The sequence below is a fragment of the Phytomonospora endophytica genome (assembly GCF_014202425.1).
Lineage (GTDB): Bacteria > Actinomycetota > Actinomycetes > Mycobacteriales > Micromonosporaceae > Phytomonospora > Phytomonospora endophytica.
On the sequence record NZ_JACHGT010000001.1, the window covers coordinates 270983 to 328653 of the forward strand.

Genomic DNA, 57671 nt, shown 5'->3' on the forward strand with positions numbered 1-57671 from the left:
CGTGACGCTCAAGGTCGCGTCGACCTTGGCGCGCATGTCGGCGGCGGCCTCGGTCTTCGCCGCCTGCTTCGACCCGGCGGTGCCCGTACCGGTCAGCTCGCCGCCCCCTGGCGACAGCACCGCCGACACCGTGCACGTGAACACCGGCTCGTGTGGGGAACCGTCCCGCTCGTACGTGAACCTCAGCCCGGTCAGCACGCCCAGCTGCGCGTACTCGTTGACCGCCATGACCGGATGCCGGTCGGCCGGCACCAGGCGGGTCCGCCCCGGCTGCGCCTGCGGCTCCTCGGCGGCGGCGTCGGCCGAGCGGTCGCCGATGCCCGCCAGCCGCGAGACCAGCGCCAGTGCCGCCTGGGACCGCGCGTCCTTCTTGGACGTCGCGGTCCGCGCGGGTGAGTCGTGGCGCTCCTCGCCGAGCCGCAGCGAGACCCGCGCGGTGAACCTCGGCGCCTGGGCCGTGCCCGTCGGCGACACGTCCCAGCGCACGTGTGACTCCGAGATCGGCCCGCCGATGCGGTCCTGAGCGAAGACGCTCAGACCCGTCACCGCCCGCGAGGGCTCCTCGGCCAGCCAGTCGCCCAGCCGCTCCCGCACCGGCCGCCAGGCCTCGCCGCCGGCGTCGAACAGCACATGGCACACCTCACGCAACGGCAGGTGCCCCACATCGAGCCGCCGGACGATCTCCTCGGCCACGCCCTCCCTCGGCGCCGCCTCGGTCACCGCCAGCTTCAAGATCTTGCGGAAGGTCTCGGCGTCCATCGCCGCGTAGGCCGCGGTGTCGAGCTGGCGCCGGGTCTCCTTGCGCGCCTCGGCCCGGTACCGCTCGGCCGTGCGCAGCCGCCGCTCGCGGATGGCGGCGTTGACCTCCTCACCCAGCGCCGCCAGCTCCTCGAAGCCGTACGGCGGCGCGACACCGTCGGCGGCCGCGAACAGCATCCGCTGCGTCACCAGGTCGGGATAGCGGCGCAACGGCGAGGTCGCGTGGGTGTACGCGGGCAGATTGAGGGCGTAGTGGCCGGTCACCGTCGGCGCGTAGGTCGCCGGCCGCATCAGCATCGCCAGCCGCTTCTCGACCAGATCCCGGTTCCCCGAACTCGCCGCCATCGCGGTGAGATCCTCCAGCAACTCGTCACGGGGAGGCGCCACCGCCGCCGCGCGGTGATTGCGGAACAGGATCGGCACGTCGTGCTCGGCCGCCCAGCCCGCCACCGCCTCGTTCGCCGCGATCATCAGCTCCTGCACGATCACGTACCCGGCGTTGCGCTGCACCCCGCCGAGCCGCACCAGGTTGCCCTCCTCGGTCGTGGCGAAACCCTGCCGAAGGTCGTAGAAGGCCAGCGCGCCGGCCGCGCGTCTGCGCGCCAGCAGCGTGCGCGCCAGGTCATGCGCGTGGGACAGCGTCTCGTGCAGCGGATCCCGCCGCTCCCGCACCGCCGCGGCCGCCTGCGGATAGGTCAGCGCCTTCCCCTCCGCCAGGGTCCCGCGAGCCACCGCCGAGGCGAAGGCCACACCGTGGGCGTCGAAACGCACCGTCACCCGGCAGCTCGGCACCTCCGCGCCCTCCCGCAGCGTCGCGCGCGCCTCGCCGCCGTCGGCGATCATCGGGATGTGCCCGTCGGGCAGATAACGCGTCGTGACCTTCCGGCGGGCCGCCTCGTCGAGCCCGCTTCCCAAGGGCGCCACCGCGTCCACGTCGGCGATGTGCACGGTCAACCGCCAGCCCCCGCCGTCCCGGTCGACCCATATCGCGTCGTCCCGGTCCACCGTGTCGGGGCCGTCGATCATCACACCGCGCTTCTCATCTGCCACGTGCGCTCGCTCCCGGGGTCGTCTGCCTCGCTTCAATCGCACCATACTGTCTTAGAAGCCGAGGCCATCCGGTCCGCGGTCGGTGATCGCGCGTCGTACGATCGTGCGATGGTCCCTGCCGGTGAAGACATGCCCGACGACGAGACGGCGTCCCCCCTCTACGTCGTCAGCGACCTCCATGGTCACCGCGACGCGTTCGTCGCCGCCCTGAAAGAGGCCGGACTCGTCGACGACGAGGAGCGCTGGAGCGGCGGCACCGCCAGCCTGTGGTGCCTCGGCGACTTCACCGACCGCGGCCCCGACGGCATCGGCGTCATCGAACTCGTCATGGCCCTGTCCGAGCAGGCCGCCGAGGCCGGCGGCACGGTCGACGCCCTCCTCGGCAACCACGAGATCCTCCTCCTCGGCGCCCACCTCTTCGGCGAGGAGGCCGTCCCCGGGGAGGACCCGCCCAAGCAGTTCGCCGCCTGGTGGATCCTCAACGGCGGCCGCGACAGCGACGCCGAACGCCTCACCGACGAGATCTTCGAATGGCTGCGCACCCGGCACGCGCTGCGCCTCGAAGGCGATCACCTGCTCATGCACACCGACGCCCCCACCTACCTCAACTACGGCACCACCATCGACGAGATCAACGAGGCCGTCTCCGGCGTCCTCGCCGGCGACGACCTCGCCAAGTGGTGGGAGCTCTTCCGGCTCATGACCTCCCGGCGCGCCTTCTACGGCGAGGGCGAGCAGCCGGTGTGGACCGCGCGGACGATGCTCGGCATGCTCGGCGGCGAACGGATCGTGCACGGGCACAGCACCATCGCCGACCAGTTCGGCGTCGCCCCGTCCGCGGTGGACGGACCGCGCCTGTACTGCCAGGGACTCGCGCTCGCCGTCGACGGCGGCGTCTACCAGGGCGGGCCGTGCCTGCTCGTGCGGCTCGGCGACGAGGGGCCCCTGCCCGGTCCGGCGGAGTCCGGCTCGGACGGGTCCGGATCAGAAGCGGGCGAATAAGCCGCTGAGGAGCTGGGAGAGACGGCTGCCCGAGGCGGCGGTCTCGTCGGGCCGGGAGGCCGGCAGCGTCTCGGCCTCGGCGCGGGCGCGCGCGGCGGGCCGGCCTTCAAGCCAGGCGGAGACGGCGATCGCGGCGACGATCAGGACGAAGATCCAGCGGGCGGTTCCGCTCACGGCGAGGGCGTAGCCGCCCGCGCCCACGGCCGTGAGCGTGCCGGCGACCATGAAGGCCACCGCCCAGCCGGGCGTGTGGTGTCGGTGATGTGTACGCATACTCTGTCAACGAGCCGACACGCGCTTCGTCACCTTGCAGCTGCAAGAATCACCCGAACCGGGTAGTCGCGGTGTAATGCCAGGTCAGGCGTGCTATCGGAAACACCCAATTACGGATGAATGGGTATTCAACTCCCCGAATCGCATGCAGACGCAATTCGCCTGATGCAGAGATTGAACGTCACCGAATCGCGTGCTGATCGTTGCGTCTGGTGAAGGACCGGTGTAGACAAAACTTAGAAAGGTGGAAAAAGCAATACGTTCGTCATCTTCGCCCGATCCGGTGGGAACGGAGTCGAGGAAGACGAAGCGGTTGACGTCTACGCCCCGAGAGTACGGCCGCTGCCCGCGACGGCAGACTTCCCGCGCCGTGCGAACCCGGGGCGCGCCGCAGCACACCGGATCCGTCTTCTGGTCAAGACTGCTTCGTCCTGGTGGGGGTCGACGTGACAGAGGAACTTCCCATTGGCCGGCGGGTCGCCTATTGGCGACAACGCCGCACCATGTCGCAACAGGTATTCGCCGACCGTATCGGCAAGTCGAAGAGCTGGGTGGACAAGATCGAGCGCGGGGTCCGCCGACTCGACAAGTTCTCCGTACTGCACGACATCGCCGATGTCCTCCAAGTGGACGTGCAACTGCTCCTCGGGCGCGACCCCGAGCGCAGCCCGGACACCGCCAACTGCGTCGACCAGGTGGAGGTCGAGGACATCAGGCAGGCCCTCGAACGCTACGAGCGGCTCGGCACGCTCTTCGAGGCCGCGCCGATCGAGCCCATTCCCCTCACCGACCTGGAGAAGTCGGTCAGCCACGCCTGGATGACCTTCGAGTCGGCGAACTACGCCGCCCTGGCCCGCTCCCTGATCAACCTGCTCAAACTCGGTCCCGCGGTCGAGGAGGAGTCCGAGGAGCGCGACCGGCCGAAGGCGGCGAACCTGCTCAGCCAGATCTACCAGATCGCCTCCTCGGTGCTGCGCAAACTCGGTGAGCCCCAGCTCGCGTGGCTGGCCGCCGACCGCGCCATCAGTGCCGCCCAACGCGGCGACGACCCGCTGCTCATCGGCACCGCGACCACCCGGGTCGCCAACGCCCTGCGCTCCCTCGGGCGCTCGCGGGCCGCGCTGGACCTCAACATCCAGGTCGCGCAGAAGATCCTGTCGCAGGGCGGGCCCGCGCCGACCGACGCCGTGTACAGCGTCCACGGCGCCCTTCTGCTCCAGGGTTCGATGGCGGCGGCGCACTGTGGCGACCTGCCGACGGCCCGCGAGCTGCTGCGCTCGGCCGACCAGATCGCCGACGTCGTCGGCGACGGGAAGAACCACTACTGGACCTCCTTCGGGCCGACGAACGTCGCGCTGCACCGTGCCGCGGCGGCCGTCGAACTGGGGGAGGGGCGCATGGCCATCAACACGCACGTGAGCATCGACCCCGAGTCCTTCCAGCGGCTGGTCCCCGAGCGGCGCGCGCACCACTATCTCGACGTCGCCCGCGGCTACAACCAGGTGGGCAACCTGCCCGAGGCGGGCCGCCTCCTGGTGGAGGCGAGCCGGATCGCGCCCCTGGAGATCCGCTGCCGGCCGATCGCCCACCAGGTGATCAGCGACGTGCTCCGGCGCAGCCGGGGTGCGGCACCGGCCCTGCTGGTGTCGATGGCCGAAGAGCTGAGGCTCGCCGCATGAGGGAGGGCACGGCGGACGGCGGCGAACCCGGCCGGGCCGGGCCGTCGCGCACGGCGAACCCGAGCCCCTATCGGAGCGCGATGGCCGTCGGAAGACACCACCGCGCGGGTTCGGCGTCCGCGCCGAGCGGGTACGTCAACGTCATGAACGTCGGTGAACCGCGTGCGAAGAGCCCGGGGACGCCCGAAGGACGTCCCGAGTGACCGCCGGTGAGTCCGGGCGCGAAACCTCCGGGCGCCCGGTCCTCCACCTCCTCGTCTGCGGTTCCCCCCTGGCCCGCGACGTGCACAAGCTGATCCGCCCGGCACTCGCCGAGGGCTGGGACGTGTGGGTCGTCTCCAGCCCCGACGGCGCGAAGTTCCTCGACATCACCGCCGCCGAGTCGCTCACCGGCCACGCCGTGCGCACCCGCTATCGGCACCCGTCGGAGTCGGGCGACCTGCCCGTCGCCGACGTCGTCGCCGTCGTGCCGGCCAGCTGCAACACGGTCAACAAGTGGGCCGCCGGGATCTGCGACACCCTCGTCCTCGGGTTGCTCGCCGAGGCGCTCGGCCGCGGCCTGCCGATCGTCGCCGCGCCCTATACGAACTGGGCGCACGCCGCCCACCCCGCCTTCCCCGAAAGCGTCGCGAAACTGCGCGGCTGGGGTGTCTGCGTCCTCTACGGCGAGGACTTCTACCGCTTCCACGACCCGGGCCGCGGTTACCTGACCCAGCATCTCTTCCCGTGGCAGCGCGTGTGGGAGGAGGTGTCCTCGCGACGCGCGGTAACGTGCCCGCCGTGACCACTCCCGTGAACGGCATCGTCGTCGCTGAGATCACCGCCGCCCTCGACGCCCTCTACCCGCAGGAGACGGCCGAGTCCTGGGACCGCGTCGGTCTCGTCCTCGGCCGTCCCGAACGTCCCGTCCGGCGTGCCCTGCTGGTCGTGGACTGTGTTCCCGCGACGATCGCCGAGGCCGTCGCCGCCGACGCCCAGATGATCATCGCCCACCATCCGCTGCTCCTGCGGGGTGTGTCCTCGGTCGCCCCGACCGACTACAAGGGCCGCGCCGTGCACGACCTCATCGAGGCCGGCATCGCCCTCTACGTCGCGCACACCAACGCCGACGTCGCCGATCCCGGCGTGTCCGACGCCCTCGCCAGGCGTCTGGAACTGGAGAACCTCCGCCCGCTGCACCCGACCGCGCCGGGCGCGTCGACCGGCATCGGCCGCGTCGGGAACCTCCGGGGTGTGATGACCCTCGCCGAGTTCACCGCCTACGCCGCCGACCGCCTCCCCGAGACGGTGTGGGGGGTGCGAGCCGCCGGAGACCCGAACCGTACGGTGATAACCGTGGCGGTGTCGGGCGGTGCGGGAGACTCGTACCTGGCCGACGCCACCGCGGCCGGCGCCGACGTCTACCTCACCGCCGACCTGCGTCACCACCCGGCGAGCGAACACCTCGCCGGTGATGGACCGGCGCTCGTCGACGCGGCACACTGGGCTACTGAACGACCGTGGCTCGACCTGGTGGCCGCCGCGCTCGGCGCCGACCTCGGTCTCGACACGATCGTGTCGGACGTGGTCACCGACCCGTGGACCCTGCACGCCGCCCGCACCGGCCTGGAGCGGTGAGCACGGCCGCCCGCACGACCGTCGCCGCACCGGCGGCGCCAGCACCGTCAGCCCGACACGCCACCCGCGAACGAGGAGCCAAGGACAATTGAAGGCCGACCCGAAGGACCAGCGACGGCTGCTTGACCTGCAGCTCAGCGACACCACCCTCAACCAGCTCGACCACCGCCGCCGCAACCTTCCCGAGCACGCCGAGATCGAGCGCTTCGACACCACCGCCCGCACGGCGCAGGACGAGCACGCGCAGGCCGAGGCGGCGGTCGGCGACATCGATCGCGACATCGCCCGGCAGGAACGCGAGATCGAGCAGGTCCGCCAGCGCGCCGCCCGCGACCAGGCCCGCCTCGACGCCGGCACCGGCTCGGCGAAGGACCTGTCGAACCTCCAGCACGAACTGGGCAGCCTGTCCCGGCGCCAGTCGGAGCTGGAGGACGTCGAACTGGAGCTGATGGAGCGCCGGGAGACCGCGCAGGCCGCCGTCGACGCCCTCACCGCCCGCCTCGACGAGGTCAACACCGGCCGCGAGGCCGCCACCGCCCGCCGCGACAAGTCCCTCGGGGAGATCGCCGGCGAGGAGGCCCTGGCGAAGTCGGCCCGGCAGCAGCAGGCCGGGGAACTTCCCGACGCCCTGCTCGCCCTGTACGAGAAGATCCGCACGCAGTCCCCGATCGCCGCCGCGCCCATCCGCGGGCGACGCTGCGGGGCCTGCCGCATCGAGCTGTCGGCCGGCGAGGTCGACCGCGTCAAGACCGCTCCCCGCGACGAGGTCCTGCGCTGCGAGGAGTGCCGCTCGATCATGGTGCGCACCGAGGAGTCCGGACTGTGAGGGTGACCATCGAGGCCGACGGCGGCTCACGCGGCAACCCCGGCCCGGCCGGGTACGGCGCCGTCGTCCTCGACGCCGACGGTGAGGTCCTCATCGACCGGCAGGGCGCCCTCGGCGTGACCACGAACAACGTCGCCGAGTACGAGGGACTCATCGCGGGGCTGCTGGCGGCGGCCGAGCTCGGTGCGACCGAGGTCGACGTGCGCATGGACTCCAAGCTCGTCGTGGAGCAGATGAGCGGGAACTGGCGGATCAAGCACCCCAACCTCAAGCCGCTCGCGGTCCGCGCGGCCGAGGCGGCCGAGGCCTTCGACACGGTGACCTACGCGTGGATCCCGCGCGGGGAGAACGTCCGGGCCGACGCCCTGGCCAACGAGGCCATGGACGCCGCCCGGCAGGCGCGAGCCGAGCGGGGCAGCGCGCACCGATGAGCGACGGTACGCCGAGTCTCGGCGGCGTCGGCCTGTCCGCCGCCGCCGAACGGCTGTACCGGGCGATGCTCGCCGACCCGCTCGCGCCGCCCGCCGGGCTCGTCGCCGGCGCGGGCGTCGCGGGGCCGGAATATCCGGCGCTGCTCGCCGAACTGAACGCGCACGGTCTCGTCGGGAGCACCGAGGGACGCATGAGCGCGGTGGACCCGCGCATCGGGCTCGGCGCGCTGGTCCGGGAACGCCAGTCGGGCCTGGATCTGGCGACGCAGGCGATCACGGGGCTCGTCGCGGCCTTCACCGAGGGGCAGCTGCGGGCCGATCCGGCGCGGCTGGCGGAGGTCGTCGACGGCCCGGAACGGGTCGCGGCGGCGATGGCCTCGATCGTCGGGGAGGCCACGACCGAGGTCGCCGTCTTCGACGCACCGCCCTATGTGGACAAGAAGACCTCCGAGCACGCCGAGACGTCCCTGCTCGACCGGGGCGTGCGCAGCCGGGCGATCTACGCGGTGGCCGCGCTGGAGGTACCGGGCTATTACGACGCCGTCCGGGCGATGATCGCGGCGGGGGAGACGGCGCGGGTCGTGCCGACGGTGCCGTTGAAGCTGGTCGTCGTCGACGGCCGCCGGGCACTGCTGCCGCTGGCGATCAACGACGGGGTCGTGCGCAGCGCGATCCTGGTGCACCCGTCGGCGCTGGCGGAGGCGCTGGCCGCGCTGTTCGAGTCGGTGTGGGACACCGGCCTGCCGATCCCGGGGGAGCTGGAAGAGGTCGCCGAGCCCCTCGACGCCGACGAGCGGGAGCTACTGCGGCTGCTCAACGCGGGCGTCAAGGACGAGGCGATCGCCCGCCGCCTGGGGGTGAGCTCGCGAACGCTGAGCCGCCGGGTGACGCGCCTGCTGGAGCGACTGGGCGCGGCGACGCGGTTCCAGGCGGGGTTGCAGGCCTCGCGGCGGGGATGGCTGTGAGGGCCCGGGAGCGGCGCCGTCGGCACCACCCCCGGCCCCAGGGTTAAGCCGGCGTACAGCCGACCGCGCCCGGACTCTGCGTGTTCCCGTTCGGCGTCCCCACCTGGAACCCGAAACTCGTGCTCGCCCCGGCCGCGAGGTTCCCGTTGTACGGCATGTTCCGCGCGGTGATGGTTCCGGTCGTCCCGGTGAGCGTGGCGTTCCAGGATCCCGTGATCGCCTGTCCCGCCGGGAGCGTGAACGTCACGGTCCAGCCGGTGATGGCGGTCGTCCGCGTGTTGGTCACGGTCGCGGGCTGTACGACGTAGCCGTTGCCCCAGCGGTTCTGCACCGTCGTGACGGCGGTGCACCCGCTCGGGCCTCCGGTGCCCGTGGTCGTCGCGCCGACCGTGCCGGAGGGCGCGGACGTGCCGTTGGCGTTCGAGGCGGTGACGCGGTAGCAGTACGTCGTGTTCGCCGCGAGTCCCGAGTTGGTGAAGGTCCCGGCCGTGCTCGTCCCGACCTGCGTGAAGGCGCCACCGGCCGTGCACGCGCCCGCGGCCCGCTGCACCTGGTACTGCGTCGCCGACGGCGAACCCGTCCACGACAGCGACACCGAACTCGACGTCGTCGCGCTCACGGCCAGCGCGGTCGGCGCCGCCGGCGCCGAACCGCCCGGCCCGCAACCGGTGTAGACCGTGGCGCAACGCGACGTCGCCTGGACCCCGTTGGCGCCCTGGAACACCCGCTGCCCCCACGTCGTCAGCCGAGTCGGGTCGAACGCGACCGTCTGATCCAGATAGGGCTCGCTGTTGCCGCTGTACGACCAGGCCATCCAGCCGATCCCGCGCGCCTGCGTCTCGGCCATGATCGTGTCCTCGTCGACGTTCTGGCCCTGATGCTCATGCCCGAACTCGCCGACGATCAGCGGCAGCCCCATCCGCGCGAAGGCGTCGAGGTAGGCGGTGATCACCGAGGCCGTCCCGTAGACCTGGTACATGTGCACCGAGAAGAGCGTGTTGCGCTGGGGGTCGGCTGCCCAGACCGTCGGCGCGGTGTCGCGCATGACGTTGGCCCAGTCCTGGCCCCAGCTCGGCGCGTCGACCACGAGGGTGTGCGTGAACCCGAGCGTCCGCATCCGCGCCACGGCGCCGGCCGTCGCGCTGGTCCACTGGCCGGGGTTGGTGTTGCCGATCGGCTCGTTGCCGATGTTGATCAGGACGTAGGCCTCCTGTCCGATGAGGACGTCGCGGATGCTGTTCCAGTAGGTCACGGCCTGGTCGAGGGTCGCGGCGGCGGCGTCCTCGCCGTAGCCGGTCGTGTCGTGCGCCTCCAGCACGCAGATCAGGCGGTTGGCCTTGCACTGGGCGATGACGGCGGCGACGTCGGCGGCCGGGCTCGGCCCCCAGCGCTGCCCGCTGCCGAGGACGACGCGGACGGTGTTGGCGCCCAGCCCGGCGATCTCGCCGTAGGACGCCGTCTCACCCTGATACCAGACGTGCGGATGGCTGGTGCCACGCATGACGAAGGCGTTGCCGTTGGCGTCGAGGAGATCGCGGCCGCTGATGTGGAAGCCGGTGGCGGCCGCCCGCGGCTCAGCGACGGCCGTGGTCGAAGGGACGAGGACGAGCAGCGAAACGACGAGCGCGAAGAACGCCCCCAGTGCCGTTAAGCGAAGCTTCATGGTCGGTCCTTGAGGATTGCGGGCACGCGCGACCGGTCGCGCCCATGGCGAACAGAACGCGGACGCCGCGCACAGAACCGGCTCCCGGTGGCCCCGGCGCTTCGACCCGCGAGATCAGAGTGGCACTTAATCGGTTAAGGAGCAAGGGATCGCCGCACCGCCCTTGAGCGGCGGGTCAAGGTCCGCTCAAGGTTCCCCGCCCCGGCCGTACCTACGTTGGTCTGGCCGCGGTGCCCTCCGCGGTGAGACCTCGCGCGCCTTCGTCATCGCGCGTTCGCCCACTTGTGAGGCTCACATGTCCCGCCCACTCACCCGCTTGACCACCGCGTTCCTCGCGGTGGCGGCGCTGACGGCGTCCTTCGCCGCGCCCGTCTACGCAGAAGAGGAACCATCCGATCCACCACTCGAACTCCCCGCCTGCCCGGACTTCCCGGGTGAGCCCTCCGCCGAGGACGAGTTCGAGGCCTACCGCCTCGCGCTCGCCTGCGGTGTGAACGTCGAGGTCGTGTCCTTGCGCGACATCGACAGGCAGGTGTTCGCCACGCCGACCGGTACGCTCGACGCCGAGATCGCCGTCGAGCCGTACCGGGTCCGCGACACCACCGGCACCTGGATCCCGATCGACACGACCCTCGTCGCGCGCCCGGACGGCTCGGCCGCCGCCGCGGCGACCGTGATCCGTGTCGAGACCGGAGCCGGTGGGAACGCGCCCTTCGTCACCGCGACCGACCCCGACGGCGGCTCCCTGTCGCTGCGCTGGCCGAAGGGCCCGCTCCCCGCGCCGAGCATCAACGGCTCCGTCGCGACCTTCCCGAACGTGCTCCCCGACATCGACCTCGCCGTGCAGGCCGAGGCGGTCGGCTTCTCCTGGATCCTGATCGTCAAGACGCCCGAGGCGGCGGCGAACCCCGAGCTCGCGACGATCGAGGTCGGCATCGAGACCGTCGGCCTGACCGTCGCCGAAGACCCCGAGTCGGGCCGCATCGACGTGCTGGACGCCGACGGGAACGTCGTCTTCGAGGCGGGCCAGGGCATCATGTGGGACTCGTCGAGCGGCGGCACCGAGGGGGCCTCGGCCTTCAGCGCCACCGCCGACGAGCCCGCCGCCGACCCCGGCCGCATCGGCGACGTCGACGTGCAGCACACCGGCACCGGCCTCACGCTGGTGCCCGACACCGGGATGCTGGCCGACCCGGCCGTCACCTACCCGCTCTACATCGACCCGCCGTTCACCTCGACCCGCAAGGCGTGGGCGAACGTGCTGGACAGCAGGTCCGGCACGGGCTGGACCGGCGACAGCAGCTGGCCCCGCTCGGGCGGCATGCGCGTCGGACTGGACACGTGGAGCACCTGCGGCAGCGGCTGCGGACTGTGGCGCTCGGCCATCACGCTCAACATCGGTGGCCTGAAAGGGAAGTACATCGCCTCGGCGAGCGTGAACCTGCTCCAGACGCACATGGGCGGCTGTGGCGACCAGGGCCTCCAGCTGTGGCGCACCGGCGAGATCTCCAACGGGACCTCCTGGAACGGCGTCGACTGGTACTACGGTGATCCGCTTCAGTCGAAGACCGTGCCCTCGTCGAACAAGACGGGATGCTCGGGTAAGGACAACGAGTGGGTCGAGTTCGACGGCGCGAACGTCAAGAAGCGCGTCCAGTCGGCGGCCGACAACAAGAACGCGACCATCAGCTTCGGCGTGCGCTCCTCCAACGAGGGCACGAAGGACGCCTGGCGCCGGATCCAGACCTCGTCGGTGAAGCTGCACGTGACGTACTACGTGTACCCGCCGACGCCCGACCGCCTGACGGTGGACGGGACCGGCTGCGACCCGACGGAGTCGGGGTCGCCGTGGGTGAACGAGCGGTACCCGGCCTTCTCCGCGCGAGCGCGCTCCGGGGAGGACGAGCCGGTCTACCTGAGGTTCCGGGTCCGCAAGGTCGCCTCCGAGACCAACCACTACTGGTACCGCACACCGGATCCCGTGGGTCCGTATTCCACGGTCAACCGCAAGACCACGACGTCCCTGCCCGACGGCTCCTACAAGTGGCAGGCGCGCAGTGACTCGCGGCAGACCGAGGCGGTGAACTCGGGTTACACGGGCTACTGCTACTTCAAGGTCGACGCGACCAAGCCGACCGTTCCGTCGGTGATCGGTCCACCCGGCGCGGTCACCGTGGGCAGCAACGTGGCCCTCACGGTCTCGGCGACCGACCCGACGGTCAACGGCGTGAAATCGGGCGTCGACCGCTTCGAGTACTCGTGGACCACCCCGACCTACGACCAGAGGGTCACCTCCACCGGCACCGCGACGATCACGCGCGCGGCGGTCGCCGCCGGACGGCACGTCCTGTACGTGCGGGCCGTGGACAAGGCCGGAAACAAGTCGAGCGAGAAGGTCTACACCTTCTTCGCCGGCCGCGACATCCCCGCCACGTCGATGGGTGCGTGGCGGCTCGGGGGTGACCTCGTCGACGACACCGGCCACGGCAACGACCTCACCGTCCTCAGCGGTGGTGCGGACTTCGTGACCGACACCGCCAAGAACAAGTACCTGAGCAACAGCGAGGACTGCCTGACCGCCCCGGCTCCACTGCGCACGGACGCCGCGTTCACCGTGGCGACCCGAGTGCGGCTGAGCCAGGAAGGGATCACCGGGTTCCCGGTGATCATGAGTCAGGGGCTGGCGGGCGCCCGCATGTTCGACCTCATCATCTCGAAGCGCAGGGCCCCCGAGCTGGAGGAGATGATCAGCTTCCGGGTGTGGTCCTCGCCCAGCGCGGGATCGAAGATGTACAAGGCGGAAGCCGTCAACGCGACCATCGGCGAATGGGTCCACATCGCCGCCGACTACGACCCTGACGGTGGCCGGATTCGCCTGTACCTCAACGGAGCGATCGTCGCCGAGACCCCCGTCAGCTTCACCCCGTGGAACGCCAGGGATGCGTTCACCGTGGGCTGTCGCGACTGGACGGATGGCACGACCACGGGCTTCTTCACGGGTGGCATCGAGAACCTCGGCGTCTGGCAGGGCATGCTCACCAGCGCGCAGATCGCCGCCAAGGCACAGCTTCCGGCGGGCGAGATCGCCCATTGGGAACTGCGCGGAGACGGCAGGGACGCGACATCCTTCAACCGCGAGCTGACCCTTCCCGAATCGGCGAAACAGGGCTTCGACCCCTTCGGCCGTCCCGACGGCGCGCTCGTCCTCGACGGACGGTCCTGCGCCAAGACGACTGCCGGGGTCCTGCCGTCTGACGCGGCATACGCCATCAGCGCGTGGGTGAAACCCACGACGGTCGGCGGCGGGAGGTTCCAGGCGATCCTCTCGCAGGCCGACTCGGCCGGCAACGGTGTGGTCCTCGGCATCGACGAGACCGGCAACTGGGCCTACGGACCGGCGGGAGCCGAGGGGCCGTCGGCGTCGTCGATCCAGCCGATGTCGGTCGTCCCGCATCCGCCCAAGGCGGGTGTGTGGCAGCACGTGGCGCTGCGCTATGACGGCGCCGGGACTGTGAGCCTGCACGTCAACGGGGAGCTCGAATACAACTCGGTGCGCACCGTCACGCACGTGGCCGCGCCGTTCGCGGTCGGCTGCCTCAACGGTGCGAGCCAGTTCCAGGGGATGCTCCACGACGTGCGCGTCTGGCGCGGCGACCCGGGCCGGGCCACCATGCCGGGCATCGGGGTCGTCACTCCCGAACTCGCCTCCTGGTGGAGCCTCGAAGGCGGCACCGACGACTCCGGCAACGGCCGGAACCTCGCCTTCACCGGCTACTGCGAGCCCGCCGACAACCGGAGCAACAGCCCGGACAAGGCGCTCAAGTTCACCGGTGCGGGCAGCGCGGCGACGTCCACGTCCGTGCTGAACACCGACGAGTCCTTCACGGTCGGCGCGTGGGTCAAGTTCGACTCGCTCGCCACGAGCCAGGCCATCGTGTCCGCCGCCGGGACGCACAACACGGGTCTGCGGCTGGCCTACAACCCCGAGCGTCAGGGTTTCGAGTTCACGATGACCTCGCAGGACGCGGCCGCGGGCAACGGCGCGGTCTACAGCATCGCCCACGGCGGCCCCACCGTCGTGACGGGCACCTGGTACTTCGTGGCCGGCTCCTTCGACTTGCGAACCAAGGTCATGCGGTTGTACGTCAACGGTGCCGAAGCGGGAACCAAGGCGGGCCCGGCGAGTCCGTGGAGGGCCAACGGTCCGCTGCTCATCGGTGCGGCCGGGACCACGAGCTCGCGATGGAGCCACCTCAACGGCACCGTCGACGACGTCATCGCGTTCACGGGCACGGTCTCGCCCCGCGCCATCGCCAACATGTACGGCACGAACGAGCAGGAGGCGTGACCTTGCGACACGTCAAGACCAGAGCCGGTGGAGTCACCGGTGTGATGCTCCTGTCCGTGCTGGTGCTCTCGTCCTCGGCGGTCGCCGACTTCGAGCGCAACCCGCAGTCCTACTCCTCCACGCAGGTCGAAGCCGTGTCCGGCGCCGGTTCCGCCTTCAGCGACGTCGCCGCCGACTGGGGTGGCGGCGCCGCCGACGCGGCCGGGGACGCCAACGACGGCAACTGGGCCGCGACCGACCTGACGGCCTCCGCCTCCTGGGCGCAGGGCGGCTCGTCGGGCGCCTTCTCCTACACCTACGACATGCGCGTCCCGCCGGCCTCCGGGCCGGTCCCGGCCCTGGCGCTGTCCTACTCGTCCGCCGAGCACGACGGGCGCACGTCGGGCAGCAACAACCAGGCGTCCATCGTCGGGGACGGCTGGTCCTACTCGCCGAGTTTCATCGAGCGCACCTACACGTCGTGTGCCGACGACAAGGACGGCAACCAGGGCGACGACCCGACCGGAGACCGTTGCTGGGACGGCGAATCGCCGTCGATCACGGTCACCCTCGACGGTGTCGGCACGAGTCTCGTGAAGGACGACACCACCGGGAAGTGGCGCGCCGCCGACGACGACAACTGGCGCGTCGAGTACTCGGGTTCGCCGGCGACGGCGGGCGGGGTCTCCACCGAGCAGTGGAAGATCACGACCACCGACGGGACCGTGCACCACTTCGGTTCCGTCGCGGGCTCGCGCTGGACGGTGCCGGTCTTCGGCAACCACTCCGGTGAAGCCTGCTACAAGTCGGGGAACTTCAAGGGATCGCGCTGCGACCAGGTCTACCGCTGGGTGCTCGACAAGTCCGTCGACGTGTTCGGCAACTTCGCGCGCTACACCTACCAGACCGAGAACGGGCGCTACTCGCCCGCGGTCGACTCCGACACGCAGGCCTCGTTCATCCGTGACGGCTGGCTCCAGCGCATCGAGTACGGCCTTCGGACGAACGCGAGCACGGTGACGACGGCGAAGGTCGAGTTCACCATGGCCGACCGCTGCCTGTCGGACTGCCGCGAGTCCAATGGGGACCCGAAGAAGTCGAAGTGGCCGGACACGCCGTGGGACGTGTCCTGCAAGGCCGGGAGCACCTGCGAGGAGTACTCGCCGGCCTTCTTCTCGGCCAAGCGGCTGGTCGGCGTCACCACCTACGTCGGCGCGAACGGTGCTTACTCCACAGTGGACTCCTGGGCGCTGACGCACGAGTTCAAGAACTACGGCGACGCCGAACAGGTCGTCCTCTGGCTGGCCGCGGTGAAGCACACCGGCCACGTAGGCGGGACCGCCACGACGCCGGCGGTCGAGTTCGGCGGGACCTTCCTGCCCAACCGCGTCGACACCGGCGAGTCCTTCCCGGGGATCTGGCGCCCGCGCCTGACCTCGATCAAGGGCGAGACCGGTGGTGTCACGACGATCAACTACACCGAGCCGGAGTGCGGCATCGGGAACATGCCGTCGAGTGCGCACCAGAACAGCAGGCGCTGCTTCCCCTCCCGCTACACCCCGGAAGGGCTGAGCGAGCCGGTTGACGTCTACTTCCACAAGTACGTGGTGCGCTCGATCGCCGAATCCGACGCCACGGGCGCCGGTGAGACGGTGTGGCGTTTCTACGACTACTCCACCGACGGCGGCGGGACGGGCGCGCTCTGGGCCTGGAACGACGCGGAGTTCGTCGAGAAGAAGGACCGCGACTGGAACCAGTGGCGCGGCTACGCGCAGGTCGTGACGCGCGTGGGAGACCCGGCCGACCCCGGACCACAGATGCGGAGCCGGGCGCGGTACTACCGCGGTCTCGACGGCGACCGGCTGCCGGGCGGCGAGAAGCGGTCGGTCACGGTGACGGACACGGCGGGCAACACCGCCACCGACCACCGTGCCCTGTCCGGGATGGAGTGGGAGACGGCGTCCTACGACGACACGACGCCGATCGGTACGGAGACGAGCTGGTACTGGACGTCGCGGACGGCGAAGCGCTCCTACGAGGGCGGTGTCATCGAGGCGTGGCTGACCGGTGAACGCCGGACGGACACCCGCACCCTGCTCGCTCCTTCCGTCTGGCGCACGGCCCGCACCGAGACGGCGTTCGACGGCTATGGCCGTGCGATCAGCGTCGACTCGATGGGAGACGTCGCCAAGTCCGGTGACGAACGCTGCGTGCGGACGACGTACGCCGACAACACCTCGGTGTGGCTCCTGGACCTGATGTCGACCGTGGAGTCGGTGTCGGTCGGGTGCACGGCGCCGGTGAACCGGCCCGCCGACCTGATCGGCGCGGCTCGGGCGTACTACGACTACAGCGACTCTCTCACCGCCCAGCCGAAGCAGGGGCTCATGACCCGCGCGGAGGCCCTGGAAAGCTGGAGTGGCGGACCGGTCTACAAGACGGTCGGCACGTCGACCTTCGACGCCCTCGGCCGGGAGCTCAACACGACCGACGCCTTGGGCAACCTCACCAAGACCGCCTACACGCCCGAAGGCGGCGGCCCGGTCACCTCGACGGTCACGACCAACGCGCTCGGGCATGTCACGACGACGACCCTGGCTCCGGCCTGGGGCGAGACGACCGCGACGTTGGAGCCTCACAGTCGGCGCACCGTCGTCGCTCTCGACCCGCTCGGCCGCCGGACCGCGGTCTGGCTCCCCGGAAGGGATCCGGCGAGCGAGGGCGCGAACCTGAAGTTCGCCTACAACGTCTCCGCGACCACCCCGACGACGGTCACGACCGACAAGATGATCCACGACGGTTCGTACGTGACCTCGGTCGCGCTGTACGACTCGCTGATGCGTGAGCGGCAGACACAGGCCGAGACCTACGGCGGGCGGCTCATCACGCAAACCGTGTACGACTCCTACGGTCGCGCCCGCCACAGTTCGGACGCCGTGTACAACAACGAGTCCGGGCCGAACGGCAAGCTCGTGTGGATCAGCCGGAACAACGACGTCTCGCGGACCGAGTTCGTCTATGACGGTGCCGGACGGGTCACCGACGAGGTCTTCGTCGTCAAGGGGACGGAGAAGTGGCGCACGTCGACCCGGTTCGGCGGCGACACGAAGAACTGGATGACCACGGTGATCCCGCCGCAGGGCGGTACCGCGACATCTACATTGGACGACGCGCTTGGCCGCACGGTCGAGTTGCGCCAGTACCTCGATCGCAGCGGGACCGGCGCCTCCGACAAGTCCTTCTACGCCTACGCGGGCAACGGTCAGCTCGACAAGGTGACCGACCCGGCGGGCAACACGTGGGAATACGAGTACGACCTGCGTGGACGTCGTACCGCCCTGCACGACCCGGACACCGGCACCTCGACGACCACGTACAACGCCGGCGGGCAGGTCATCGCGAGCGTCGACGGGAACGGCGAGGCGCTGTCCTACGAGTACGACAGGCTCGGACGGCCCACGCTGACGCTGTCGGGCACGACGAAACTGATCGAGCGCAGCTACGACGGCGCCGAGAACGGGATCGGCAAGCCGTGGAAGGCGACCCGGTGGGTCGACGGTCAGGCGTGGACGACCGAGAACCGCAAGTACAGCCCCGAAGGCCGTCCGACGCAGCTCTACACGCATCTGCCGGCCGCCGCGGGCGCGCTGGCGGGCTCCTACTGGGAGGCGTTCGCCTACAACGAGGACGGGAGCGTGCACACCTCCGAGGCGAAGGCCGTGGGGAGTCTGCGGTCGGAGATCATGACCTACTCCTACGACGAGATGGGCCGGGCCGGCCGCGTCACCGGATGGGGCGGCGACTTCGGCTTCGGCAAGGTCTACGTCGACGAGGCCGTGTACTCGCCGTACGGGCAGCTGCTCCAGCGCAGGCTCGGGGACCCCGCCGACGTCGGCGGGACCTCCGGCCAGGTGTGGCAGACCTGGATCTATGAGGAGGGCACCGGAAGGCTCGGAGAGTTCTACCTCGACAAGGACACGGCGGGCGAGTTCGACGCCACGAACTACGGTGTCGCGGCTCTGTCCTACCGCTACGACCAGTCCGGGAACCTGCTGTCGATCGCCGACGATCCGGTGCACACCTCGGAGCGGCTGGACCCGGAACGGCAGTGCTTCCGCTACGACTACCTGGGCCGGCTCACCGAGGCGTGGGCGCAGGCCGGGGCGTCGGGGGAGTGCTCGGCCGGGACCGTCGGCGGGCCGGGCGCGTACCGGTCGTCGTACGGGTACGACAAGGTCGGCAACCGGACCGCCGAGACGAAGTGGACGCCGAGTGGGCCGGTCGAGAAGACCTACTCCTACGCCGAACCCGGTACGGAGCAGCCGCACGCGGTCGACGAGGTGACCTCGACGGGTGCCGCGACCGCGTTCACCTACGACCAGGCCGGGTTCACCACGGGCATCGACCGCGACGGCGCGGTGGACGTCTTGAACTGGGCGCCGACCGGGCGTCTGGAGTCGATCGAGTCGGCGGAGGGTACGGCGAAGTTCTTCGACAACGCCGACGGGCAGCGGCTGCTGCGCGTCGACGCCGACGGCGACATCACGGCGTGGGTCGCCGGTTACGAACTGAAGTACACCAAGGCGACGAGCAAGATCGAGGCCACGCGGTACTACACCCATGGTGGTGCGGCGGTCGGTGTTCGTAACGGGCTCGGGGACATCCTCTGGTTCGCCGGGGATCACCACGGGACGAACCAGTGGATCGTCAACGGCGACACGCTGACGGCGACCGTGCAGCGCAGGGACCCCTTCGGGAACGTGCGAGGTGCGGGTGCGGACACGTGGCCTGACGATCGCGGCTTCGTCGGCGGGATCGAGAACGACGACGTGGGGATCACCACGGTCGGGGCACGCGAGTACGACCCGACGGTGGGGAGGTTCCTGTCGGCGGACCCGATCATGGATCTGACGGATCCGCAGCAGATCAACGGGTACGCGTACGGGAACAACGCGCCGACGGTGATGTCCGACGCGAGTGGGCTGAAGAGCGTGAAGAGTGGCTCGAAGGGCGGCGGGGCGAAGAAGGGAAAGCTGAAGAAGCCGAAGAAGAACCCGCCGCCGCCATCCGGCGGACAGGGACCGTCGAAGGGAGGCAAGGGACCGGTCCGCGGAGGCCGTGAGGCCGAGCCGCCGCGCCAGCCGCCGAAGGGCTTGCCCGACCGGTACGACTGGCAGCAGAAGGGGCCTCGCCCGGGGCCGCCGATCACGTACCCGGGTGGCCATGGGTTCGCGGTGGACAAGGAGTTCGGGACCATCCTCGGTTACATCTTCGGTGAGATGGAGACCAACGCCGGCAGTACCGGCACGACCACGATGGCCGCCTGCCCGGGTGGCGGCGGCTATGCCAGCGTGGGCTGCAATACCGCCAGGGCGGCCTGGTGGTACGGCAAGGTCCGCCCCGGTGGCCCGTGGGATCACAAGGGACCCATCGGCGAGTATCTCGGCGTGGGCGGCGACGACATCGCCAACCAGTACGTCAACGTCCCAGGTACCGACTACCAGGTGCGCTACGACCTGTGGTCGAACATCCACTACGGCTACGTCGGTTCGGCCGCCGGGTTCGGCGCGTCCACGCTCATCGAGGGCGCCAGCCTTCCGGGCGCCGGACGCTCCGAGTCGGCCGACGACTTCGCGATGCAGATGGGCATCGACCTGTGGAACGAGTACGGCGACGACATGACCGAAGCCGACCTGGAGGCGTTCATCGTGGACAGTCTCGGTGACCTCCACGACCTGGAGGGCAACAGCGTGCAAGGCGACGGAACGGCCGCCATGGTCGAATGCCGTCCCGGTCTGGCCAGCTGCTGAACCCGGGGCGGGTGGTGCATCACCGCACCACCCGCCCCCTGTCTACCTCCGGCCAATGGCGTGTGACCGCCACGTCCAAACCTGTTCGCCCGTGTTGATCTCCCATATGGTCTCTCCCGCACCGTCCGCTCTCGGCGGTGCCGCCCCCACCCCACACCAGACCCGCCCCCGGGTCGAGGAGAGACCTTGACCAGCACCAGAACCCGCGTGCTCGCACTGGCCGGGGTCGCCGCTCTCGCGGCGACCCTCGCCGGTGCCGCGCCATTCCTGTCCCCGCCCGCCAACGCCGCCGGCAAGATCGACGCGTCCGTGCGCGCCGACCTCGCCGACGACGGCACGGCCACCTTCTTCCTCCGCATCGACGACGGCGCCGACCTGAGCGCGGCCTCCGCGCAGAAGACCGACGCGGCCCGTGCCCAGGGCACCTTCGACGCACTCCACGCCCACGCCGACGCGACCCAGCACGAACTCCGCGCGATCCTCGACGCGGCCGGTGCGACCTACGAGACCTTCTGGATCGCCAACACGATCAAGGCCACCGGCGACGAGCGCCTCGTCGACGCCCTGTCGGAGCGTCCCGAGGTCACCCGCGTCCGCTCCGAACAGGTCACCGCGCTCGCCGAGCCGGTCGCGTCGGCGCCCGCGGCGGCGGCCGACGGCACCCCGCAGTGGGGCCTCGACATGATCGGCGCGCCCGAGGTCTGGAGCGAGTTCGCCACCCGCGGTGAAGGCGTCGTGATCGCCAACATCGACAGCGGCGTCCAGTACGACCACCCCTCGCTGGTCGGCTCCTATCGTGGCAACAACGGCGACGGCACCTTCGGCCACGACTACAACTGGTTCGACCCCACCAACACCTGCGCCACCGCCCCCTGCGACAACAACGGCCACGGCACCCACACCATGGGCACCATGGTCGGCGCCGACGGCTACGGCGTGGCACCCGGCGCGACCTGGATCGCGGCGAAGGGCTGCGAGGCCCGCTCCTGCTCCGAGACCTCGCTCCTGCGCGCCGGTGAGTGGGTCCTCGCGCCGACCGACCTCAACGGCCAGAACCCCCGACCCGACCTCGCCCCCGACATCGTCAACAACTCCTGGGGCGGCGGACGCGGCGACACCTGGTACTCCGAGATCATCGAGTCCTGGCGCGCCGCCGGCATCTTCCCCGCCTTCGCCGCCGGCAACTTCGGCTTCGGCGTCTGCGGGACCGTCGACTCGCCCGGCGACAACGCCGCCGCCTACACCGTGGGCGCCGTCGACTCCACCGGTACCGTCGCGGGCTTCTCCGGCCTCGGCCCGTCGAGCATCGCCGACGGGAAACCCGACATCGCCGCCCCCGGCGTCGACGTCGTCTCCACCGTGCCCGGCAACAAGTACCAGGCCCTGTCCGGCACCTCGATGGCCACACCGCACGTAGCCGGGGCCGTCGCGCTGCTGTGGTCGGCCGCGCCCGCGCTCGCCGGCGACATCGAAGGCACCTCGGCCGCCCTCGGCCTCGGCGCCACCGACAAGGAGGACCTGCGCTGCGGCGGCACCGCCGCCCGCAACGGTGTCTACGGTGAAGGCGTCCTCGACATCCGGCAGGCCGTCCTCGACGCACCGCGCGGCAACGCCGGGCTCCTCAAGGGCACGGCCACCGACGCCACGACCGGCGAGCCCCTCGCCAAGGTCGCCGTCACCGCCACCGGAACGCAGACCCGCTCCACCCTCACCGACACCGAGGGCCACTACCAGCTGCGGCTGGTCGAAGGCACCTACACCGTCGGCGGCGAGCTCTACGGCTTCCACGACGCGTCGTCCACAGTGGACTTGATCGCGGGAGCCGAGCCCACCGTCGACCTCGCGCTGGCCTCCGCGCCCGTGCACAAGGTCACCGGGAAGGTCACCGACCCGCAGGGCCGCGTGGTTCCCGCCGCGAGCGTCCACGTCGACGGGACCCCCGTCGACGCGATCACCGCCGGTGCCGACGGCTCCTTCGCCTTCCCGAAGATCGCCGAGGGCGCCTACATCGTCACCGTCGTGCCCGCCGAACCCGCACTGTGCCTCGGACCCCTGCACGCCGACCTGACCGTCGACGGCGACGAGACGGTCGCGCTGACCGTTCCGTACCAGGTCGACACGCTCGGCTGGCACTGCGAGGAGACCCGCCCGGCGTGGATCAAGGGTCGCGACACCGTCGCCATCGCCGGTGACGAGGACGCCACGACCATCGCCCTGCCGTTCCCGGTCGCGCTCTACAACGGCACCCACGACCAGATCTCGGTCACCACCAACGGCCTGCTCAACGTCACCGCGCCCCGGCTCGGCGACTACGCCAACGGCCCCCTCGGCGACGGCTACAAGCCCAACGGCCTCATCGCGCCCTTCTGGGACGACCTCGTCGTCGACGGCCGCGCGAGCGTCAAGACCGCCACCGTCGGCAAGCCCGGACAACGTTCCTTCGTCGTCGAATGGCGCGACGTCCGTCTCGCCGACCAGCCGCGCTCCCGGATCAGCTTCGAGGTCGTCTTCGCCGAGACCGGCGGCTTCACCTTCCAGTACCGGGGCCTCTCCGGCGAGCTCGAACACGGTGCCTCGGCGACCGTCGGCATCGAGGACATCGGAGGCGGCATCGCCCGCCAGTACTCGTTCGACCTGCCCGTGCTGCGCGACGGCGTCGCCATCAGGTTCGGGAAGTAGGAGACATGACCCGCAACAGAAAACGCCTGACCCCGATCCTGGCCGCGACGGCCGTGCTCGCCGTCGGCCTGTCCGCTACGGCCTTCGCCGACCCGTCCGACCCCGCCGCGGCCCCCGCCAACGGCCTCACCGCCGAACAGCGCGCCGACATCGAGACCCGCTTCGCCTCCCTCGGCGACGCCACTCCTGTCGGCGAGACCTCCGCCGCACCGGAGAGCGAGGCCGCCCAGGCGGCCACCGGGAACCTCGCCTTCACCGAGAAGGCTAGCCTGGAGACCGACAACGGCCTCGGCGCGCTCGCCGAGGTCGGTGGAACGCACGGCGACCAGGTCCTCATCAACAACTGGGGCACCGTCACCCGCCTCGACGACGACCAGGAGGTCGTCTGGCGCCGCACGCCCAGCACCCTGTGGACGGAGTGGAACCTCACCGCCGTGCGCCCCTGGGACCGCGGCATCCCGGCATTCCGGGTCTATGTCGGCACCTCGGCGACCAGCTCGGTCGGCGACTACATCGATCGCGGTTACGCCCTCGGCGACCTCAACGGCGACGGCGTCGACGACATCGCCTTCATTTCCATGGTCGGCGACAGCCCGTCCTACGGGGTGAAGTTCCCCGACACGAAGATGACCCAGGCGACCTTCGTCGACGTCCTCGACGGCCGCACCGGTGCCACCATCTGGCAGCAGCGCCACACCAACGCCCGCATGGTCCAGATCGTCGACGGCACTCTCATCGTCGCCGACCAGCCCAACGGGAACCGCACGGCACCCGCCGACGCGCTCGCCAGGACCTACGCCTACACCTTCACCACCGGGGGCGGTGCCCTCACCGCCACCAACACCTGGACCGTCGACGCCGCCTCGCGCGCCTCATCGTGGAACGTCCTCGAACCGCTCGGGAACGGCCGCGTCGCCCTCTCCTGGAGCGAACCCGCCTCCACGCAGCAGGGTGGGCACCTGATGGTCCTCGACGCCGCCACCGGCGCGGCCGTCTGGAACGTCGCCACCCCGCAGCCGATCCGCAACCTCGGACTCGACGCCCGCCGAGGCCTCCTCGCCGCCACCGAGCAGGCCACCTACACCGCCGACGTCCAGTACGAACTGGTGACCTTCGGCCTCGCCGACGGCGCCCGGACCGTGCTCGGCACCCGCGTCAACGCGCTGCCGACGGCCATGACCGTCGCCGACATCACGGGCGGCCGCGACGCCGAGTACGTCGTCGCCGAGGCACTGCCCGACGCGATCGGATACATGCACGCCGCCCAGATCCGCGCCACCGACGGCCGTGGCGCCCAGCTGTGGACCTACACGGTCAAGCGCAACTCGGCATGGTCGAAGGACGGCCCGCTCGTCTTCGGCCTCCACGCCGCCGACGGCACCGTCCTGGCGAGCTGGCTCGACGACACCCGCAAGGGCGAGGCCGGCGCTCGCACGGTCGAGGAGATCGCCGGTATCGCCGCGCTGAGCGGCCGTGACGGCGAAGTCCGCTGGGAGAAGCGGGGCGGCCCGATCGCCTCGCCGATCTACGCGCTCCTCGAAGACGGCCACCACGGCACCACGGTCGCCACGGTGTCGGTCGACCAGACCCGTCACGTCTACCGGCTGTCCGACGGCCGCGAGGTCGGCAAGACCCCGCTGTACGGCGAGTTCAGCCAGCTCGTCACCTACGACATCAACGGTGACGGCGTGCGGGACCTGATCACCGGCGGCTACGCGCACGGCGTCCTCGCCTTCGACGGCGCCCACCTCGGTCCGGAGCCGAAGCTGCTGTGGCGTGCGACCACGGCGGGTTCGGTGCACGACCTGGAACTCGCCGACGTCACCGGGTCCTCGCGGCCCGAGGTGGTCGTGGCGGCGAGCGATGAGGCCGTCGTCCTCGACGTCCGCGACGGCGACGTCGAGTCGGCCTTCGGCGACGGGAACGGTCTGGTGTGGACGGTCGAGGTCGGCGACATCGACCGCGACGACGACGCCGAGATCGTCATCCCCACCGACGGGGTGCGCGCTTACAACGGTGACGGCCGCCGCCTGTGGACCTACGGCGCCGACGCCGACCTGGTCTACGCCGACGTGGCCATCGCCGACGACAGCGTCTACGGCATGTACGTCACGCGACAGGGCGTCGAGTCTCGCCGCCTGGCGTCCTTCGGCCTCGACGGCGAGCGCGGCCGGAAGCGGTGGAGCGTCGACGGGGACCCCTCTCTGGAGGGAACGATCTCCTTGTGGAACGGCGTCCAGGCCGGTGACACACTGCCCTTCGCCGACGGGCACGGTGTCGCCTTCGCCTTCGGTTCGACCGCTAAGGACACCGGTTTCGAGGTCCGCGACGGCCGCACCGGCGAGCTTCTCGGCTCGGCCGGGGGAACCAGCGGCGCCGGGTTGGCCCACCAGCTCACCTCCGGCCCGGACGGGTTCTGGCAGGCACGGGCCGCGCAGCTGGCGCGGATCGCGTTCGACGGGACCACGTCGGCGAAGCTGGTGATCGCCAACCCCTTCGCGATCGGCTTCACCACCGGCCCGAACGGTGAGCAGCTCGTCGTCAGCGCCAACGAGGGCTACCTCTCGATGTGGGAGACGAGCATGCTGGAGTCCCCGAACACCTACCCCGACGACCTGGACAGCACCGTCGCGCAGATGGAGGCCTGGAACATGGCCGTCGTCGACCTCGACGGGGACGGCGTCGACGAGGTGATCGGCCTCGCGCACGACGCGATCGGTTACGACCTGATGCTCGACGCCGTCGGCGCCGGCTTCTGGTCGAGCTCCATCGGACGCGAGGGGATCCAGGTCTTCCAGATCACCGCGGCCTGAACCTCACCCCCAGAACGGCCCGCCGGGTTCCCCCGACCCGGCGGGCCGTTCCCTGCGTCAGGGCCGGGATTCGCGACGGTGGCGGGCCAGCGCGAGGAAGGCCACGCCGAGCATGGACACGCCGACGCCGCCGAGCATGACGAGGAAGACGGTCGAGCCGGTCACGGCCAGACCGTCGTCATCGTCGTCATCGGGCGGGCTCGCCGGGGGAGTCGTGCGGCCACTGCTACCGCCCGACGAGGAGTCGGTCGGCGAGGGCACGGGTGAACTCGACGACGGACTCTCCGTCGGCGACGGGCTTTCCGTGGTGGGTGATGGCGAGGGGCTCTCGCTGCTCGGTGACGGGCTCGGGCTGGGACTCGGGCTCTCACTGCTGGGTGAGGGCGACGGGCTCTCCGAACTCGGCGACGGTGACGGGCTCTCCGAGCTGGGCGTCGGCGTGATCGAGTGCGGCGTGATCGTCGGCGATGGACTCCCCGTCGGGTTCGCCGTCGGGGACGCGCTGCTCGAACTGGGCGAGGGCATGATCCGAGGCTGACAGGAGACCTCCACGTGTCCGAGGACCATGTTCAGGATCCGGCCGCTGTACCGGTCGCTCCCGTCGGCGTTTCGCAGGTCGACGCTCACCGAGACCTCGACATAGGCCTCCGCGCTCGCCTCGGTGGCGGTGTTGATCACCGACTCGAACTGCTCGTAGTCGACCGTCATGGTGCCGGTGACGCCGCTCGGGAGGCCGAGCTGCGGCCCGGTCACGGTGACGGTCCGGGTGCCTTCGGTGAAGTTCATGCCCGCGACCATGACGATCCCGGTGTTGGAGCGCGAGTAGGCCAGGATCGCGTTCTGCTTGACGCATTGCGCATAGGCGTCCAGCGAGCCGATCGTGATGAACGGGCTCACCCCGTTCCACTTCAGCGTGAACGCGGTGGCGTTGGCTCGCGCGGTCAGCTGCCCCGAGGTCGCGTCCCAGCTCGTGTGCACGAGCTGGGTGGCCGCGCCGGCGTAGGTCTTGACGCCGTCGGGATCGCTGTAGTCCCCGTTGTCCTCGCCGTTGGACTGCGACAGATCCGGCGTCCCGGCGGTCACCCAGGCGCCGGAGAAGCCGCCGACGCCCAACTCGGGGGCGTCGTCGATGGTGAGATCGATCCCCACCGCCATCGCCGTGCGCGGATCGGCGCCCTGCGAGGACTGCGCGAACAGCAGGGCCAGCGCGGTGACACCCGCGATGATGACGCTGAATGACCAGACGGGCAGCGCCCGCAGATCGAGTTTTCGCCCTTCGCGGGCCTGTGCCGAAGACTCGGACACGCCAAACTCCCATGTGATGAATGGAGAAAGGGGTGTCGGAGATCAAGTTATCGCCCGATTATAGACATCAGCGGACAACTGTCGACTCTTACCTCATAGGTGGTGGACGAGCAGGCCGATACGCCGGGTTCTGTCCCCGGAGCGCGTCACCGCGTTGCCCCGGGTGACGGCCATCCATCTGGGCCCACCGTCGCCGATGGGCTCGTGCGGTCTACCCGCGGACTCGGGCGGGCCGCCCTCGAACATCCGCGCAGGACCCGAAGGTCCCTCTTGACCTTGCTCCGGGTGGGGTTTACCGAGCCGTCCCGGTCACCCGGGACGCTGGTGGTCTCTTACACCACCGTTTCACCCTTACCGCGCGCTCTCGCGAGCCGCGGCGGTCTGTTCTCTGTGGCACTTTCCCGCGGGTCACCCCGGGTTGCCGTTAACAACCACCCTGCCCTGTGGAGCCCGGACGTTCCTCGACGCCGCCGAAGCGGCGCCGCGGCCGCCTGGCCTGCTCGTCCACCGGGGCAATCGTAGAGCGGCCGGAGCGTGCCGCGCACACGGGTTCGGCGTGACCCGATCCCCGGCGCCGACGGTCCCCGCGCCACCGCCCCCCGGCCACGCGTAATCTCCCTCCGATGGAGATCCACCACATACTCCTGCTGCTGGCGGCCGGGCTCTTCGCGGGCACCGTCAACGCCGTCGCGGGCGGCGGCGCACTCCTGCTCTACCCGGCGCTGCTGAGCGTCGGGCTGACACCGGTCGGCGCGAACGTGACCAACTCCGTCGCGATCAGCCCCGGGTACGTGGCCTCCATCTTCGGCGCCCGCAAGGACCTCACCGGACAGCGAGCCCGCGTCCGCGCCTTCGTCCCGACCGCCGTCGTCGGCACCATCGCCGGTTCGGTCCTGCTCCTGGTCACCCCCGCCACCGCCTTCGAGGCCGTCGTCCCCTACCTCGTCATCGGCGCCGCGCTCCTCCTCGCCTTCCAGGGACAGGTCCGCAAACTCGTCGGCCACCCCGCGAACCTCCCCGTGTGGCTCGGGCACGTCCTCGTCGGCCTCGCGACCGTCTACGGCGGCTACTTCGGCGCCGCCCTCGGCGTCATCACCATCGCCGTCCTCTCCCTCGTCCTCGAAGAGACCCTCGGCCGCATCACCGCCCTCAAGAACGTCATCACCGCCGCCAGCGGCCTCACCACCGTCGCCGTGTTCGCCCTGTTCGGGCCCGTCGACTGGTTCGCCGTCCTGCTCCTGACACCCATGACGATCATCGGCGGCTTCGCCGGCTCGAAACTCGCCCGCGTCCTCAAACCCGCCGTCCTGCGCGTCGTCATCGTCGCCTTCGGGCTCGGCGCCGGCGTGTATTTGCTCATACGCGGCTGACCCGGCGGGGTGACGTGCGTGAGAATGTAACCATGGCCGCAACGTCCACACTGCGCATCGCGCTCGCCCAGACCGACCCGACCGTGGGAGACCTCGACGGCAACGCCCGTCAGGTCCTGGACTGGACGGCCAAGGCCGCCGAGGCCGGTGCCCGGCTCGTCGCCTTCGGTGAGATGCAGCTGACCGGATACCCCGTCGAGGACCTCGTCTTCCGGGAGTCCTTCGTCGCCGCCAGCCGCGCTCGCGTCGACGCCCTCGCCGTCGAGCTGGCCGAGGCGGGGCTCGGTGAGACCGTCGTGGTCACCGGCTACGTCGACGCCGACGGGCCCGCGCGCATGGACGCCGACTCCGACCCCGACCGCGGTCCCCGCGACGCCCTCGCCGTGATCCACCGCGGGCGGGTCGTCACCCGCTACTTCAAGCACCACCTGCCCAACTACGGCGTCTTCGACGAGGACCGCTACTTCGTGTCCGGCGACGTCCTCCAGGTCGTGCGCATCGACGGGATCGACGTCGCCTTCACCATCTGCGAGGACATCTGGCAGGCCGGCGGGCCCTTCGCGGTCGCCCGTGGCGCCGGCGTCGGGCTCGTCGTGAACATCAACGCCTCGCCCTACGAGCGCAACAAGGACGACCGGCGCGCCGCCCTCGTCAAGCGCCGGGCCGCCGAAGCCGACGCGACCGTGGCCTTCGTCAACATCGTCGGCGGCCAGGACGAACTCGTCTTCGACGGCGACTCCCTCATCGTCGACGCGGCCGGGACCGTACTGACGCGCGGCCCGCAGTTCGCCGAACACCTGCTCGTGCACGACCTGACGCTCCCCGTCGCCGGTGCGAAACCCGCCGCCGAGACCGACGCCGGTCCGCCCGAGATGACCGTCGCGCACACCGTCGTCACCACCGAGACGCTCCCGGCGCCCGCCGAGACCGCCGACGGCGGCATCGCCGAGCCCCTGTCCGACCTCGCCGAGGTCTGGCACGCCCTCGTCACCGGTCTGCGCGACTACGTCCGCAAGAACGGCTTCCGCACGGTCGTGTTCGGCCTGTCCGGCGGCATCGACTCCGCACTCGTCGCCGCGCTGTCGGCCGACGCGATCGGCCCGGAGAACGTCTACGCGGTGTCCATGCCCAGCCGCTACTCCTCCGAGCACTCCCGCGACGACGCCGCCGACCTCGCCAAACGCACCGGCATCAACTACCTCAGCGAACCCATCGCGTCGATCATGGACGCCTACCTCGGCCAGATCACCCTCGACGGCCTCGCCCTGGAGAACGTCCAGCCGCGCATCCGCGGACTCATCCTCATGGGACTGTCGAACCAGCACGGCCACCTCGTCCTGGCGCCCGGCAACAAGACCGAGTACGCCACCGGCTACTCGACCCTCTACGGCGACACCGTCGGCGGCTACGCGCCCATCAAGGACGTCATGAAGCTGATGATCTTCGCCCTCGCGAACTGGCGCAACGAGGAGGCCGCACGACGCGGCGAGACGATGCCGATCCCGGTCAACACCATCGTCAAACCACCCTCCGCCGAACTCCGCGAAGACCAGCAGGACACCGACTCGCTGCCCCCGTACGAGATCCTCGACCCCATCGTCGAAGGCTACGTCGACGGCGACCTCGGCCGCGCCGGGCTGATCGCCGCCGGGCACGACGCCGCGCTCGTCGACCGCGTCATCAAACTCATCGACCGGGCCGAGTACAAACGCCGCCAGACCGCACCCGGCCCGAAGATCTCGGTGAAGAACTTCGGGCGTGACCGTCGTCTCCCGATCACGAACAGATGGGTCGAAAAGGCTTAGTCTGGCGTTGACAACCCCACCCAGGGACCCACCGCGGCCTTGAGGATCAAAGGAGTCGACGATGACGCACGATGACGTGCCCGTCCTGTACGGCCGGAAAGCCAGCTCACGCGTACGCACGCGCGACCTTCGCGCGGCGAAGGAACGCGGCGAGAAGTGGGCCATGCTCACCAGCTACGACCAGTACACCGCCGCCATGTTCGACGAGATCGGCATCCCCGCGCTGCTGATCGGCGACTCGGCGGCCAACAACGTCTACGGCTACGAGACAACGCTGCCCATCACCCCCGAAGAGCTCCTGCCGCTCGTCGGCGCGGTCGTCCGCTCGACCAGCCGGACCCTCGTCGTCGCCGACCTGCCCTTCGGGTCTTACGAGGCCGGCCCCGAACAGGCCCTCGCCACCGCAGTGCGCTTCATGAAAGCCGGCGCGCACGCCGTCAAACTCGAAGGCGGAAGGCGCATGACCGGACAGATCGCCGCCCTCACCGGCGCCGGCATCCCCGTCATGGCCCACATCGGATTCACCCCCCAGAGCGAACACACCATCGGCGGCTACCGCGTCCAGGGCCGCGCCGAAACCGGCGACGACATCGTCGCCGACGCCCACGCCGTCACCGAAGCCGGCGCCTTCGCCGTCGTCCTCGAAATGGTCATGGCCGACGTCGCCGCCCGCATCACCAAAGAACTCGACATCCCCACCATCGGCATCGGCGCCGGCGCCGAAACCGACGCGCAAGTCCTCGTCTGGCAGGACATGGCCGGAATGCGACGAGGCAAGGCCCCCAGATTCGTGAAACGCTACGCCGACGTCGCGACGGTGATCGAGGACGCCGCGAAGAAGTTCGCCGAAGAGGTCAGAGACGGCGAGTTCCCGGGGCCGGAGCACGGGTTTCACTAGAGGCTGAAGCGGTAGCAACGGCCTCCCGGCGCGGGCGAGCGAAGGGAGGCTCGCCCGCGTGGAGACGGCTGCGGCCGGTGTTGGTGGGCGAGCGAAGCGAGACTCGCCCGTCGCGGGAAGGCTGCGGCCGGGTTCCCGGTGTTGGTGGGTGGGCTTTTAAGGGCCTGTGCTTGTTTGGGCGGCGCGAACGAGACCGCCTGAGGGGTATGGGATCGGGCTGCGGCCCGCCGCCGGTGCCGGGTTCCCGGTCTGGGTGCGGAAACGCGGCCGGGGTTCCCGGCGCGGGTGGGCGAGCGAAGCGAGGCTCGCCCCTGGCGGGATGGCTGCGGCCGGGTTCCCGGCCTTGGGTGGGTGAGCTTGAAGGGCCTGTGCTTGTTTGGGCGGCGCGAACGAAACCGCCTGCCAGGCGTGGGATCGGGCTGCGGCCTGCCGCCGGTGCCGGGTTCCCGGTCTGGGTGCGGAAGCGCGGCCGGGGTTCCCGGCGTGGGTGGGCGAGCGAAGCGAGGCTCGCCCCCAGCGGGACCGCTGCGGCCGGGTTCCCGGCCTTGGGTGGGTGAGCTTGAAGGGCCTGTGCTTGTTTGGGCGGCGCGAACGAGACCGCCTGAGGGGTATGGGATCGGGCTGCGGCCTGCCGCCGGTGCCGGGTTCCCGGTCTGGGTGCGGAAACGCGGCCGGGTTCCCGGCGTGGGTGGGCGAGCGAAGCGAGGCTCGCCCCTGGCGGGATGGCTGCGGCCGGGTTCCCGGTCTTGGTGGGTGAGCTTGAAGGGCCTGTGTTTGTTTGGGCGGCGCGAACGAGACCGCCTGAGGGGTATGGGATCGGGCTGCGGCCTGCCGCCGGTGCCGGGTTCCCGGTCTGGGTGCGGAAGCGCGGCCGGGGTTCCCGGCGTGGGTGGGCGAGCGAAGCGAGACTCGCCGATCGAGGAGGCGCTGCGGCCGGGTTCCCGGCGTGCGTGGGTCGTGCAGTGGAGCTCGCGCTCGCGGGGGCCGTGTCTGGGTTCCCGGCCTTGGGTGGGTGAGCTTGAAGGGCCTGTGTTTGTTTGGGCGGCGCGAACGAAACCGCCTGAGGGGTATGGGATCGGGCTGCGGCCCGCCGCCGGTGCCGGGTTCCCGGCCTAGTGCGGAAACGCGGCCGGGTTCCCGGCGTGGGTGGGCGAGCGAAGCGAGACTCGCCCGGGCGGGAAGGCTGCGGGCGGGTGCCCGGCCTGCCTGGGCGGGCGAAGGGAGACTCGCGCTCGCGAGGTCCTGTCTCGGGTCCCGGACCTGTGTGGGCGGGAGAAGCGAGACTCGCGCTCGCAGATCCGTTGCGGCCGCGTTCCCGGCCCGCAGGAGTCAGGAAGCGGGACATGCGGGCCGGATGCTGAACCTTTGGCGGGAGCAGCGAGCGAAGCGAGACGCGCGCTTGGCGGGGGCGTGCCTTGGGTTCCCGGTCTTGGTGGGTGAGGTTTTAAGGGCCTGTGTTTGTTTAGGCGGCGCGAACGAAACCGCCTGAAAGGCATGGGATCGGGCTGCGGCCCGCCGCCGGTGCCGGGTCCCCGGCCAGGGCGCGGAAACGCGGCCGGGTTCCCGGCCCGCGTGGGCGAGCGCAGCGAGACTCGCCCGCGCGGCGGGGCCGCGCTGGGGTCCCCGGGGCCGGTGAGTCGACGACATGCCCGCTCGCTGCCGCCGGGCGGCGTGCGGTGGCGGACGGCCCGCCCGAGTCCGCACCCCTCCGCGCGGCCCCGGCCCCCGACCGACCTACCCGTTCCGTCGCCGGCGCATTCCGAACCACAGGCCGGCACCGCCGAGAACCAGGAACGCCGCACCGGCCGCGACCAGCGGCCACACGCGCGTCGAGGTACCCGTCGTCGCCAGGCCGTCGGGTGCCGGCGCGCCCACGTCCGGGTTGCCCGGGGCGCCGGGCCCGCCCGGCCCCGGGCCGCCCGGCGGCGGCGAGCCCACCGGCGCCGAGATCGGGATGACCGAGTCGCACGCCGGGTCCTCGGTGTCGTCCTCGCAGTTGCTCGTCTTGCCGGGCTCGTCGGCGACGACGACGTCGTTGAGCAGTTTCCCGTCGCCGGTCAGCGGGTCGTCGACCCGCAGCGTGTACGTCACCGTCGCCTTCCCACCCGCCGGGACGCCGCCCTTCCACGTCAGCTTCGGCTCGTCATAGGTCGCCGTGCCCAGGTCGGCCTTCGAGGAGACGAAGGCGGCGTCGTCGAGCACGTCGGTCAGGTCGTCGGTGAACGTCGCACCCGGGTAGTCCAGGTCGCTGATGTTCTCCGCGGTGACCTGGTACGTGATCTCGTCCCCCGGCCGGACCGGCCCCTTCGGGCCCTTCTTCGTCACCTTCAGGTCCGGCACCGGCACCGCCAGCGCGACCTCCTGGATCAGGTAGGTGTCCCCACGGGTCCGCAGGGTCAGGTCCGCCTCGGTGTCGCCCTGCGCGATGACGTCGGTGGTCACCGGGAAGTTGTCCACGTCCGTGCCCAGGTTGTAGGGCGAGCCGACCTCGGACGGTGTCGTGGCGCCGTCGGCGAGGCCGATGAAGTAGTTGTTCGTGGCACCGTTGCGCGGGACGCTCTTGCCGTTGACGCGCAGCTGATCCCCGGCCGAGGCGCGGTCGCCTTCGTGGGCGGTCAGGTTGCCGCGCACGTCACGCGTGCCGTACCGGTAGAAACCCTTGACCTTGACGGTCGTGTCCGTATCGCTGGACCGCTGCAGCACATGCCCGCCGTAGATGTGCACGTGCTGGCGGACCGGCGCCTCGGCGGTCGGCCCGGGGTACTCGTAGACGAGCACGACCGACCAACCGCCGACGCAGCCCTGCCCGGTCGGTGCCCACACGTCGCCGACGGCCACGTCGATCGGCGAACCCGTCGACGCCGACGCGAACGACGAGGTCACGTCGCCCTCGGCGGTGTAGTAGTGCGGGCCGTTGAGGTTCGCCGCGCTGGTGACCGCGTTCTCGGGCGTGACGGACGTGCCCGCCCCGCCGTCCACGGAGATCTCCGGCGCGGTGGTCAGCGGCGCCCCCGGTGCCAGGTCCACGTCGCCGCCGGTGGTGTCGCAACGCTGGAGCTGGCTGCCGCTGGAGTGCCGGTAGGTGCCGGTGTTGCCGCCCCAGAACAGGCGCGCGTAGGACACCTGCGCGCCCGACGGGATGGTGACCCGCGCGGTGCTGGAGTCGAAGGTGCCGACCTCCGGCGACTCCAGGACGCGGGTCATCACGAACTGGTTGTTGTTGTCGTTGCTCTCGCCGCGCATCGCCGCCTCGCACCGGGCGACGATGTCGGCGGGCCTGGACGGACAGGTCAGCACGGCGTTGCCGCCGATGACCATGCCGCCGTAGACGGCGTCGTCGTGCCGCAGCGTGAGCGGGCTGACGACCTCGGCCGCCGCCGGTTCAGGCGTGACCGTCAAGGACGAGGCCACCGCGGCCAGTGCGGCGGCAGCGGCGAGCAGAAGACGTGCGGATCGCATGAAAAGCCCCCGAACGGGAATATCGACGCGAAGCAGACTATAGGAACATTCCTATTTCCATGGCTCCGGCGCGCGGGAGTTCTTCGCGTAGCATCGCCCGCGATGAAGCTCCGCATTCCGGCCGGACCCGCGCGCCGTTTCCTGCTGCTCGTGGCCGTTCTCGCCGCGATCGGGATCGCCGCCGTCCTGCTCGGCCCGCCCGACCAGGACCGCCTCGCCGCGCTCGCCGACGAGGCCGGCTCGGTCGGGCCGTTCGTGGCCGTCGCCGGGTACGCGCTCGGCGTCGTGCTGATGGTGCCCCGGACGATGCTCTCCTTCGTCTCGGGCCTGCTGTTCGGCTGGGGGGCCGGGTTCGCCTACGCGATGTTCGGCGCCCTCCTCGGCGCGAGCGTCGGCTACGCCGCCGGGCACCTGCTCGGCCGCGACTTCGTCGACGCCCGCCTCGACGCCTGGTCACGCCTCGACGACGACCCGAAGACGACCCGGGCGAAGGCGACCCGCTGGGTCCGGACCCGGCTCGCCGTCGCCGACAAGTGGCTGGAGCGCCGCGGCATCCTCGGCGTGTGGATCCTGCGCACGATCCCCGTCGCGCACTACGGCCTCACCTCGTACGCGTGCGGGACGGCCGCCGTCCGCTACCGCCACTTCCTCCTCGGCACGCTCGGCGGCTCGATCCCCGGCGCGCTCGGCTACACCGCGGTCGGTTCGGCGTTGCTGGACAGCGCGAGTCTCCCGCTCGCCCTCGGCGGGGCCTGGGCGCTGACGCTGCTCAGCCTCGGCGCGGTGACCCTGTTCCGCCGTCGCGCGGAGAAGCGCACGGCCGAACCGGCCGAAGTGACCACCGGCTGACCGACGGGCTCACGCCAAGGCGTCGTCGAGCCGCCGTCGCAGCAGCGTGTGCGCCTCGGTGAGCGACGGCCCGTGCCAGGTGAGGTGCCTCCCCGGCACCAGCGCGCAGGGCAGGCCGCCGAAGGCCTCGGGGCCGTCGGTGGCGGTGAAGGCGTAGGGCTCGTCGGGCAGGACGACGAGATCCGGCGCGTGTTCCAGCATGTCCTCGACCGAGGTCTTGGGATAGGGGTCGCCGGCGTCGGCGAAGACGTTGGCGACACCGAGCCGCCGCAGCACGTCCCCGGCGAAGGTCCCGGCCCCCAGCACCATCCACGGCCGCCGCCAGATCGGCACGACCGCGCGGGCGCGCACCGGAAGCGGTTCCCGCCACAACGCCGCGGCCTCGTCCACCCAGGCGGGCACCGGCAGGCGCAGGGCGTGCTCGAACACGCGCGCCGCCGAGCTCAGCGCCTCGGGGACGGTACGCGGGAAGCTCGTCCAGACCGCGATCCCGGCCGCCCGCAGCGCCTCGGCGTCGGCGAGCCGGTTCTCCTCGGCGTTGGCCAGCACGAGGTCGGGCCGCAGCGCCAGGATCCGGTCCAGCTTCGGGTACTTGCTGCCCCCGATCCGCTCGACGTCGAGCCCGGGCGGATGGGTGCAGTAGTCGGTGACGCCGACGAGCAGTTCCGGCGCGGCCAGCGCGACGGCCTCGGTCGTCGACGGCACCAGCGACACGACCCGCCTCGGCCGCCCGATCGCGGGGAAGGGCTCGCCGAGGTCGTCGATGGTCACAGGTCGGTGACCCGCACGCCCACGTGCGCCTTGTAGCGGCGGTTGATGGCGATGAGGTTGGCGGTGAGCGCCTCGACCTGGCCGGCGTTGCGCAGCCGTCCGGCGTAGACGCCGCGCATGCCGGTGATGCGCCCGGCGAGGGCCTGGACGAGCGCGGCGGCCTCGCGGTCGTCACCGAGGACGAGGACGTCGGTGTCGAGGCTGGCGACCTCGGAGTCGGCGAGCAGGACCGCCGAGACGTGGTGGAATGCGGCGGTGACACGCGACTCGGGGAGCAGATGGGCGGCCTGCGCGGCGGCGCTGCCCTCGGGGACGGTGAGGGGGTAGGCGCCCTGCTTGTCGAAGCCGAGGGGGTTGACGCAGTCGACGACGATCCGCCCGGCCAGCTCCGGCGCGAGCGACGCGAGAAGCTCGGCGTGGCCCTCCCACGGCACGGCGACGATCACCACGTCGGCCGCGCAGGCACCGGCGTTGCCGGTGCCGGTGAGCAGGCCTTCGGTCACTCCGGGCAGCTCCGACAGCGTCCGTGCGGTCGCCTCGGCACGCTCGGCCGAGCGCGAACCGATCCGGACGGTGTGCCCGGCCAGTGCGAAACGGTAGGCCAGGCCGCGGCCCTGGGGGCCGGTACCGCCGAGTATGCCGACGCTCAGGCCACCGGCGTCGGGGAGTGCCACGTCATCGAAACCCATGACAGCCATACTTGCAGGGATGAGGTCGGCCAGCCAGGGCCCGCGGGTGTGACCCGCAATGTCGTGGAAACACGTGCGGTGCAGACTGGGCATAAGGGCACCACGATCAAGGAGGCGAGTGCGGTGGACCGGCAGCAGGAGTTCGTCCTGCGGACACTGGAGGAACGCGACATCCGCTTCGTGCGGTTGTGGTTCACCGATGTGCTCGGCACCCTCAAGTCGGTCAGCGTCGCGCCGGCCGAGCTGGAGTCGGCGTTCTCGGAGGGCATCGGCTTCGACGGTTCGGCGATCGAGGGCTTCGCGCGGGTCTACGAGTCCGACATGATCGCCATGCCCGACCCGACGACCTTCCAGGTCTTCCCCTTCGAGGGCGGGGCGACGGGCGAGAGCGCCCGGATGTTCTGCGACATCCTCAACCCGGACGGCTCGCCGTGCTGGGCCGACCCCCGGCACGTGCTGCGCCGGGCCCTGTCGCGTGCCGCCGAGCACGGGTTCACGTTCTACACGCACCCGGAGATCGAGTTCTTCCTCTTCGCCGACCTGCCCAAGGACGGCAGCGACCCGACACCGGTCGACGACGGCGGCTACTTCGACCACACCACGCACGCCGTCGCGCGCGACTTCCGCCGCCAGGCGGTCACCGCGCTGGAGCGGATCGGCATCTCGGTGGAGTTCAGCCACCACGAGGTCGCGCCCGGGCAGCAGGAGATCGACCTGCGCTACGCCGACGCCCTCGCCACGGCCGACAACATCATGACCTTCCGGCACGTGATCAAGGAGGTCGCGCTGTCGTCGAACGTGCACGCGTCCTTCATGCCGAAGCCGTTCACCGACCAGCCCGGCAGCGGCATGCACACCCACCTGTCGCTGTTCGAGGGCGAGCGCAACGCCTTCCACGACCCGGCCGACGCGATGAAGATGTCGAAGACGGGGAAGGCGTTCATCGCCGGGCTGCTGCGGCACGCGCGGGAGTACACGGCGATCACGAACCAGTGGGTGAACTCCTACAAGCGCCTGTTCCCGCAGCCGGTGCCGAACCGGACCACCGAGTCGCCGGCCTACGTGTGCTGGGGGCACGCGAACCGTTCGGCGCTGGTGCGCGTACCGGCGTACGGCAAGCCGAACTCGGCTCGCGTCGAGCTGCGCTCGCTGGACTCGGCGTCGAACCCGTACCTGGCCTTCGCGGTACTCCTGGGCGCCGGGCTGAAGGGGATCGCGGAGGGCTACGAGCTGCCCCCGGGCGCCGAGGACGACGTGTGGGCGCTGTCCGACGCCGAGCGGCGCGCGGCCGGCTACGACGCGCTGCCGGGTGACCTGTCGGAGGCGATCGAGGTCATGGCCGGATCGGAACTGGTCGCGGAGGTGCTGGGGGAGCAGGTCTTCGACTTCTTCCTCAAGAACAAGCGGGCCGAGTCCGAGGAGTACCGGCGGCAGGTGACGCCGTACGAGCGGAAGCATTACCTGGGGGCGTTGTAGCGGACGCGCGACGGCGGCCCCGGCGATGCGCATCGCCGGGGCCGCCGTCTCGCGTGTGCCGCTCAGGCGGCCTGCGCGGTGGGCATGATCGTGACCTGCTGGAGGTTGACCCGCGCCGGGAGGGCCGCCAGGAACCCGATGGTCCGCGCGACGTCGTCGGCCGTGAGCCACTCCATGGTCTCCTTCGAGCCCTCCAGCCAGGCCAGGGCGCCGTTGTCGGTGACGTGGCTCTGGAGTTCCGTGCCGACGATGCCCGGCTCGATCGCCGAGACCCGGACGTTCTTCGCGCCGAGCTCGGCGCGAAGGTGCCGGGACAGGTGCGTCACGTAGGCCTTCGTCGCCGAGTAGACGGCGAAGTTGGGGAAGATGTTCTGCGCCGCGATCGACGACGTGTTGATCAGGTCGGCGACACCGCGCGTGCGGCCGGCGTCCACCAGCTGCGGGGTGAAGGCCCCGATGACGTTCATCAGGCCGGTGATGTTGAGGTCGATCTGGTGGCGCCACTGCTCGGTGGCGAGCTCCTCGATCGGGGCGGGCAGCATGACGCCGGCGTTGTTCAGCAGCAGGTCGGCGCCGCCGAACTCCGCGGCGACACGGTCGGCGGCGTCCTGTACCGCGCCGACGTCGGTCACATCGACGGCCAGGGCGAGGGCCCGGCCGCCGTTGCCCACGATGCGGGCGGTCAGCTCGTCCAGGCGATCGGTGCGCCTGGCCAGGACGACAACGGCGGCGCCCAGCTCGGACAGGTGTTCGGCGGCGGCCGCGCCGATGCCGCTGGACGCGCCGGTGACGACGGCGACGCGGCCGGACAGGGGAAGAATCCGGGTGGTCATGTTGGTGCCTCTCACAGTCGTGGACCAGTGCCGGTCCTCGACAAGCAGACCACCCAAAGAGGCCTTGGAAGCGGCCGTGGAATGCCCTGACCAGGCAGGTAATCCCGGAACTGGTACCGGCAGGGCCACCCGGAGGAGCGAGGGCCCGGCCGTCCGCGGGCACACTGGGGCAATGGACGACCGCAGCACTGAACTCGCCGGCTTCCTGCGCTCACGCCGGGCCAGGATCACCCCCGAACAGGCGGGACTGCCGCCGGACCCGCGCCCCCGGCGCGTGCCCGGCCTGCGCCGTGACGAAGCCGCCCGGCTGGCCAGTGTCAGCACCGAGTACTACACCCGCCTCGAACAGGGCCGGGCCCAGAATCCGTCGGCGGAGGTCGTCGAGGCCCTCGCACGCGCCCTTCAGCTCGACGCCTCCGAGCGAGAGCACCTCACCGACCTCCTGGCGAGGCCGCCCGTGGCCCGTCGCGGGCCGGTCGCCGCGCAGCGGGTCCGGCCGGGCCTGCACCTCATGCTCCAGACCCTCGACCACGTCCCGGCGTTCATTCTCGGGCAGCGCACCGACGTCCTGGCGTCCAACCGGCTGGCCCGCGAGGTCCTCACCGACTTCGAGTCCATGCCCGCACCCCGCCGTAACCTCGCCCGCTACTACTTCCTGGACCCGGCGGCGCGGTCCGCGGTCGGCGACTGGGAATGCATCGCCGCCGAGACGGCCGCCATCCTCCGCCTCGAAGCCGGGCGGCGGCCCCACGACCGGCTCCTCGCCGATCTCGTCGGCGAGTTCGTCGTCACATGCCCCGAGTTCTCCGGCTGGTGGAACGACCACCGCGTCCTGCGGCGGACGCACGGCGCCAAGACCTACCACCACGCGCTGGTCGGCGAGCTGGAGTTCTCCTACGAGTCCTTCCAGGTCCCCGGTGACCAGGAACAGACCCTGTGCGTCTACAACGTAGAACCCGCCTCCGCCACCGCCGAGGCCCTTCGACTGCTTGGCGGCTGGACGGCCCCGGGCATCGAGATGCCCGCCGAGACGCCGGGGTGATCCCTCAGGCGACCGCCGCCTCCACGGTCAGGGTTCCCGTCGACGGGTCCAGGACCGCCCTCGTCCCGTACGGGACCGTCTCCTGACGGATCCCGTGCCCGATCGGCAGGCCGCCCAGCACCGGCACGTCCAGAGCCGCGAGCATCTGGCCGAGGACGTCGACGACGTCGACACCCCAGCCGTCGGCGCAGTCGGTGAAGTTCCCCAAGGCGACCCCCGCGACCGCGCCCAGGACGCCCGCACGGCGCAACTGCGTCAGTGCCCGGTCCACGCGGTAGGGCGCCTCGTTGATCTCCTCCAGCAGCAGGATCGCCCCCGCGCAGTCCAGGTGCGTCCCCGTGCCCACGGCGTCGACGACCAGGGAGAGGTTCCCGCCCAGCAGCGGGCCCGCGACAGCCGTGCCCCGGGTGAGGCGGCCCGTCGGCTCGTAGTCCGCCGACGCGACCACCACCGGCTCGGCCGAGAACAACGCCGTGTGCAGCGCCTTCACCACGGCACCGTCCTCCGGCTCGGGCGTCGCGAACGACGTCACCACCGGCCCGTGCACCGAGGCGACCCCCGCGTGCCGGTACAGGCCCATGTGCAGCGCGGTGATGTCGGAGTACCCGATGACGGGCTTCGGGTCCCGCCGGGCGGCATCCCAGTCGACATCGTCGATGATCCGGGTCACGCCGTACCCGCCGCGCCCGCAGAACACCGCCCGCACCGAAGGGTCGGCGAGCGCTTCGTTGAACTCGGTGAGGCGGGCCGCGTCGGAGCCGGCGAGGAAGCCGTCGCGATCGAGGACACCGTCGGGGACCTGCACGTCGAGGCCCCATTCGGCCAGCAGCTCCAGCCCGGGCGTCAGCCGCTCACGCGAGGTCGGACCGGAGGGCGTGACGACCCGGACGCTGTCGCCGGGACGCAGTGCGGGCGGCCGTGTCGCCGACGCCGCGGACTCGGTGTTCATGCTCGGAAAAGATACGCTCGGCGGCATGGGTGCCGATACGAGATACGCGCTGGTTGTCGAGAACGATCCGACCTGTGACGTGCGACTGCTCGGCAGTTGGCTCGCCGACGCCGGACTCGACCTGAAGGTCGTGCGACCGTACGCGGGCGAGACCGTCCCCGAACAGCTCGAAGCCAACGCCCTCATCGTCCTCGGCGGCGGGCAGCACGCCTACCCCGACTCCCAGGGACACCGCGACGCCCCATGGCTCCCCGCCCTCGACGCGCTGCTCCGCGCGGCCGTCGCCGCGCGCGTCCCCACCCTCTGCCTCGGCCTCGGCTCGCAGCTCCTCGCCCAGGCCCTCGGCGGCCGCGTCGCGCCCGCCGCGTCGCCCGTCCTCGGCCCGCGCCTGCTCAGCCGCCGCGACGCCGCCGAGTACGACCCCCTCTTCGCCGCCGCGCCCATGGCCCTCGACGTGGTCCTGAGCAGGCACGACGAGATCATCACCCTCCCGCCCGGCGGAACACTGCTCGCCGCCTCCCCCTACGGCGCGATCGAGGCCTTCCGGGTCGGCACACACGCCTGGGGCATGCAGTTCCACATCGAATGCGACACGGCCATGCTCGACCGCTGGGTCAGCCTCTCGGGCCTCGACCCGGCCGCCGCCGCCCGCGCGGTGACCGTCCTCGACGACGTCGCCGAGACCTGGCGTCCCGTCGCCGAACGCTTCGCGACGCTCGCCCTCGGCCGGATCGGGACCGGCACACCGCTGCCGCTGCTGGAGGGCTGACCATGCCCGCGGCCGTGGACGCCCAACTCGAACGGCTCACCGCAGCCGACCCCGAACTCGCCGCCGCGGGCGCGCAGGCGCACGACCGCCTCCGCGCCGTCCTGACCGCGTCCACGGCCCTCGCCGACCACCTCACCCTCCACCCCGAACAGTGGCGGCGCGTCGGCGACGACGGCTACCCCGAGGCCCTCGCCGAAGCCGCCGACGAACACGAGGTCCGCCTCGCCTACCGCGGCGGCCTCCTGCGCGTCGCCGCCGCCGACCTCACCGGCGAATGGGACTTCGCCCAGGTCACCGCCGAACTGTCCGCCCTCGCCGAGCACACCCTCCGCGCGGGCCTGCGCATCGCCCGGGAAGAGACCCCCGACGCCGAGACCGCCACACTCGCCGTCATCGCGATGGGCAAATGCGGCGGCCGGGAACTCAACTACGTCAGTGACGTCGACGTCGTTTTCGTCGCCGAAGGCGACCTCGACGTCGCCACCCGCGTCGCCGCGCGCCTCATGGCCGTCTGCGGGCACGCCGCCTGGCCCGTCGACGCCGGACTCCGCCCCGAAGGCCGCAACGGCCCCCTCGTGCGGACCCTCGCCTCACACGTCGCCTACTACAAGAAGTGGGCCCGCACCTGGGAGTTCCAGGCCCTCATCAAGGCCCGCCCCGTCGCCGGCGACGCCGAACTCGGCGCACGCTGGCTCGACGAACTGCGACCGCTCGTGTGGACCGCCGCCGACCGCGGCGAGGTCGTCGGCGAGGTCCGCGCGATGCGCCGCCGGGTCATCGCGCACCTCCCGAAGGCCGACGCCGAGAAGGAGATCAAACTCGGCCGGGGCGGCCTGCGCGACATCGAGTTCGCCGTCCAGCTCCTCCAGCTCGTCCACGGCCGCAGCGACACGACCCTGCGCGACCCGTCGACCTTGAAGGCGCTCGCCGCGCTCACCACCGGCGGCTACATCAACCGCGAGGACGGCGGGACCCTCGCCGAGGCCTACCGCTTCCTGCGCACCGTCGAGCACCGCCTTCAGCTCCAGCGCCTGCGCCGCACCCACCGCATCCCCGACGACCCCGAGGCCGTCTCCTGGCTCGCGAGGGTCATGGGCCACCGCACCGGCGAACAGTTCCTCACCGAATGGCGCGGCTACGCCCGCGAGGTCCGCCGCCTGCACGAGAAGCTCTTCTACCGGCCCCTCCTCGAAGCCGTCGCCAAAGTCCCGACCAGCGCCCTGCGCCTCACCCCGAAAGCAGCCGAGGAGCGCCTCACCGTCCTCGGCTTCGCCGACCCCGCCGGGGCGCTGCGCCACATCGAGGCCCTCATCTCCGGCGTCAACCGGACCACCGCCATCCAGCGCCAGCTGCTGCCGGTCCTGCTCGGCGAGTTCGCCGACGCGCCCGAACCCGACCGGGGACTGCTCGCCTACCGGCAGATCTCCGACGCTCTCGGCCGCACGCCCTGGTACCTGGGTCTCATGCGCGACGGCGGGCCCATCGCGCAGCGCCTGGCCTTCCTGCTGGGCACCTCCCGCTACGTCACCGAGCTGCTCGCCCGCGACCCGGCGGCGCTGCGGATGCTCGCCGACGACCGCGACCTCGCCCCGCGCGACCCGCGGACCCTCACCGAGGGCATGTCGGCCGCCGTCGCGCGCCACGAGGACCCGGCGGCGGCGGTCGCCGCGCTGCGCGCGATGCGACGGCGGGAGCTGCTGCGCGTGGCCAGCGCCGACCTGCTGGGCCTGATCGGCATCGAGGAGGTCGGTACGGCGCTGTCGGCGCTCACCGACGCCGTCCTGGCCGCGACACTGTCCATCGTGGACCCCGGCGGGCGTCTCGCGGTGATCGGGATGGGTCGCCTCGGCGGTGCCGAGACCGGCTACGGCTCCGACGCCGACGTGCTCTTCGTGTGCGCCGACGGCGACGAGACCGCCGCGACCGAATGCGCCGAACGGCTGCGGGCCCTGCTGTCGGCGCCCGCTCCCGACCCGCCGCTCGACATCGACGCCGGACTGCGGCCGGAAGGCCGCCAGGGCCCGTTGGTGCGCAGCCTGTCGGCCTACCGGACCTACTACGCGCGCTGGTCGCGGGTCTGGGAGGCGCAGGCGCTGCTGCGAGCGCGGTTCGTCGCCGGCGACGCCGGGCTCGGTGCGGAGTTCATCGCGATGGCCGACCGGATCCGTTACCCCGCGGGTGGTCTCACCGACGCCCAGGTCACCGAGATCCGCCGCCTCAAGGTCCGCGTCGACACCGAGCGGATGCCGCGCGGTGCCGACCCGTCGACGCACACCAAACTCGGCCGAGGCGGGCTGTCCGATGTGGAGTGGAGCATGCAGCTGCTTCAGCTGCGGCACGCCGACAAGGTCGAGAGCCTGCGCACCACCGGGACCCTCGAAGCCATCTCGGCGGCGGCCGACGCGCTGCTGCTCACCCCCGCCGACGCCGAGGCCCTCGGCCTCGCCTGGCGGCTCGTCTCGCGGGTCCGGGGCGCGCTCATGCTGGTCCGCGGACGGCCGAGCGACCAGCTCCCCATCCGTGGTGTCGCCCTCGCGGGCGTCACGCGGGCACTGGGCCGGCCCCTCGACGAGGACCCGGGCGCCTTCCTCGACGAGTACCTGCGGACGACACGGCATTCGCACGCGGTGGCGGAAACGGTGCTGTACGACTGAGTGCCGGCGGCCGGGTCGGTCACCGGCGACGCCGCCGAGCGCGGTGTTCCGCCTGCGCCGACGCGCGGACCCGGCCTTTTCCGGGATGGTCGGCCGCCCCGAGGACGGCGGGCGTGCCGAGGGGCGGTCGACCATCGGGGACGCTACCGGCGGCGATGTCGCGCGGGCGTTACCACCGGATGAGCACCGCTCAGGCGCAGAGGCCCTCCAGGCCCCAGTTGGTGCAGAGCACGATGCAGCCGGAGCCGTAGTGGCACCAGCGGCAGGCGTACTGGACGCCGATGCACTTGCACTCTTTCCACTCGAAGTTGACGCACTCCGCCGAGGCCTGCCGACCGCCGCCGAACCTAGCGACAGACGACCCCAATCGTCCATAGTGGACGATCCGGCGTATGCGCCCGCTATGCGATGGACCACCGAACCGCCGCCGCGCGTGTTTCGCGGTGCTCCTCGCGGGTCTGGTGCGAATCGTCCCGTCGGGACTATCGTGTTGTGATCGATGTGCCGACCGGATCAACCCCCCGACACCCCGTGTACATCTCCGCCCGCGAAGGTGACGCCCATGAGACCTCTGCGCACCGCACTCGCCGGACTGGCGGCCGTTAGCGTGCTGCTCACCCTCGGCGCCTCGCCCGCCGCCGCGCATCCGCGCCGGACCTTCGACCTCCAGGCCCACCGCGGCGGTCTCGGGCTCGTCGTGGAGAACACGCTCCCGGCCTTCGCCAACGCCCTCGAACTGGGCGTGACCACCCTCGAACTCGACGTCCAGATCACCCTCGACGGCGCCGCCGTGGTCACCCACGACCGTAAGACGACGCCCGCGAAGTGCCTCGACACCGCGCCCGCGACCCCCGGTGACCCGAAGTTCCCCTACGTCGGGAAGTACATCAAGGACCTCACCCTCGCCCAGGTCAAGACCCTCGACTGCGGCACCCTCACCCAGCCGAACTTTCCCGGCCAGCGCGCCGAACCGGGCGAGCCGATGCCGACGCTGCGCGAGGTCTTCGGGCTCGTGCACCGTTACCGCGCGCACGGCGTGAAGCTCAACGTCGAGACGAAGGTGGAGGCCGGGGCGCCCGAGCAGACCGCCCCTCGCGAGCAGTTCGTGCAGGTCGTGGCCCGTGAGGTCCGCCGCGCCGGTCTGCTGCGCCAGGTGACGATCCAGAGCTTCGACTGGGGCGCGCTGATGCGCATGGCCGAAGTCGAGCCGCGCCTGCCGTTGGTCGCGCTGACCAACTACGACTTCCTCCAGGTCGACAAGCCGGGTGCTTCGCCGTGGCTGGGCGGGCTCGACATCGACGACTTCGGCGATGACCCGATCGCCGCGATCGACTCCTTCGGCGCCGACGCGTTCTCGCCCGTGCACGGTTTCCCGCAGAACGGCAAGGTCACCGACCCCGGTTACCGCCCCTACGTCACCGCCGAGATGGTCGCCGCCGCGCACGCACGCGGCATCAAGGTCGTCCCGTGGACGATCGACGACGAGGCGACCATGCGCAAGCTCATCGACGACGGCGTCGACGGCATCATCACCGACTACCCCGACGTGCTGCGCTCGGTGATGGCCGACTACGGCTTCAAGCTGCCGAAGAAGTACCGTCCGCACCACCACTGACCCCTCGGGTCACGAAGCGACCGTGTACCGGCCCGGTTCGGTCACGGTGACGATCGTCCAGGCACCCTGTGTTCGCCATCGCGGGGTGCCTGGACCGTTCACTTCCAGCCATCGCAGGGGCCGCACGCGCACGAGGTAATCGCCGGCCCCGGGCGCGTCGAAGGTGAGTCCGTCGGCGCGCGAGGACACCAGCGTGGCCGGCGCGGAGACGACGCCGGTGGCACCGTCCACTTCGTACAGCGTCCAGTCCGGCGTGGCCCAGACCTGCCGCAGGTAGGGCAGTCCGCTCGCGATGAGCGCGGCCTCGGCGCGGCCGACCCAGGAGAACTCGGTGTCGGGGACGGCCACGTAGGACACGCCGGTGTCGAGCAGCCATGCGCGGTAGGTGCCGGCGTCCAGGGGGACGCCGGTGCCACGCTGACCGCCCGGCAGGTCGTCGAAGAACAGCGGGTCGCGTTCGATGTCGAGCTGCCGCAGCCAGCCGCGCGCGAGGGGGACCTCGGCGGCGACGTGGGCGGCCTCCCAGTAGTCGCGGGTCGGCGGGATCTCGACCCGCCCGACCGGTCCGCGCGTTTCCAGCTCGGCGAGGAGCGGCGCGTAGAAGGAGGCCTCGGCGGCGGGGTTTCCCGCGTCGGCGAGGTCGCCGGTGTTGACCGGCGGCTGCCACCACGTGAGCAGCGCGGCGGCGGCGGCGAGCGCGGCCCCCTTGACCAGCCGGGGGCGCCATGACGAGCGTACGTCGAGCATGGCCAGGGTCAGCGGCAGCGCGAACTGCACGGTGAGGCGGATGGCGTTGGCGCCGACGGGCGTGCGGATCACGTAGGCCGCGACCAGTCCGACGGCGGTGATGCCCGCGCCGACCACGATGGCCCGGTGGCGCGAGGCCAGGGCGAGCGCGCCGACGGCGAGGGTGGTGACGAGGGAGCGCCAGAAGTCGTCGGGGGAGAAGTTCATCCAGCCGCCGTCGCCGAAGAGCAGGGTCAAGGCGGCCATGGGGATCGCGGCGGCGACGCCGACGAGGAGGCCGTCGAGGCGGCGCTTCGTGGCCAGGAGGAGGGCCGCCGCGGCGACGCCGGTGAACAGGCCCGCGACGGGGCTCGTCGCGCCCGAGAGCAGGGCCGCGAAGGCCGCGAGGCCGAGCACGAGGGGCCGTCGCCAGGTCGTCGCCAGGAGCGCGAGGGCCGCGAGACCGAAGGTGACGCCGAGGGCGAAGGTGAGGCGCCCGGAGACGAGGTTGCCGGTCATCGTCACGGCCGCGGCGAGGCCGCCGAGGAGCGGATGCGGCAGGCCGGTGCGGGCCAGGAGCCACGTCAGGAGCGCCGTCGACGCCGTCGCGGTGAGGACGCCGGTGAGCCCGAGGCCGAGGAGCGCCATCACCGGCGGGGAGACGACGCTGTAGCCGAGCGGCTGCGTGCCCCCGTACCAGGAGAAGTCGATCAGCGCGAAACCGTGGCGGGCGAAGAACTCGGCGTGCCCGAACTGCGCCGAGGTGTCGGTCCCCATCGTCGGCGCGGCCCACCACGCGACGCTCAAGACCAGGGCCACGGCGGAGGCGACGGCGACGGGCACGGCCGGGCGGGTTGGGTTCGACATCGGGGACATGGTCGCACGCGGGCGGGACCGGGACGGCGCACGCCGGTGGGATGAAAGTGTCGTACCCGGCCAATAGAGTGGAAATCAGGGGCCCCCACGGGGGCGGCGATGACGCGTGCCCTTCTCCCACGGAAACCCGTCGCGAACGTGCTCGGCTTTTCCGTACCCTCGCGCCCATGCGGATCCTCTCGGTCAACATCGGCGTCCCGCGCTCCAACCCCTGGAAGAAGCTCGCCGCCACCGGCATCGACAAGCGGCCCGTCGACGGACCGGTCGCGGTGACGGCGCCCGGCCCGAAAGGCGACGGCTCGGTCGGCCTCGCCGGCGACCGCGCCTACGACGTCAAGCACCACGGCGGCACCGACCAGGCCGTCTACGCCTACGCCCGCGAAGACCTCGACACCTGGGAACCGGTCTTCGGCCGGACCCTGCCCAACGGTGTCTTCGGCGAGAACCTCACCACCGAAGGCCTCGACCTCAACGGGGCCCTCATCGGCGAACGCTGGCGGATCGGCGCCGAACTCGTCCTGGAGATCACCTGCCCGCGCATCCCCTGCGCGACCTTCCAGGGCTGGCTGGAACGCGCGGGCTGGATCAAGGAGTTCACCCTCGCGGCGATCCCCGGCCCCTACCTGCGCGTCATCACACCCGGCGAGGTCCGCGCGGGCGACCCCGTCGCGATCGTCCACCGCCCCGGCCACGACGTGACCGTCGCGCTCGCCTTCCGCGCCTTCACCCGCGAACCGGACCTGCTGCCGCGTCTCCTGGTCGCCGACGCCCTGCCCGGGGAGGACATGGCGATCGTGCGGAGGAGGACGGGCGCTACTCCTTGACCACCACCCACGACGTCTGCACGAACCCGCCCGGATGCGTCTTCGTCCACTCGGGCGTGAGGCTGACGTCGGCGTCCAGCGGCCCGAACAGCCGGTGCCCCGAACCGATCAGCACGGGCGCCGTGGAGATCATGAACCGGTCGACGAGCCCGGCCCGCAGGAAGGACTGGATCAGCCGCCCGCCGTCGGGATAGACGTGCTCGGCACCCTCCTCCTCCAGGGCGGCGACGAGCGAGTCGAGGTCGCGGTACACCGTCACGCGCGGGTCGGCGTCCTCCGGCAGGGTCGTGCTAAGCACGGCGACGCGGCGGTCACCGTAGGGCCAGGCGTCCTCGCCGAAGGCGAGCACCGTCTCGAAGGTCGTGCGGCCGAGGACGATCGTGTCGACGGTGTCGAGGAACGCGAAGAAACCCATGTCCCCGGCGGCTTCGCCACGGCCGGTGAGCCAGGCGATGTCGCCGTTCTCGCGGGCGATGAAGCCGTCGAGGCTGGTGCCGATGAACACGGTCGAAGTGAAACCCATGTCGCTACCCCATCCGGTGATTGTCGAGCAGGTCGTCCAGTTCCCCGCGCAGTCGCGCGGGGAGGTCCTCGCCGCCGGTGATCGCCCACATGACGAGGGTCCCGTTGTGCACGACCTGGACCGTGCGCGCCAGGCGCGCCACCTCGGTCCCCGGCCGCAGCTCACCGGCCGCGACCGCGTCGGCCAGCAGCCCGGCGAGCAGCTCGTCCATGCGGTGGGCGTGCGTGGCGGCGTGCGCGTGGAACTCCGGGTCGGTCAGGTCGAGCTGAAGCGCGCCGAGGTGGTTGGCGATCTCCTCCCGGGTGCGCATGCCCGCGCTGAGCTCGCCGAGCACGGCGTGCAGCGCCTCCAGCGGTGAGGCGTGCTCGCGCCGGACCGTCGCGAAGGCCTCGTCCAGTCCTCCCGCGGCCTGTGCGGCGAAGGCGAGGAGCAGTCCGCGCTTTGAGCCGAAACGCTGCACGAGGGTCGCGGGGGAGACGCCGGCCTCGCCGGCGACGACGGCGAGTGTGAGCTTCGGCAGGCCGAGTGCGCCGATGGCGCGTTCGGTGGCGGCGAGGATCTGCTCGTCGCTGGTCGCCCGCGGCCGTCCCATGGTTCCTCCGCCGAGTTTGTGAATGTCTGTTCAGGAACTCTACCGCAGCGCGACGAACGTATAAATGAACAGTCATTTATAAATCGGTGCGGCCGCTCACCACACGCCCGGGCCGCATCGGTGTGCGACCATGGCCCCCGTGCGCCGCCTCACGATCACGCTTCTCGGCCTCACCGGCGGCGTCCTCCTCGCCGTCGCCGCCTGGCTGGGCGGCGCCAAGCCCGACACCGACCTCAAGTCGAACCTCCAGACGGCCCTGTCCCACCCGGACACGGCTGCCGCGATCGGCGTGTGGGCCCTCGGCCTCGCCGCGCTCGGTGTCGCCTGGTGGCACGCCCGCAAGGCCTCCTGGAGCCTCCCCGCGACGCTGGCGACCGCCGCGCTGTGGGCCGCCCCGCTGCTGTTCGCGCCGCCGCTGGGCAGCCGCGACCTCTACGCCTACGCCTGCCAGGGCGCGACCGTCCACGGTGGACTGAACCCCTACGAGGTCGGCTCGGCCGCGCTGCCCTGCCCGTGGCTGGACTCCGTCTCGCTGATCTGGCACGACACGCCCGCGCCCTACGGACCCGTCTGGGTGCTGCTGGCCGGTGCGGCCGTCGCCGTCGCGGGCGGGAACCTCGCCGTGGCGATGACCGTCCTGCGGATCGGCGCGCTCCTCGGCGTGCTCGCGATGGCCGACGCGATCCCGAGACTCGCCGCGCGCACGGGCATCGACCCGGTCCGGGCGACGTGGCTCGGCCTGGCCAGCCCGCTGCTGATGATCCACGTCGTCTCCGGCGGCCACAACGACGCCCTGATGATCGGCCTGGCGCTCCTCGGGCTCCTCGCCGCTGCGAACGGCCGCGGCCCGCTCTCCGGAGCGGCGCTCGGCGCGGCCGTCGCGGTCAAGGCGACCGCCGGGATCGCGCTGCCCTTCGCCGTGCTGCTTCTCATGCGCGACAGGACCTTCCGCGAGTTTCTCCGCCGGGCCTGGGTGCCGGTCGCCGGGACGGTCGCGGTGTTCGCCGCCATCACCCTCGCCAGCGGCCTGCGCCTCGGCTGGCTGAGCGGACTGGTCTCCTCCGGCGACTCCGTGCAGTGGACCTCGCCGCCGACGGCCGTCGGCATGACCGTGGGAGCCGTCTCCAAGGCCCTCGGGAACGACGTCACGACCGGCGCCATCGAGGTCTGCCGGATCCTCGGCTGGATCGCCCTCGCGGTCGCGCTCGTGGCGATCTGGCTGCACGCCTTCCGGCGGGCGCTCGACGCCTCCTCGATCCTGCGGCACCTGACCTGGGCGCTGATCGCGGTCGTCGCGCTGTCCCCGGTCTTCCACCCCTGGTACATGCTGTGGCCGCTGGCGGTCCTGGCCGTCTCCGTCCCCGGTGGCCCCCTGCGGACCGCCGCCCGCGTCGTCGCGGTCGCGCTGCCCGCGCTGACCCTTCCCGACGGCGACAACCTCGCCCTGCGCTCGAAACTCGCCGGGGCCGTGGTGATGACCGGACTGGTCATCACCACCGTCGTACTGGCGCTATCCCGCGTTCGCCCTGGCCGCCGCTCGACGCTCGGGCCACGACGCGAGCCGTGACGGCCAGCGCGGCCAGAAGTTGCCCTTCGCCAGATCCAGTTCGTCGGTCCCGCGCCGGATCGGCAGCGCCACGATCAGCACCAGCGACAGGATGACGTAGGAGTTCTCCCCGATCCACCAGAACGGCCCGTGCAGCCAGTGCTTCGTGGTCACCTCGGCGAAACGCAGACTCAAGGTCAGCGCGAAAGACCAGTAGACGACCATGAACAGCCCCGTCCACGCCCAGAAACGCCTCGTCCAGCGGTCCTTGCGCAAGGCCACGTCGGCCAGCACCACCAGCGCCGGGACGATCCAGAAGTTGTGGTGGATCCACGACACCGGGCTCACCATCACCCCGATCAGCCCGACGATCGTCAGCGCGCAGATCTCGTCGCCCTGCCGGTAGGCCCGTACCGCCCGCCACATCCCGTAGCCGACGACCAGGAGCACCGCCAGCAGGTAGATCCAGCGCGGGTAGTTCGGGTCGCGCTGGTCGAACCAGCGCAGGATCATCCCGTTGACCGAGGTGTTCGAGGTCTGGTCGAGGATCCCGACGCGGCTGGAGTCCCAGAAGGTCACCAGCCAGAACTTCACCGAGGACCGCAGGTCGAAGGCCGCGGCGAGGACCGTCGCCGCCGTCGCCCAGAACATCGACATGAACGCCGGCCGCCACCGCTTGGTCAGCAGCAGGTAGATGATGAAGATGCCCGGTGTCAGCTTGATCGCCGTGGCCAGCCCGATCCCGATGCCCGCCCACTTCGAGTTGCGGCGGCACAGGAACAGCAGGTCCCCGATGATCAGCACGGCCAGTTCGTGGTTGACCTGCCCGAAACTCAGCGACTCCCGGATCGGTTCCAGCGCGAAGGCCAGGGGCACCACCAGACCGCAGACGAACCACGCGGGCTGCTTCAGCCGGCGCGCCAGGGGAGTGGCCACCCAGTAGCACATCAGGGCCAGCGCGGCCGACATCACGATCAGGTGCGACCACTTCGCCAGCCCGTAGGGCAGTACCGCGAGCGGGATCATGATCAGCGCGGCGAAGGGCGGGTAGGTGAAGCCCAGGTTGTAGTTGGTCTTGTCGGGCTGCGAGTAGTTGTACAGGATGTTGTCGCCGTCGAGCCAGAACAGCACGGCCTTGCGGTAGATCCGGAAGTCGAAGAGCCGGTGGTGTTCACCGAAGCGGTCGGCGAGGATCCACACCACCGCCATCAGCACCACGATGGCGGCGACCCGCAGCCAGAAGACCGTTCGCGGATTGCTCAGCGGGCCACGCGACCCGCCTTCGGAGGTCACGCCGTCACTGGCGTCAGGCTCGGGCTCGGCCTTGGTGGTGGTGTCCACAGTGGTGTCGGTTTCCTCTTGCTAAGGCCGTCAGGGCGTGAGCGTCAGCCGGTCGCGGGTGGTGACCTCGATGTCGCGGTCGGACCAGCGCATGGGGGTCAGCGCGCCGGTACGCCACATCTGGACCTGGTCGTCGTAGTGGGCGCTGAACGTGTGGCCGGACTGGCCGGTCAGGTTGACCCACCAGGAACCGTCGAGGTTCGCCAGGTCCACGATCATCCGCATAGAGGGTACGGCGTCGACCTCGTACCCTTTCGCCGGGTTCCAGCCGGTGGCGTTGACGATTCCGTCCCCACCGGCGACCCCGACCGGGGGCGAGTTGAACAGCCATTCGACGATCCCGATGCCCGACGTGCCAAGGGTCGGGTTCGTCAACGTCAGCGTGTGCAGCTCGTCCCAGCGCCAGCCCGACGGGTCCCCGCCGAGCCGTTCGGTGAGTTCGTCGACGGCGTCGGCCATCGCCTTGGCGAGCATCGCGTCGCGGTTCTCGACCTCCGGCGTCGCCACGTCGTCCCACCAGGGACTGTCGGGCTGCTCCATGAGCTTCCCGACGACCTCGTACCAGCGCTCGCCGCCGCCCGGGGGAGCGGAGTCGGGCAGCTCGTCGAAGGTGTTGAGCAGCAGGTGCCGCCAGGTCGCGTTGTAGAACGCGGCGGCGGCCGAGTCGCGGTCGGACTGGAGGTCCCAGTCGCGCAGGAGGTCCTGTGCCTCCTTGACCGTGCCCTCGGTGGAGACGCCGAGGAGTTTCGGCACGACTGGGGCGGCTCCGCCGTTGCGGCCGTCCATCTGCATCAGGCGGATGTCGTCGATGCTGAGCAGGTCGGTGTCGGCCTCGATCATGTCCCGGATCCGCTCACTGCGGTACCCGTAGGCCCAGTCCTCGGTGAGCAGGTGCGGATACTCCTCGCCGATCACCTCGTTGTTGGCGGTGACGATGAAGCCCTCTTCCGGGTTCACCGTGTACGGCAGTTCCTCGGTGGGGATGTAACCCGACCAGTCGTAGCCGGAGTCCCAGCCCGGGGAGGGCCAGGTGCCGTCACCGGTACCGCGCACCGGGATCTTGCCGGGCGCCTGGTAGCCGATGTTGCCGGAGGTGTCGGCGTAGATCATGTTCTGCGAGGGCACCTCGAAGCGGGCCGCGGCGGCCTTGAACTCCGGCCAGTTCGCGGCCCGGTTCAGCGCGAAGATCGCCTCGGCGGTACGGCCCGGTTCCAGCGCGGTCCAGCGCAGCGCGACGGCGTACTCGCCGCCCTCGTTGAGCTTCGGCGTCGGCGGGTTCTTCGCCAGGGACTCGTAGGTGTCGTCGTTGTCCGACATCACCGGCCCGTGCTTGGTCTCGCGGACGGTGATGGTCCGCGACTCGCCGCCGGCGACCTTGATGGTCTCCTCGCGGGTGCTCTCGAAGGGCAGCCATGAACCGTCGACGAGGTACTTGTCGCCGTCGACGCGTTCGACGTAGAGGTCGGTGACGTCGGGGCCGAGGTTGGTGAAGCCCCAGGAGATGTCGGCGTTGTGGCCGATGATGATGCCCGGCACGCCCGAGAAGGTGAAGCCGGTGACCCGGAAGGGGCAGGCCTCGCTGAGGGTGCGGCAGCGCAGCCCCGCCTGATACCAGACCGACGGCATCGAAGGCGCCAGGTGCGGGTCGTTGGCCAGGATCGGCATCCCGGTCTCGGTCCGGGAACCGGAGACCACCCAGGAGTTCGAGCCGATCCCGTCGATGGCGGGCCCGGTGACCTTCGCGAGGGCGTCGAAGGCGCTCTGCGCGCCGGTCAGGGCGTCCGTGGCGTCGACGTCGGGCGCGGTCGGTTCACCACCGCCCTCACCGCCGCCGGAGTCATCGCCGGGCGCGGTCAACTCGAACTTGCCGTCCTTGACCGTCCCGTCCGGCACGATCGGCGCGTGCCGGTCCTCCGGGTAGGCCGGGTACAACTGCGAGATCTGCTTGGGCGTCAGGCCCGCGTCGGCGAGCGTGGCCCGGTTGAGCTCGTCGCTGAGGTTGCCGCGCAGGTCCCAGGCCATCGCCTTGAGCCAGGCGACGGAGTCGACCGGCGACCAGTCCTCGATCACGTAGTCGGGGTTGTCCAGTGCGAGGACGGTGTACTCCAGGCTGACCTCCCCCGCGCTGTGGGTGCCGAGGAAGGCGTTGACGCCTTCGGCGTAGGCCGTGAAGTAGCTCTTGGTCGTCGCGTCGAGGATCTCCCACTCCTGCTCGGCGACCTTGCGCCAGCCCATGGTGCGCACGGCGGCGTCGGTGCCGACCTGGCTCTCACCGAACATCTCCGACAGCCGCCCGGAGGTGATGTGGCGGCGGAAGTCCATCTCCCAGAAGCGGTCCTGGGCGTGGACGTAGCCCTGCGCGCGGAACAGGTCGGTGGCGGTGTCGGCGTAGATCTGCGGGATGCCGCGTTCGTCCCGCCAGACGTCGACCTCGCCCGACATGCCCGGCAGCGCGATCTCACCGTCCACAGTGGGGAACGACTTGCGCACGATGTAGGCGAACCCGAGCGAGATGACGAGCACGAGCACGGTCAGCACGGCGAGGGTCCACAGGCCGATACGGCGCAGCAGACGGAGGAGACGAGCGCGGTCCATCGGCACATCCTCCCAGGGCGCGGCACCTCGCCGCTCATGGGGCGATATGTACCCCGGTGCGCCGATCTCCCCCGGGCGGGGGATGGCCTTCACGCTGCGGGGGCAGGTTTCACCGGGACGCTCACCCGAGGCTGATGGCATGTCCGACGACACTCACCCCTCACCCGGCTCTCCGCCGCCCGGCCGGACCGCCCTGCGCGTCTCGTGCGCGGTCCTCGTCCTTGCCACACTGCCGTACCTCAGCCTGAAGATCCATTGGCTGCTCGGCGGAACCGCCGGGCTCAACGGCATGGCCGACACCACCCAGGTCGACGCGCTCAACGCCTTCACCGCGGGCATGGACCTCGTCGCCGCGCTCCTCGCCGGCGTGTTCGCCTTCCGCCGGGGCCGCCGGGTCCCGGCCTGGCTCATCCTGTTCCCCGTCTGGGTCGGCACCGGACTCCTCGGCGAGATCGTGCTCGGCATGCCCTTCCAGGCACTGGCCTCCACGGTGGCCGGCGAGCCCCTGCTCCCGGCCGCCGACGCCGGTGCGGCCCCACCACCGGTCGCGTCGTGGGTATTCGGGATGGTCTACGGCGGATTCGTGGTCCAGGGCCTGGCCTTCCTGACCGCCTTCGTCCTCTACGCCCGCGAGCGCTGGACCGACGTGTTCACCGGCCGCGCCGGCGAAGGACAGGTCGCCGTCCCCGCCTTGCGCGCGCTCGCCACACCCCTCACCTGGACGGCGGCCGTCGGCGCCGGAGCGGTCGCGCTGATCAACACCGCCTGGGCCCTGGGCTACACCGGCGGCATCAGCGCCGACCACGTCGACGCCATCAGCCGCAGCGCCCGCACCAACGGTGCCGTCATCGCCGTCTTCGCGCTCGCCGCGGCCGTCGGGCTGGTCCTCAACGCCCGCACCCGTTCCGGCCGTGTCCCACGCTGGACGGTGACCCTGGCCGCCTGGGTGGGCACCGGCTCGATGTTCGGCTGGGGCATGTGGGGGCTGCTGGTCCTGCTCGGCAGTGACACGGGCGTCGGCATGCAGCACACGCCCGACCTGACCAACTACGAGGTACTGCTGCGCTTCACCCTCGGGATCCTCGGCGGGACGGCCTTCCTGCTCACCCAGGCCGAGCGCGAGCTCAGCCGGTCTTGTTGACCCAGTCGGGATTCTCCAGGGTCCAGGTGGCCAGGTCGTCGTCGCGGATCGCCTTGTACAGCGACTCGGCCGCCTTCTCGTGCTCGGGAAGGGTGCGGACGTACCAGATCTCGTTTTCCTTCACCGAGTCCGAGGGCACCTTGAGCGTGGTCAGCTTCGAGGCGTCGATGTCGGTCAGCGCGAAGGCCAGATCGGTGACCTGGCGGCCTTTGAGGTCGAGCAGAATCTGGTCGCCGATCTTGTCGATCAGCTCGCCGACCTTGAAGACGTTGGTCATGTAGCCTTCGGCCTTCGCCTTCTTGAGCAGCTGCTTGATGAAGTGCTGCTGCATCCGCTGGCGGCCGTAGTCGCCGACGCCGTACTTCGGGTCCCAGTTGGGATTGTCGTAGTCGTAGGCGTATCGCTCCCGGACGATGCCGAGCGCGAGCTTCGGCTCGTACTCCCGGCAGCCCTTCTTCACGTGCGGCTTGTTGCCGTCGGCGTCCTTGGGGTGTTCGAGGTCCATGTCGAAGGGCACGCACAGCTCGACGCCGCCGAGCAGCTCCACGACGTCCTCGAAACCACCGAAGTTGATCATCGCGGCGCCGTCGAACTTCACGCCGGTCAGGTCGGTCAGCGTCGCCGCGAGACTGGAGACGGCCTTCTTCATGTCGGTCCCGCCGACACTGAAGGCGGCGTTGATCTTGTCGTCGCAGGGCGCGCCGTTTCCGCAGTCGGGGATGGTCACCTCAAGGTCGCGCGGGATGGAGACGATGTTCGCCGCGGACAGATCGGCGTTGACGTGCAGGATCATGATCGAGTCGGACTGCGCCGCCGACCAGTCCTTGCGCATGTCCGAGCCGACCAGCAGGAAGTTCAGCGGCCCGGTGACCTCCTCGCCCGGCTGGTAGGCGGTGCAGTCGTCCAGGAGGCAGGCCTGCTGGGCCGCGTCGTTGACCTTGTCGAACATGACGTTGGCGTAGACGACGGCACCCCCGGCCACCACCATCAGGAACGCCCCCGTGGCGACCAGGATCTTCGCCCACAGGGGCTTTCGTGCACTGCGCCGTCGTCGGCCTGCCATGGCGTTCCTCCGTCTCCACGGCGGCGTGAGCCGCCACCGTGACGGTGAACGCTCTGGCCCGGCGAT

At 71.1% G+C, this 57671-nt stretch carries 40 protein-coding genes and 1 other RNA gene (2 of these 41 running past the window's edge); 24 read left to right on the forward strand and 17 right to left on the reverse strand.

Features of this window, described 5'->3' with window-relative positions; translation table 11 throughout:
* Positions 1-5, forward strand: partial view of a DUF998 domain-containing protein gene (locus HNR73_RS01150; RefSeq protein WP_184785299.1) — the 3' end only. It extends 760 nt beyond the left edge of the window; 5 of the gene's 765 nt are visible here — the last part of the coding sequence; the start codon falls outside the window, past its left edge; its stop codon occupies positions 3-5.
* On the opposite strand, the gene HNR73_RS01155 is transcribed toward HNR73_RS01150, so the two are convergent.
* On the reverse strand, positions 1-1809 hold the 5' portion of the coding sequence (locus tag HNR73_RS01155; RefSeq protein ID WP_184785300.1) for an RNB domain-containing ribonuclease. It extends 9 nt beyond the left edge of the window; 1809 of the gene's 1818 nt are visible here — the first part of the coding sequence; its start codon is at positions 1807-1809; its stop codon lies off the left edge, out of view. The two genes, HNR73_RS01150 and HNR73_RS01155, sit on opposite strands and share 14 nt — an antisense overlap.
* Before the next feature lie 108 nt (positions 1810-1917).
* Between HNR73_RS01155 and HNR73_RS01160 the strand changes: the two genes are divergently transcribed.
* Positions 1918-2811 carry a metallophosphoesterase gene (locus HNR73_RS01160; protein WP_221330624.1) on the forward strand — a complete coding sequence of 298 codons (894 nt, stop codon included), beginning with the start codon at positions 1918-1920 and terminating at the stop codon, positions 2809-2811.
* Here the strand turns inward: HNR73_RS01160 and HNR73_RS01165 are convergent.
* On the reverse strand, positions 2794-3036 hold the full coding sequence (locus tag HNR73_RS01165) for a hypothetical protein (RefSeq protein ID WP_184785301.1): 243 nt from the start codon (positions 3034-3036) through the stop codon (positions 2794-2796). The genes HNR73_RS01160 and HNR73_RS01165 overlap by 18 nt on opposite strands.
* 494 nt (positions 3037-3530) lie before the next feature.
* On the opposite strand from HNR73_RS01165, the gene HNR73_RS01170 reads away from it, so the two are divergent.
* From HNR73_RS01170 to HNR73_RS01195, 6 genes are all read left to right on the forward strand, one after another.
* Positions 3531-4763, forward strand: a complete 1233-nt coding sequence (locus HNR73_RS01170; RefSeq protein ID WP_275414603.1) for a helix-turn-helix domain-containing protein — start codon at positions 3531-3533, stop codon at positions 4761-4763.
* Positions 4764-4962: 199 nt separating this feature from the next.
* Positions 4963-5547: a flavoprotein gene (locus HNR73_RS01175; RefSeq protein ID WP_184785303.1), complete on the forward strand. Its 585-nt coding sequence runs from the start codon at positions 4963-4965 to the stop codon at positions 5545-5547.
* Positions 5544-6380 (forward strand): Nif3-like dinuclear metal center hexameric protein, encoded by an 837-nt coding sequence (locus tag HNR73_RS01180; protein WP_184785304.1) that lies wholly within the window; start codon positions 5544-5546, stop codon positions 6378-6380. Before HNR73_RS01175 ends, HNR73_RS01180 begins: the two co-directional genes overlap by 4 nt.
* Positions 6381-6468: 88 nt before the next feature.
* Positions 6469-7206: a zinc ribbon domain-containing protein gene (locus HNR73_RS01185; RefSeq protein ID WP_184785305.1), complete on the forward strand. Its 738-nt coding sequence runs from the start codon at positions 6469-6471 to the stop codon at positions 7204-7206.
* Positions 7203-7637 carry a reverse transcriptase-like protein gene (locus tag HNR73_RS01190; RefSeq protein WP_184785306.1) on the forward strand — a complete coding sequence of 145 codons (435 nt, stop codon included), beginning with the start codon at positions 7203-7205 and terminating at the stop codon, positions 7635-7637. The genes HNR73_RS01185 and HNR73_RS01190 overlap by 4 nt, the downstream gene beginning before the upstream one ends.
* Complete coding sequence (locus HNR73_RS01195) at positions 7634-8602, forward strand: helix-turn-helix transcriptional regulator (protein WP_184785307.1); 969 nt, start codon at positions 7634-7636, stop codon at positions 8600-8602. Before HNR73_RS01190 ends, HNR73_RS01195 begins: the two co-directional genes overlap by 4 nt.
* 43 nt (positions 8603-8645) lie before the next feature.
* On the opposite strand, the gene HNR73_RS01200 is transcribed toward HNR73_RS01195, so the two are convergent.
* Positions 8646-10265, reverse strand: a complete 1620-nt coding sequence (locus tag HNR73_RS01200) for a cellulase family glycosylhydrolase (protein ID WP_184785308.1) — start codon at positions 10263-10265, stop codon at positions 8646-8648.
* A 295-nt stretch (positions 10266-10560) separates the two neighbouring features.
* On the opposite strand from HNR73_RS01200, the gene HNR73_RS01205 reads away from it, so the two are divergent.
* The 4 genes from HNR73_RS01205 (at position 10561) to HNR73_RS01220 (ending at position 25894) form a co-directional block, all read left to right on the forward strand.
* On the forward strand, positions 10561-14613 hold the full coding sequence (locus HNR73_RS01205; protein WP_184785309.1) for a LamG-like jellyroll fold domain-containing protein: 4053 nt from the start codon (positions 10561-10563) through the stop codon (positions 14611-14613).
* On the forward strand, positions 14610-20402 hold the full coding sequence (locus HNR73_RS01210; protein WP_184785310.1) for an RHS repeat-associated core domain-containing protein: 5793 nt from the start codon (positions 14610-14612) through the stop codon (positions 20400-20402). Before HNR73_RS01205 ends, HNR73_RS01210 begins: the two co-directional genes overlap by 4 nt.
* Before the next feature lie 186 nt (positions 20403-20588).
* Positions 20589-23081, forward strand: coding sequence for a S8 family serine peptidase (locus HNR73_RS01215; protein WP_184785311.1), 2493 nt, complete (start codon positions 20589-20591; stop codon positions 23079-23081).
* Positions 23082-23086: 5 nt separating this feature from the next.
* Entirely contained in the window at positions 23087-25894 is a 2808-nt protein-coding gene (locus HNR73_RS01220) for a hypothetical protein (protein ID WP_184785312.1), read from the forward strand.
* 57 nt (positions 25895-25951) lie between these two features.
* Here HNR73_RS01220 and HNR73_RS01225 read toward each other — a convergent pair whose 3' ends face one another.
* Together HNR73_RS01225 and rnpB are read right to left on the reverse strand one after the other, a co-directional pair.
* Positions 25952-27199: a hypothetical protein gene (locus HNR73_RS01225; RefSeq protein WP_184785313.1), complete on the reverse strand. Its 1248-nt coding sequence runs from the start codon at positions 27197-27199 to the stop codon at positions 25952-25954.
* A gap of 103 nt (positions 27200-27302) precedes the next feature.
* Positions 27303-27702, reverse strand: an RNA gene (gene rnpB / locus HNR73_RS01230) — RNase P RNA component class A.
* 120 nt (positions 27703-27822) lie between these two features.
* Here rnpB and HNR73_RS01235 point away from each other — a divergent pair.
* From HNR73_RS01235 to panB, 3 genes are all read left to right on the forward strand, one after another.
* The gene (locus HNR73_RS01235) at positions 27823-28569 is read left to right on the forward strand and encodes a sulfite exporter TauE/SafE family protein (protein ID WP_184785314.1); all 747 of its coding nucleotides are present in this window, start codon (positions 27823-27825) and stop codon (positions 28567-28569) included.
* Positions 28570-28601: 32 nt separating this feature from the next.
* The gene (locus HNR73_RS01240) at positions 28602-30374 is read left to right on the forward strand and encodes an NAD+ synthase (protein WP_184785315.1); all 1773 of its coding nucleotides are present in this window, start codon (positions 28602-28604) and stop codon (positions 30372-30374) included.
* A 61-nt stretch (positions 30375-30435) separates the two neighbouring features.
* Entirely contained in the window at positions 30436-31272 is an 837-nt protein-coding gene (gene panB / locus HNR73_RS01245) for a 3-methyl-2-oxobutanoate hydroxymethyltransferase (protein ID WP_184785316.1), read from the forward strand.
* Positions 31273-33006: 1734 nt separating this feature from the next.
* Here panB and HNR73_RS01250 read toward each other — a convergent pair.
* Positions 33007-34731: a DUF7927 domain-containing protein gene (locus HNR73_RS01250; protein WP_184785317.1), complete on the reverse strand. Its 1725-nt coding sequence runs from the start codon at positions 34729-34731 to the stop codon at positions 33007-33009.
* A gap of 102 nt (positions 34732-34833) precedes the next feature.
* Here HNR73_RS01250 and HNR73_RS01255 point away from each other — a divergent pair, with 102 nt between their 5' ends.
* The gene (locus HNR73_RS01255; protein ID WP_184785318.1) at positions 34834-35580 is read left to right on the forward strand and encodes a TVP38/TMEM64 family protein; all 747 of its coding nucleotides are present in this window, start codon (positions 34834-34836) and stop codon (positions 35578-35580) included.
* Positions 35581-35589: 9 nt separating this feature from the next.
* Here HNR73_RS01255 and HNR73_RS01260 read toward each other — a convergent pair whose 3' ends face one another.
* Positions 35590-36351 carry a helical backbone metal receptor gene (locus HNR73_RS01260; protein WP_239122109.1) on the reverse strand — a complete coding sequence of 254 codons (762 nt, stop codon included), beginning with the start codon at positions 36349-36351 and terminating at the stop codon, positions 35590-35592.
* Entirely contained in the window at positions 36348-37040 is a 693-nt protein-coding gene (npdG, locus tag HNR73_RS01265; RefSeq protein WP_184785319.1) for an NADPH-dependent F420 reductase, read from the reverse strand. Before npdG ends, HNR73_RS01260 begins: the two co-directional genes overlap by 4 nt.
* A gap of 123 nt (positions 37041-37163) precedes the next feature.
* Here npdG and HNR73_RS01270 point away from each other — a divergent pair, with 123 nt between their 5' ends.
* Positions 37164-38516 carry a glutamine synthetase family protein gene (locus tag HNR73_RS01270; protein WP_184785710.1) on the forward strand — a complete coding sequence of 451 codons (1353 nt, stop codon included), beginning with the start codon at positions 37164-37166 and terminating at the stop codon, positions 38514-38516.
* 62 nt (positions 38517-38578) lie between these two features.
* Here HNR73_RS01270 and HNR73_RS01275 read toward each other — a convergent pair whose 3' ends face one another.
* Positions 38579-39349, reverse strand: a complete 771-nt coding sequence (locus HNR73_RS01275; RefSeq protein ID WP_184785320.1) for an SDR family oxidoreductase — start codon at positions 39347-39349, stop codon at positions 38579-38581.
* Positions 39350-39521: 172 nt separating this feature from the next.
* Between HNR73_RS01275 and HNR73_RS01280 the strand changes: the two genes are divergently transcribed.
* Positions 39522-40391, forward strand: coding sequence for a helix-turn-helix transcriptional regulator (locus tag HNR73_RS01280; protein ID WP_184785321.1), 870 nt, complete (start codon positions 39522-39524; stop codon positions 40389-40391).
* A 4-nt stretch (positions 40392-40395) separates the two neighbouring features.
* Here the strand turns inward: HNR73_RS01280 and HNR73_RS01285 are convergent, their stop codons facing one another.
* Positions 40396-41340, reverse strand: a complete 945-nt coding sequence (locus tag HNR73_RS01285; RefSeq protein WP_184785322.1) for a S66 peptidase family protein — start codon at positions 41338-41340, stop codon at positions 40396-40398.
* Between HNR73_RS01285 and HNR73_RS39370 the strand changes: the two genes are divergently transcribed.
* Positions 41339-42109 carry a type 1 glutamine amidotransferase gene (locus HNR73_RS39370; protein ID WP_239122108.1) on the forward strand — a complete coding sequence of 257 codons (771 nt, stop codon included), beginning with the start codon at positions 41339-41341 and terminating at the stop codon, positions 42107-42109. The genes HNR73_RS01285 and HNR73_RS39370 overlap by 2 nt on opposite strands.
* Positions 42025-44763: a bifunctional [glutamine synthetase] adenylyltransferase/[glutamine synthetase]-adenylyl-L-tyrosine phosphorylase gene (locus HNR73_RS01290; protein WP_446430596.1), complete on the forward strand. Its 2739-nt coding sequence runs from the start codon at positions 42025-42027 to the stop codon at positions 44761-44763. Before HNR73_RS39370 ends, HNR73_RS01290 begins: the two co-directional genes overlap by 85 nt.
* 190 nt (positions 44764-44953) lie before the next feature.
* Here the strand turns inward: HNR73_RS01290 and HNR73_RS01295 are convergent, their stop codons facing one another.
* Positions 44954-45130 (reverse strand): hypothetical protein, encoded by a 177-nt coding sequence (locus tag HNR73_RS01295; protein WP_184785324.1) that lies wholly within the window; start codon positions 45128-45130, stop codon positions 44954-44956.
* 195 nt (positions 45131-45325) lie between these two features.
* On the opposite strand from HNR73_RS01295, the gene HNR73_RS01300 reads away from it, so the two are divergent.
* The gene (locus tag HNR73_RS01300) at positions 45326-46378 is read left to right on the forward strand and encodes a glycerophosphodiester phosphodiesterase family protein (RefSeq protein ID WP_184785325.1); all 1053 of its coding nucleotides are present in this window, start codon (positions 45326-45328) and stop codon (positions 46376-46378) included.
* A 9-nt stretch (positions 46379-46387) separates the two neighbouring features.
* Here the strand turns inward: HNR73_RS01300 and HNR73_RS01305 are convergent, their stop codons facing one another.
* Positions 46388-47971 carry a hypothetical protein gene (locus HNR73_RS01305; RefSeq protein ID WP_184785326.1) on the reverse strand — a complete coding sequence of 528 codons (1584 nt, stop codon included), beginning with the start codon at positions 47969-47971 and terminating at the stop codon, positions 46388-46390.
* A 176-nt stretch (positions 47972-48147) separates the two neighbouring features.
* Here HNR73_RS01305 and HNR73_RS01310 point away from each other — a divergent pair, with 176 nt between their 5' ends.
* Positions 48148-48804 carry an MOSC domain-containing protein gene (locus tag HNR73_RS01310; RefSeq protein WP_184785327.1) on the forward strand — a complete coding sequence of 219 codons (657 nt, stop codon included), beginning with the start codon at positions 48148-48150 and terminating at the stop codon, positions 48802-48804.
* Here the strand turns inward: HNR73_RS01310 and HNR73_RS01315 are convergent.
* Both HNR73_RS01315 and HNR73_RS01320 read right to left on the reverse strand, forming a co-directional pair.
* Positions 48794-49327: a dihydrofolate reductase family protein gene (locus HNR73_RS01315; RefSeq protein ID WP_184785328.1), complete on the reverse strand. Its 534-nt coding sequence runs from the start codon at positions 49325-49327 to the stop codon at positions 48794-48796. The two genes, HNR73_RS01310 and HNR73_RS01315, sit on opposite strands and share 11 nt — an antisense overlap.
* Before the next feature lie 4 nt (positions 49328-49331).
* Positions 49332-49919, reverse strand: coding sequence for a TetR/AcrR family transcriptional regulator (locus HNR73_RS01320; RefSeq protein ID WP_184785329.1), 588 nt, complete (start codon positions 49917-49919; stop codon positions 49332-49334).
* 130 nt (positions 49920-50049) lie between these two features.
* On the opposite strand from HNR73_RS01320, the gene mptB reads away from it, so the two are divergent.
* Positions 50050-51486 carry a polyprenol phosphomannose-dependent alpha 1,6 mannosyltransferase MptB gene (mptB, locus tag HNR73_RS01325; protein WP_184785330.1) on the forward strand — a complete coding sequence of 479 codons (1437 nt, stop codon included), beginning with the start codon at positions 50050-50052 and terminating at the stop codon, positions 51484-51486.
* On the opposite strand, the gene HNR73_RS01330 is transcribed toward mptB, so the two are convergent.
* Both HNR73_RS01330 and HNR73_RS01335 read right to left on the reverse strand, forming a co-directional pair.
* Positions 51430-52806 (reverse strand): glycosyltransferase family 87 protein, encoded by a 1377-nt coding sequence (locus tag HNR73_RS01330; protein WP_184785331.1) that lies wholly within the window; start codon positions 52804-52806, stop codon positions 51430-51432. The two genes, mptB and HNR73_RS01330, sit on opposite strands and share 57 nt — an antisense overlap.
* Before the next feature lie 30 nt (positions 52807-52836).
* Complete coding sequence (locus HNR73_RS01335; protein WP_184785332.1) at positions 52837-55401, reverse strand: penicillin acylase family protein; 2565 nt, start codon at positions 55399-55401, stop codon at positions 52837-52839.
* A gap of 139 nt (positions 55402-55540) precedes the next feature.
* Between HNR73_RS01335 and HNR73_RS01340 the strand changes: the two genes are divergently transcribed.
* Positions 55541-56542 carry a hypothetical protein gene (locus HNR73_RS01340; RefSeq protein ID WP_184785333.1) on the forward strand — a complete coding sequence of 334 codons (1002 nt, stop codon included), beginning with the start codon at positions 55541-55543 and terminating at the stop codon, positions 56540-56542.
* Here HNR73_RS01340 and HNR73_RS01345 read toward each other — a convergent pair.
* On the reverse strand, positions 56526-57605 hold the full coding sequence (locus HNR73_RS01345; RefSeq protein ID WP_184785334.1) for an LCP family protein: 1080 nt from the start codon (positions 57603-57605) through the stop codon (positions 56526-56528). The genes HNR73_RS01340 and HNR73_RS01345 overlap by 17 nt on opposite strands.
* Positions 57606-57671 lie beyond the last annotated feature (66 nt).

Coding starts and splice junctions, on each gene's coding strand:
- HNR73_RS01205 (WP_184785309.1), top strand. CDS start 10,561: ATGTCCCGCCCACTCACCCGCTTGACCACCGCGTTCCTCGCGGTGGCG.
- HNR73_RS01220 (WP_184785312.1), top strand. CDS start 23,087: ATGACCCGCAACAGAAAACGCCTGACCCCGATCCTGGCCGCGACGGCC.
- HNR73_RS01160 (WP_221330624.1), top strand. CDS start 1,918: ATGGTCCCTGCCGGTGAAGACATGCCCGACGACGAGACGGCGTCCCCC.
- HNR73_RS01255 (WP_184785318.1), top strand. CDS start 34,834: ATGAAGCTCCGCATTCCGGCCGGACCCGCGCGCCGTTTCCTGCTGCTC.
- HNR73_RS01165 (WP_184785301.1), bottom strand. CDS start 3,036: ATGGTCGCCGGCACGCTCACGGCCGTGGGCGCGGGCGGCTACGCCCTC.
- HNR73_RS01345 (WP_184785334.1), bottom strand. CDS start 57,605: ATGGCAGGCCGACGACGGCGCAGTGCACGAAAGCCCCTGTGGGCGAAG.
- npdG (WP_184785319.1), bottom strand. CDS start 37,040: ATGGGTTTCGATGACGTGGCACTCCCCGACGCCGGTGGCCTGAGCGTC.
- HNR73_RS01340 (WP_184785333.1), top strand. CDS start 55,541: ATGTCCGACGACACTCACCCCTCACCCGGCTCTCCGCCGCCCGGCCGG.
- HNR73_RS01235 (WP_184785314.1), top strand. CDS start 27,823: ATGGAGATCCACCACATACTCCTGCTGCTGGCGGCCGGGCTCTTCGCG.
- HNR73_RS01240 (WP_184785315.1), top strand. CDS start 28,602: ATGGCCGCAACGTCCACACTGCGCATCGCGCTCGCCCAGACCGACCCG.
- HNR73_RS01200 (WP_184785308.1), bottom strand. CDS start 10,265: ATGAAGCTTCGCTTAACGGCACTGGGGGCGTTCTTCGCGCTCGTCGTT.
- mptB (WP_184785330.1), top strand. CDS start 50,050: ATGGCCCCCGTGCGCCGCCTCACGATCACGCTTCTCGGCCTCACCGGC.
- HNR73_RS01315 (WP_184785328.1), bottom strand. CDS start 49,327: ATGGGTTTCACTTCGACCGTGTTCATCGGCACCAGCCTCGACGGCTTC.
- panB (WP_184785316.1), top strand. CDS start 30,436: ATGACGCACGATGACGTGCCCGTCCTGTACGGCCGGAAAGCCAGCTCA.
- HNR73_RS01300 (WP_184785325.1), top strand. CDS start 45,326: ATGAGACCTCTGCGCACCGCACTCGCCGGACTGGCGGCCGTTAGCGTG.
- HNR73_RS39370 (WP_239122108.1), top strand. CDS start 41,339: ATGCTCGGAAAAGATACGCTCGGCGGCATGGGTGCCGATACGAGATAC.
- HNR73_RS01320 (WP_184785329.1), bottom strand. CDS start 49,919: ATGGGACGGCCGCGGGCGACCAGCGACGAGCAGATCCTCGCCGCCACC.
- HNR73_RS01250 (WP_184785317.1), bottom strand. CDS start 34,731: ATGCGATCCGCACGTCTTCTGCTCGCCGCTGCCGCCGCACTGGCCGCG.
- HNR73_RS01195 (WP_184785307.1), top strand. CDS start 7,634: ATGAGCGACGGTACGCCGAGTCTCGGCGGCGTCGGCCTGTCCGCCGCC.
- HNR73_RS01335 (WP_184785332.1), bottom strand. CDS start 55,401: ATGGACCGCGCTCGTCTCCTCCGTCTGCTGCGCCGTATCGGCCTGTGG.
- HNR73_RS01280 (WP_184785321.1), top strand. CDS start 39,522: ATGGACGACCGCAGCACTGAACTCGCCGGCTTCCTGCGCTCACGCCGG.
- HNR73_RS01305 (WP_184785326.1), bottom strand. CDS start 47,971: ATGTCGAACCCAACCCGCCCGGCCGTGCCCGTCGCCGTCGCCTCCGCC.
- HNR73_RS01275 (WP_184785320.1), bottom strand. CDS start 39,349: ATGACCACCCGGATTCTTCCCCTGTCCGGCCGCGTCGCCGTCGTCACC.
- HNR73_RS01285 (WP_184785322.1), bottom strand. CDS start 41,340: ATGAACACCGAGTCCGCGGCGTCGGCGACACGGCCGCCCGCACTGCGT.
- HNR73_RS01310 (WP_184785327.1), top strand. CDS start 48,148: ATGCGGATCCTCTCGGTCAACATCGGCGTCCCGCGCTCCAACCCCTGG.